This window comes from Actinoplanes sp. NPDC051537 (genome assembly GCF_055586105.1).
In genome coordinates this window covers 55208-109469 of sequence record NZ_JBVJIU010000010.1, presented here as the reverse complement: position 1 = coordinate 109469, position 54262 = coordinate 55208, and the positions used below count along the sequence as shown (strand labels likewise).

Genomic DNA, 54262 nt, shown 5'->3' with positions numbered 1-54262 from the left:
CTTTAAAACCCCAACCGCATTAGCAGTGCGGCGCCATAGACCAGACTAGGCGAAGTCTCCACGGCAGCCCTCAGCTGCCGACGCTTGAGGATACCGGACCCGGTCAGGGCCGCACAAAGAGGTTGCCCACTCGCGCGCGTCCGGGCCATCGCACCGGACTCCAGCAGGTGAAATGCGTGACTTACGACTAGGCTGCCACCCCATGGAGGAGAAGCCGCCCACCGAGCGTCGTGGTCGATCCGCGCGTCCCGCGTTCAGCGCTCCCGAGCAGGCCTCGCCGGAGGAGAAGCCGGCCGCGCCGGCGCCGCGCCGAGCTGCGAAATCGGCCCCCGCGGTCATGTTCCAGCCGCCGAGTGCCGAGAATCACCCGGGCGAGGGTCCGGCATCTGCCTCCACACCGGGCCGTTCGCCCCAAAATCCCCCATCCCGTACGCGTCCCCGCCCGCCCGCCGACGCCGACCAGCCGGCCAAGAAGGCGACGCCCCGCAAGGCCCGCCCCGCGCGCCCCGAGCCCGAGCCCGAGCGCCCCGCAGCCCAGGACGCCCCGGCCAAGGACGCACCAGCCCCGGAGCCGCCCGCCCAGGCGACGGCCACCCCGGAACCGCCCGCCCAAGAGACGGCTAGCTCGGAGACGCCCGCCCAGGAGACGGCCACCCCCGCGCCGCCCGCCCAAGAAACGGCCACCCCGGAACCGCCCGCCCAAGAAACGGCCACCCCGGAGCCGCCCGCCCAGGAGACGCCCACCCAGGCGACCCCGGCCCGCGAGATCCCCGCCCAGCCCGAGCCGCCCGCCGAGGCCACCGCCCCTCACCCGGCGAAGCGCGCCCCGGTGAAGAAGGCAGCTCCAATCAAGAAGGCATCCCCGGCAAAGAAGACGACGCCGGCCAAGCGAGCCCCGCGCAAAGCCATCCCGCCCGCCAAGGCCACCCTCCCGGCCGAGATAAGGCCCGCAGAGACAGAGCCGGCAGCGACGAAGCCCGCGGAACCGACGCCCGCCGCCGCACCAACCCCCGCCGAACCGACGCCCGCCGAGCCGACGCCAAACGAGACGCCTGCTCCTCAAGCGGCAACGGCCCCGGCCGACCGGAAACCAGCGAACCCCACACCCACCCAGGCCGACCAACCCAAAGACACCTGGGCCAAGCTCATAGCCGCCCCCGGCCACGCCCCCGAGCTACTAGCCCTGGCCGCCGTGCAGACCTTTGGCCCCCGGGCCCGGGACTGGGCCGACCGGACCCGCGCCGACTACCCCGCCGCCGACGATCGGGCCGTCGCTCGCCTCGCTCGGCGGCAGTTCACTCGCTTCGGCAGCCTGACCAGCATTCTCGGGGCGGTCGCCGGCTCCTACGCCCCGGTCACCCTGCTCGGGACGGCCGCCGTCACGCACGCCGAGCTCGTTCTGCACGTGGCCGCGGCGTACGGGAAAGATCCGGTTGATCCGGCCCGCGCCGTTGATCTGCTGCTGATCACGCAGGTTCACCCGACCCGGACGGAGGCCGAGGCCGCGCTGGCCGCCGCCCGGCTGCCGGCCTACGAGGACGGCGGGCTCAGTGGGGCGGTCTGGCGGCTGGGTCGCATGATCGCGACGCAGACCGGGGGCTGGGCGGTGCTGCGTCTGGTGAACCGCTGGTTCCCGGGCACCAGCCTGCTCGCCGCCGTGCTGACCGGCACCGCCTCGGCCGAGACGATCGCCGCCCGAGCCGAGACGTATTACAAGGCCGAGACGTATTACGAGGCCTAGAGGTATTACGAGGCCTAGACGTATTGCAAAGAGGCCTACACCTATTACAAAGGGGCCTAGACCCAGGTCAGCCAGGAATGCGGCAACAAGGTGTAACCGACGAACGCCGTGATGTCCAGCAAGCTGTGCGCCACGATCAGCGGCATCACGCGCTTGAACCGCAGGAAGAACAGCGCGAACACCACGCCCATCACGGCGTTTCCGGCGAAGGCGCCGAAGCCCTGGTACAGGTGGTACGACCCGCGCAGCACCGCCGACGCCACGACGATCCACCCCAGCGGGACGGACATCGACTTGAGGCGCGTGATCAGGTAACCGACCACGATCACCTCCTCGAGCACCGCGTTCTCGAGGGCGGACAGGATCAGGACCGGGATCGACCACCAGTGCGCCGCCAGGGCCGAAGGCACGATCTGGGCGTTGAGGCCGAGCAGCTTGGCGACGTACACCAGACCGAGGCCGGGAATCCCGATGCCGGCGGCCAGCAACGCGCCCCAGCCGAGATCGAAGCCCGGCCGGTCGAGGGAGATGCCGAGCGTGCGGCGCACCGAGATGCGGTCGCGCATGAGCAGATAGAGGGCCAGGGCCACCGGCACGAGATCGAAGAAGATGCCGAGCAGCTGATAGGTGAGATCGAGGTACGGCCGCGGCGACACCGACGCGTTCAGAACGGCCGCCTGCGACGAGAGCGGCTTGCCCGCCGTGAGCTTCGCGATCAGCGAGACCACCGCGTAGATGGCCGACTGGCCGAGCGACAGCAGCAGGACGATGGCGATTTCGACGCTGAGGACGCGCCGGCCCGGCTGGACTCGATCTAGGGTCACGCGACAACTCTAGGGGCGATCACCCGAAGGAGACCGCTCGCCTAAGCACAAACGGACCTATCCGGGCAAGCGACGCGCCGCGTATTGAGATGAGTCGCACTTTTGGTGCGTCGGGTAACCGATTGAGCTGACCACCCTGAATGGCATGGGAGACCTCGCACGCATCCTCAAGGAGAGCTGGAGTCTCGTCGAGGAGCAGCAGGACAAGGTCGCCGGCTATTTCTACGCCCGCATGTTCCTGTCCTATCCGGACCTGCGCGACCTGTTCCCGGTCCAGATGGACCTGCAGCGCTCCCGCCTGCTCAACGCGATCGTCACCGCGGTGCAGACCCTGGACGACCCGGAGAAGTTCGACGACTACCTGAAGGGGCTCGGCCGGGATCACCGGAAGTTCCACGTGGAACCCGAGCACTACGAGGTGGTCGGCGGCGCGTTGATCGAGGCGATGCGCTGGCACGCGGGCGAGCAGTGGAGCATCGAGTACGACCAGGCCTGGGCCGACGCGTACGCGGTGATCGCCGCCCGCATGCTCGCGGGCGCCGATGCCGATCCCAACCCGCCCTATTGGTACGGCGAAGTGGTCGCGCACGAGCGCCGCGCTCAGGACATCGCGGTCTTCACGGTCCAGCCGTTGCAGCCCCTCGACTTCCGCGCCGGGCAGTACCTGAGCCTGGAGTGCCCGAAATACCAGCCGCGCATGTGGCGCACGTACTCGGTGGCGAACGCGCCCCGAAAAGACAACACCCTGGAGTTTCACGTACGCGCATTGGGCGCCGGCTGGGTGTCGAGCGCGCTCGTGCGAAGGCTCGCCGTCGGCGACATGATCAAGCTGGCTGCACCGATGGGCAGCATGAACCTGGATCGCCGCTCGACCCGGGACGCGGTCTTCATCGCCGGGGGCACCGGACTCGCCCCGATAAAGTCGCTGCTCGAGGAGCTGACCCGGTACAACCGGACCCGCTGGGTGCACGTCTTCTTCGGCGCCCGCAACCGGGAGGACCTCTACGACCTGGCCGACCTCAACCGGCTCGCCGCCCGCTATCCGTGGCTGTCGGTGGTGACCGCGTGCAGCGACGACCCGACGTTCCCCGGCGAGGCGGGCAACATCTCGGACGTGGTCGCGCGCTACGGCCCGTGGAGCGATCACGACTTCTTCGTCTCCGGATCGGGCCAGATGGTGAAGGCCACGCTCAAGACGCTGGCCGAGCTTCAGGTCCCGTCAATCCGGATAAAATACGACAGCTTCAGCAACATGGGCTAGTAATCCCACGGCTGCCCTGTTTGCTGGTATTCCGCCACTGGCACCAGGTTCGACTCGGCGCTCATCCGGTCGACGTAGAGCCGACCCTCGAGGTGGTCGATCTCGTGCGCCACGAGCCGGGCCATCGCCCGCTCGAACGACGTGATCACCCGCGCGCCGTCGTAGCGGGCGTGCTCGACCTCGATCCGGAGCGGCCGCTTCACCAGGCCGCGGTAGTCGAAGAAGGACAGACACCCCTCGTACTGCTCGTCCCGGTCGCCGGACTCCCCGACGATCCTCGGGTTGAGCAGGACCACTGGCTCGGCGCCACGGTCGGTCGGGCGTACGACCGCGGCCGCCACCGACCGCCCGATCTGCGGCGCCGCGAGGCCGACCCCCTTGCTGAAGTCGTGCAGGTCTTCGAGCCGGCGCAGCGAGGCGAGCAGCGCGTTGACCGCGTCCCGGGCCTCCGCCTCCTCGCGCGGCAGCTGGAAGTGCCGGGCGCGCTGCCGCAGCAGGTCCGAGCCGCGCTGCACGATCCCGATCCCGCGCATCTGCTTGGAGGCGCGGCGGTGGCCGTTGTGCTGGGCCGGGGCGAACTCCGCGTACGAGGGCGCGCCCGGCCCGCGGAACCGCCACTCCAGCCGGTAGCGGGCGTTGAGCAGGGGCGCGTCGGTGGACCACTCGAAGATGGCCCGGCCGTCCTCCTCGTGCCGCTCGAGCGGGGTGCGGACCGGCACCTCGGCCGCCAGCGACGTCTCGACGCCCCAGACCTGCGGGTCGAAGACGGCGGGGAAGTTCAGGCTTACGGTCAGCCGCCGGGTGGGCAGGCGCACGGCCCGCTGGAACCACTGTCCCCACTTCTCGGCGCCGACCGTGTACGCGTACTCGATGACCGTCCGCCGCCCGGGGTAGAGCGGGAACTGCCCGTGCTCGTTCGCGAAGAGCAGCCACACCTCCTTGGCCGCGTCCCGGTCGAGCTTGACCCGCCACTGCATCGCCTCGCCCGCGCCACCCTCGCCGGCCACGGCCTCGAGATCCATCTCCTCGAAGGTGAGCGGGTGCTCGCGGTGATGCCGGTTCGAGCCGGCCGGATCGTGCGGGTAGCGGTCCACGGCGATCTTCACGAGGTATCGCGTGACGGGCTCGGCGCCCGCGTTGTAGAGGTTGCGCCGGATCCGGCAGCGGTAGGCGCCGTCGGCGTACGTGAGCTCGGCGACCTCCTGCTCCACGATCAGCCCGGTTCCGGGGGGAAGCCACTGCACCGGCACCGGCGGGTCGCGGTGCAACGTCGTGCCCCGGGCGTGGCGCAGCTCGTCGTACTCCTGGAAGCGCTGCCAGATCACTCCACCCGCACCGAGGACCGCCTCTGCCCGGCGGGCGAAGTCCTCGGTCGGCTTATGTCGGCGGCCCTCGACGTGGCTTACATAGGAAGGGTCGAATCCCATGCGCGCGGCAAGCTGCTTCTTGCTCATCCCGCGCTCGACCCGCCAATGCGCCAGCGCCGTAACAAATTGGTCAGCGGCCCGCTCGACGGGCGAGGTGGTCATCATCGATGTCCCCTTCGCGACGAGAATTTAAGTGTCACCGCCGCCTCGTGTCCGCAAGGTGCTAGTAGCGCGTAGCCGACAGATACCTTGACGAATCCGGCAACGCATCAACGCACGGTTAGGCAACCCTTGCCGAGGGCATTCGTCCGAAAGATCGGGTTGGCCCCGTTGGTTAGGCTAGCCTTAGAGGTGTACGGTGGGTCGTCTTGAAGCTTCCGGACACCAGGCTGTGTGACGAGGTATGGCGAGGTGAGAGCGATGACCCAGTCCGGCATGTCGCCCGCCGCGCCGCGGAGTGGTAGCCGTCAGTGACCACGACCGCCCTCCGCCACCGCACCCTTCACGAGCCACTGGCCCCGGTCACCGCGACCCTTGACGCGATGTTCGGCACGAGCACCGCGATCCCCGGTCTCGCGCCCGGCCTCCTCGTCCGTGACCCGGCCGGCTGGCGTCCCGCCGTCGACCTGGTGGCCGATCTCGATCTCCTGCTGAACGCCGCGGGCAAGCGGTGGAACGCGCAGCCGCACGCCGCGGCCGCGATGGCCTGGAAGGCGTACACCTACTGGGTCGCGCTGCCGGCCGTCCTCGGTTACGCCTCGGCCCGCCGGGTGCCGCTGCTGACCGGCGAGAACGTGCTCGTGCACTTCGACGACCCGCGCCCGCTGATCACGCTCGGGCTGCGCGCCGACACCCCCGTGGCGGTCCTGGCCACCGATCCCCTCGCGCTGAGCGGTCTTTCGCACGTACGCGTGGTGCCCGACGAGGACGCCCTGCTGGCCGAGCTGCGCCGGTCGCTCCTCGACGAGCACCTCACGCCGCTGCTCAACGCCATCCACACCCGGGTCCGCCTGGGCACGCGCACGCTGCTGGGCTCGCTCTCGTCGGGCGTGGCCTACGGCGTGCTGCGGTCGGCCGACGTGCTGCCCGGCCCCTCGGCCGAGACGATCGCCCGGCTGCACGAGGCGCTGGGGGTCGAGGACCTGATCGACCTGGTCCCCGACGCGGCGGGCAAGCTCGACGTGCAGCGCAAGACGTGCTGCCTGGCCTTTACGCTGCCCAACCCCAAGGTCTGCCGGGGCTGCTGCATCAAGTAGTTTTGTGGAGAGGTCTCCACTAACGATGGGCAGCGGCATGGTCCGGTCGGACGCTCGCGAGAACAGGGCTCGCATCCTGGCGGCCGCCCGCCAGGCATTCGCCGAGGACAGCGACACCTCGATGAACCAGATCGCGCAGCGGGCCGGCGTCGGGCCCGGCACGCTGTATCGCAACTACCCCTCGCGCGAGGCGCTGATCCTCGACATCTACCAGGACGAGGTCGATCGGCTCACCGGCTCGGTGCCGGAGCTGCTCGCCACGCTGACGCCGGTGGAGGCGCTGCGGCGCTGGACGGTCGAGCTCGTGGACGCGATGCGCAAGAAGCACGCCCTCGGCGCCGCGCTCAGCCCGAACGCGCACAAGTCGATCACCGAGCAGACCTACGACCCGGTCATTGCCGCGATCACTCAGCTGCTCGCGGCCGGCAAGAGCGCGGGCAGCGTCCGCGCCGATGCCGAGCCCGGCGACTTCCTGCAGCTCACGGGCGCCCTCTGGCGGGCCGATCCGGAGCGGACCGAGCCGATGCTGGCGCTGATCCTGGACGGTCTCGGCACTCTTCCGGAGAAGTCTCCGCTTATCCCTTGAATAAGTGGAGAGGTCTCCGCTACCTTGAAGCAGACACTTCGAGGAGGGCAAGATGGCCGAGATTCTGGTGACCGGCGGGTCGGGCTACATCGGAAGCTGGTGCACGCTGGCGCTGCTCGACGCCGGCCACTCCGTGCGCACCACGGTGCGCGACCTGGCGCGCGAGCCGCAGGTGCGCGCGCTGGCCGGCGGCGGGAGGCTGAGCGTCGTACGCGCCGATCTCCAGCGCGACGAGGGCTGGCGCGAGGCGGCGGCCGGATGCGACGCGGTGCTGCACGTCGCGTCGCCCACGCTGACCCGGCTGCCGCGCACCGCCGACGAGATGGTCCGGCCGGCCGTCGACGGCACTCTGCGGGTGCTGCGCGCGGCGCACGGCGCGGGCGTGCGGCGGGTCGTCATGACCTCGGCGATCGGCGCGGTCGCCTACGGTCACCCGCCGCGCGACACCCCGTTCACCGAGCGGGACTGGACGAACGTGGACGGCGGCATCGCGCCGTACCAGAGATCGAAGACGCTGGCCGAGCGCGCCGCCTGGGATTTCGTGGCCGGCGAGGGGCGCGGGCTCGAGCTGGCCACGGTCAACCCGACGGCCGTGCTCGGACCGGTCCTCGGCCCGGACTACTCGCCGTCGCTCGGTGGCATCGCCCGCATGCTCGACGGATCGATGCCGACGCTCCTGCCGTTCGCGTCGGGCTATGTCGACGTACGCGATGTGGCGTCCCTGCACCTGCTGGCGATGACCGAGCCGGCCGCCGCGGGCGAGCGGTTCATCGCGACCGCCGGCCACAGCCTGTGGCAGCGCGACGTCGCCGCCGTCCTGCGCGAGCGGCTCGGCGAGCGGGCGGCCAAGGTGCCGGCCCGGGAGATGCCGGTGTGGGTCGCGCGCGGGCTGGCCCGGGTCGATCCTCGGATGCGGGCGCTGCGCCAGCTGCTGGGCCGCAACCTCGACGCGACGTCGGCGAAGGCCGAGCGCCTGCTCGGCTGGAAGGCCCGCCCGATCGAGGACACGATCGCCGAGACGGCCGAGAGCCTGCTGGCGCTAGCGAAGTGACGGCAGTTCCACCGTCACGCGCAGGCCGCCGGCCGGTCGGGCGGCGACCGACAGCGTCCCGTCGTGGGCCTGCACGATGCTCTTGACGATGGCCAGGCCGAGGCCGACGCCCGCGTGGTCGGTGTGGAGGCGCGTGCTGCCCCGGTGAAACGGCTCGACCAGCATCTCGACCAGCTCCGGGGTGAGGACCTCGCCCGTGTTCTCGACCGTCAGCGTCACCGCCGTGGGCCCGACCGCGGTCGTGACCCGGACGGTGCCCTCGGCGGGCAGGTTGTGGACGATCGCGTTGTGCACCAGGTTCATGGTCATCTGCAGCAGCAGTGCCGGGGATCCGCTGGTGAGAGCCACCTCGCCGGCGGCCTCGACGGTGACGCCGTTCTTGCCGGCCAGCGGGAGCAGGGTCTCGGTGGCCTCCTCGGCGGCCAGCGACAGGTCGACCCGCTCGGGGGTGAAGGACCGTTGATCGGCGCGGCTCAGCAGGAGCAGCGCCTCGGTCAGGTCGATCGCCCGGGTGTTGATGACCTGGAGGCGGTCGACCAGCTCGCCGGTCACCCGGGCCGGATCCTTGCGGGCGACATCGAGCAGCGTCTGCGTGATCGCCAGCGGGGTGCGCAGCTCGTGGGAGGCGTTGGCCGCGAAGCGCTGCTGCTCGGCGACCTGGGCCTCGAGCCGGTTGAGCATGCCGTCGAAGGCGTCGGCGAGCTCGCGGAACTCGTCGTTGCGGCCCTGCAGCTCGATGCGGTGGGACAGCGATCCGGTCGCGGCCCTGCGGGTCGCCTCGGTGATCCGGGTCAGGGGCGCGAGCATCCGGCCGGCCAGGATCCAGCCGCCCACGAGCCCGAAGACCAGCAGGAACCCCAGCACCGCGGCCGCCCGCGGCGCGAACACGCGCAGCAGGACCGACCGGACCGGGAAGACACCGTGGGTGATGGAGTCGGCGTTGACGATCAGGGCGCGGTCGGGGACGTAGCGCAGCAGGAACACCCAGACGGCGGCGAGCAGCAGGCCGCCCGCGACCATGAGGAATCCGGCGTAGCTGAGGGTGAGTTTGAGGCGGGCGCTCACCGGACGTCTCCGGCGTCGATGCGGTAGCCGACGCCGGCCACGGTGGCGATGATCCAGGGCGGGCCGAGCCGCTTGCGCAGCGCCGAGACGGTGATGCGGACGGCGTTGGTGAACGGGTCGGCGTTCTCGTCCCACGCCCGTTCCAGCAGCTCCTCGGCGCTGACGACGCCACCCTCGGCGGCGACCAGCACCTCGAGCACCGCGAACTGCTTGCGGGTGAGCGCCACGTACCGGCCGTCGCGGTAGACCTCGCGGCGGAACGGGTCCAGACGCAGGCCGGCTATCTCGCGTACGGGAGGTCGATGGTGTGCGCGCCGCCGGTCGAGCGCCCGAAGCCGGAGCACGAGCTCCTGAAGCTCGAACGGCTTGGTCAGATAGTCGTCGGCGCCGAGCTCGAACCCGGAGGCCTTGTCGTCGAGCCGGTCGGCGGCGGTGAGCATGAGGATGGGCATGCCGGTGCCGGACGCGACGATGCGTTCGGCGATCTCATCGCCGGAGGGACCCGGAATATCGCGATCAAGAACGGCGATGTCGTACGCGTTGACGCTCAGCAGCCCCAGAGCGGTATCGCCATCACCGGCGATGTCGGCCGCGATCGCCTCGAGGCGCAGGCCATCGCGAATGCCTTCGGCCATCCAGGGCTCGTCCTCGACGATCAACACGCGCACGTGCGATTTTAACGAGCCGGCGCATATCGCGGGCGTATGGAAAACCGCATACGGCTCGGCAACACCACGCCCTTTTGACTGGCGGTATGAGTCGCAAACTACGACCGCTGGCCGTCGTCGTCCTGGCCACCCTGATCGCCGCGGGCTGTTCGAAGTCGCCCGCGACGACCGATTCCGCCGACGGCACGCACGAGCGGGCGGTGAAGTTCGCCCAGTGCATGCGGGACAACGGCGTCCAGGACTTCCCGGATCCGGACGGGTCGGGCGAGCTGACCGCCGACGGGGTGGCGAACAACTCGTCGGTCGACACCAGCAGCGCGGCGTGGAACAAGGCCATGGACGCCTGCAAGGACCTGGTGCCGGCCGGCTTCACCGGCCACAAGCGGACCGCCGAGCAGCAGCAGTACGCCCTCAAGTTCGCCCAGTGCATGCGCGACAACGGCATCAAGGACTTCCCCGATCCCACGCCGGACGGCGCCCTCATCGACACGAACCGCATCCCGTCCGCCGCCGGGCGCGGTGCCAAGGACATCCCGGGGTTCACGGCCGCGACCGACAAGTGCGGCGATCTCCTGTCCGGCGCGCTGGACAAGCAGAAGTGAGGCGGACGACCTGGTTGGCGGCCGGCGCTGCGGTCCTCGTGGTCGCCGCTCTGGTGATCCCGCGGCAGGAGACTCGGGCAGCGCCGAAGGAAGCGGCCGCGAACACCGCGCCGGTGACGAAGGGCGCGCTCTCCGCCCGGATCCTGATGTACGGGACGCTGGCCTACCGCTCCCCCTCCTCGGTGATCAACAAGGCCGGCGGGACCTACACGTCGCTGCCCGCGGAAGGCGACAAGATCGGCTGCGGCGATGTGTTCTACCGGGTCGACGACAAACCGGTGCTGCTGCTGTGCGGCGACGTCCCCGCCTACCGCGACCTACACGAGGGCGTGACCGGGAACGACGTACGCCAGCTGAATGGGAATTTGCATCAGCTCGGCTTCGACGCCGACCCTCGGTCCGCCGCGTTCTCGGGCAAGACGCGGAAGGCGCTGGAGGCTCTCCAGCGCGAGAGAGGCGCCGACGCGACCGGAAAGCTCGGCGCCGGCAACGCGGTCTTCCTGCCCGGGCCGGCGCGGATCGCCAAGGTGATCGGCACGCCCGGCGGCCCCGCGCGCTCGGGAGCCGAGGTCGCGCAGGCCACTTCCGACACGCTCGAGGTGCAGCTGGCGCTCGACCCCTCGCAGCAGGCCGAGGTGACGAAGGGCGTCCGCGCGCAGATCACGCTGCCCGACAACAAGACCGTGCCGGGAAGGGTGGACCGGATCGGGCGGGTCGCCCAGGTTCCCGACGGCCAGTCCGGGGCCGCGACCATCCCCGCCTACCTCAGCCTCGACGACCCGCCGAAGACGGGCGGACTCGACCGGGCCCCGGTCCAGGTCGGCATCACGACCACGGGGGTGGAGAACGCGCTGAGCGTCCCGGTCACCGCGATCGTCGGGAAGTCCGGCGGCGGGTTCGCGGTCGAGGTGGTGCGGGCCGGCGGGACGCGAGGGCTGGTCGCCGTGAAGCTGGGCCTGTTCGACACCGCCGGCGGCCGGGTCCAGGTCGAGGGCGATGTGCACGAGGGCGACGAAGTGGTGGTGCCGTCGCTATGAGCGTCCTGGAACTGGACGGGGTGACCAAGGTCTACGGCGAGCAGCCCCCGGTCGCCGCCCTCCGCGGGGTGTCGTTCTCGATCGAGCGGGGCGAGCTGGTGGCGATCGTCGGGCCGTCCGGGTCGGGCAAGTCGACGCTCCTGCACGTCATGGGCACGCTGGAGCGGCCGAGCAGCGGCGTGGTCCGGATCGGCGGGGTCGACGCGGCGCGGCTGAGCGACCGCGAGGTGTCGCTGCTGCGAGCGCGGGAGATCGGATTCGTCTTCCAGCAGTTCTTCCTGGCCGAGCACGCCACCGTACGGGAGAACGTCGCCGACGGGCTCCTCTACGCCGGCGTCCCGGCCGCCGAGCGGTACCGGCGCGCGGACGAGGCCCTCGAACGCGTCGGGCTCGCCGATCGCGCGAAGTTCAAGCCCACCAAGATCTCGGGAGGGCAGCGGCAGCGGGTGGCGATCGCCCGGGCCCTGGTCGGGCGCCCGGCCATCGTGCTCGCCGACGAGCCGACCGGGAACCTCGACAGCGCCACCGGCGCATCGATCATGGAGCTCATCCGCGAGCTCAACGCGGAGGGCGCCACCATCGTCATGATCACGCACGACACCGCCCTCGCCGACCGGCTGCCGCGCCGGATCCGGTTGCTCGACGGGCAGGTGGCCCGATGAGCGTCCGTCTGCGGCCGAAGGACGCGCTGCGGGTGGCCAGTGTCGGGCTGCGGGCCCGGCCGCTGCGCGCCGCGCTGTCCGCGCTCGGCATCGCGATCGGGACGGCGGCGATCGTGGGGGTCCTCGGGCTGTCCGCGTCCTCGCAGGCCGGGCTGCTGGCGGAGATCGACCAGCTCGGCACGAACATGCTGACCGCCGAGGCCGGCCAGAGCCTCACCGGCGGCCCGGCGAAGCTGCCGCTCGAGGCGCAGGCGCGGATCACGCATCTCGGCGACGTCGAGCAGGTGGCGGACACCGCCGTGCTGAAGGACGAGAAGGTCTACCGGAGCTCGGTGGTGCCGAAGGGCAACACCGGCGGCCTCCAGGTGCGGGCCACCAGCCTGAACCTGCCGTCCGTGCTGCGCACCGGCATCGCCCGCGGAAGCTGGCTCAACGAGGGCACCGCCGGCGAGCCGGTCGCGGTGCTCGGCGCGGTCGCCGCCCAGCGGCTCGGCATCGAGCGGATCCACCCCGATCAGCGAATCTGGCTGGGCGACCAGTGGTTCAACGTCGCCGGCGTCCTGGGGCCGGCGCCGCTGGAGCCGGACATCGACAACAGCGCCCTCGTCGGCTATCCGGCCGCCCGGACGTACCTCGGCTACCTCAGCGTGACCGACGGCGGGACGACGGTTGGCCCGGCAAGCTCGATCTACGTCCGTGCCACGATCGACCGGGTCGCCGCGGTGCAGTCGCTGCTCGCGCCGACCGCCAACCCCTCGGCGCCGAACGAGGTGAACGTCAGCCAGCCGTCCGACGCGCTCACGGCGCGGGCCGCCGCGGCCGGCGCGTTCGACAGCCTCTTCCTGGGACTGGGCGTGGTAGCCCTGATTGTCGGCGCCGTCGGCGTCGCCAACATCATGATTATCTCGGTCCTGGAGCGCCGCTCCGAGATCGGCTTGCGCCGCGCCCTCGGCGCAACACAGGCCCAGATCCGAACCCAGTTCCTGGCCGAGTCCATCTTGCTGGCCGTCATCGGCGGCGCAATCGGCGTGCTCGCCGGCGCTCTGGCAACGGCGGTCTACGCCGGCGCCAAGAACTGGACCGTCGTGGTCCCGGTCGAGGCATGGTCGGGCGGCATCGCCTCGGCCCTCCTGATCGGAGCGTTCGCCGGCCTGCTGCCGGCCATCCGTGCGTCCCGCATGCCACCGACCGTCGCCCTGCGGACCGTATGAGCGGAGCGGCTAGTAGCGGCCGCCCTCCGGGGCCGGGATCGCGTTCAGCTCGGCCAAGTCGGCCTCCGCGAGCTTCACGTCGGCCGCGCCCGCGTTGTCGAGCAAGTACTTCGGGGTCTTCGTGCCGGGGATCGGAATGACCCGGTCGCCCTGGGCGAGCACCCACGCCAGCGCGACCTGGGCCGGCGTCGCGCCCGCTCGGGTGGCGACGGCGCGCACCCGGCCGACGATCGCCAGGTTGGCCTCGAGGGTCTCGCGCTGGAAGCGGGGCAGGCGGCGGCGGAAGTCGTCCTCGGGCAGGTCGTCGAAGGACGCGAAGCGGCCGGCCAGGAAACCGCGGCCCAGGGGCGAGAACGGCAGGAAGGCGATCCCCCGCGCCGCGCAGTACGGCAGCACCTCGGCCAGCGCGTCGCGGGTCCAGAGCGACAGCTCCGACTGCACCGAGGCCACCGGGTGCACCGACTGCGCCCGCGAGATCTCGTCGACGCCCACCTCGGAGAGGCCGATCCGGCGCGCCTTGCCGGACGCCACCACCTCGGCCATCGCTCCCCAGGTCTCCTCGATCGGCACCTCGGGGTCGACCCGGTGCAGCTGGTAGAGGTCGACGTGGTCGGTGCCGAGGCGGCGCAGGCTGGCGTCGATCGACTCGCGGATGTACTCGGGCCGGCCGTTGCGGACCATGCCCGGTGAGCTGTCGCCGGGCGTCGAGCCCAGGGCCGAGACCAGGCCGACCTTCGTCGCCAGCACCGCCCGCTCGCGATGACCGCCGGCGAGCGCGCGCCCGACCAGTTCCTCGTTGGTGTGCGGCCCGTAGACGTCGGCCGTGTCGATCAGCGTCATGCCCCGATCCAGGGCCTCGTGGATGACCCGGATGGAGGTCTCGTCGTCGCGCGCGGCCGACATGTCGTACGCGTGCGTCATGCCCATGCACCCGAGGCCGATGACGCCCACCGAGGGTCCGCCATCGCCCAGCGTCGTGTTCCGCATCTCAGGCCTCCGCGATCACGAGATAGAAGGTGAAGCCGGCGACCAGCGGCCCGCGTTCGAGCCGCGCGAGCCACGCCGCGGCATCCGCCCGATCGAGAACGCCGGCCTCGATCGCGCGCTGCGAGTTGCGGCGCAGCCCGAGCATCCCGTCGGCCGTCGCGAAGTCCTGGAACAGCACCGGGATCGGCACGACCGCGCGGACCCGGAAACCGGCCGCCGCGCACAGACGCGGCAACTCGCGGCCGACGGTCGGGTTACGCACGCGACCGGCAGAAAAGCGGACAAAATTGCGGCTGTACGCGAGATCTTCGTCGGCGATCGCCATGGTGTCCCAGTCCGGTTCCGCCATGCCGAACAGCCCGCCCGGACGCAGCACGCGGCGCACCTCGGCGATGGCCGCCGCCGGCGACTCGACGTGCTGGAGCATCCGATCGGCGCGGGCCCGGTCGATCGAGCCGGACTCGAGCGGAAGGTCGTGGATGTCGCCCTCACGCACCGACACCCGCGGCTGATCGGCGAAGCGGCGGCGGGCCTCGGCCAGCATCGCCGGATCGCGGTCGACGCCGAGCACCGTGCCGGTCTCGCCCACCGCGTCGGCCAGCCGGCCGAGGTCGGTGCCCGGCCCGCAGCCGAGGTCGGCCACGGTCAGGCCGGGGCGCACGTCGAGCACCGCCACCGACCGGTGCTTGTAGTCCAGACCCACGGCCGTCGCGGCCGCGGCATCCATGTAGCGGATCTGATCCGGAACGGTCAACTGATGTCGGGTCCGGTGAGAACGGCGTCGGGGTCGTCGACCAGCTGACGCACGTCCCACATCCAGACGCCGCCCTTCCAGGTGGGCTCGAAGCCCAGCAGGTCGGTCATCACCCGCAGCATCTCGATGTCGCGGATCTGCGGGGTCAGCACGATCACGCCGGCCTTCCAGTACCGCAGGTCGGCGAGCGTCATCTCGCGCCGGGTGTCGGTGATCTCGGGGATCGGGTTGCCCTGCTTGATCGACGCCATCAGGCCGCTGGTCGGCCGCCACGGCGGCGAGAAGAGGGCCGTACGGTCGGCCGGGTTCAGCGGGTTCTGGTTGGGCAGCAGCGCGTACGCCCCGGCGATCCGCATGTCTTGACCGGTCGCCGCGCTCCACCGGATCGGGTCCGGGTAGCTCGAGTCGGGCAGCGGCAGGGTCACCACGGTGTGGTCGTCGTCGACGTAGTGCTTCCAGGCGCCGGACGTGACGAACTCGGGGGTCGGCGCCATCGGGGCCGTCTTGAGCGGCGTCGGCGCGAGCGGCACGAGCGCCATCGCGACCGCGGTGATCATCGCCACCCGGACCGGGCCACGGGCCGACGGCTGCGCCCGCACCAGGTCGATGGCGCGCTGCACGCCGAGGGCGAGCAGGATGCCGACGGCCGGGGCGACGGCCATCGCCCAGCGGGTCGGCACGGCCGAGTTGAGCACCGGAACGCTGTGCAGTACCGCCCAGATGCCCGGAACGCCGGTGTTGACGCCGTTGAGGAAAATTCGCGGCCCGAGCGACATCGCCGCGAACAGCAGGGCCACCACGCCGAGCGCGACGACGGCGACCGTGCGTCGCATCCAGACGATCAGGCCGAAGAACAGAATGACCAGTCCCCAGCCGAAGAATGCGTTCTCTTCCTGCGGATTCTGGGCCAGCCGCTCGGCCAGCACCGAGTTTCCGGCGACCGATCGACTGGAATAGGCGGTGAACGAGCCGAGGTCCGCGCCGAAGTTTCGGACGAACTGCGGGAGGCCGTGATAGCTCTGCGGCCCGAAGAACTGCACGGACAGGGGATAGGCAAGCGCGGCGACCGTGACGACGGCGGCCACCACCAGGCCACGCAGGAATGCGCGCGCCTCACCCCGATGCCCCTTGCGACGGGAGATCGCCATGATGGCGCAGAAGACGCCGAGGCCGACCGCCGTCATGAACAGGATCTCGAGGTTGATGAACGCCTGCCAGACCAGCAGGCCGCCGAGGATCAACCCGTTGCGCAGGGCCCGTCCCGGCACGCGGAGCCGCAGCGTACGCCAGATGATCAGCGGAACCAGGAACTGCGAGACGATGTTCGGGTGGCCGCCGGCGTGCGACACCATGCTCGGCGCGAATGTGCAGAAAAGCGCACCGACCCAAGCCGCCAGCCGAGAACGCACGAACTGTCGGGAGAGCACGAAATACCACGAGATGCCGGTGAGCGACAACGCGAGAGTAAGAAATAGGTTGAACGCCACATGCGGACCGAAGAGCAGAGTCACCGGCGACAACGGCAGTGAAACAGCCAACACCGAGGTGTTGGCCATCATGTTCACCCCATCGGGGTAATTCATGCGATCGGAGAAGAACGGATAGGCGCCGTCCGAGATGACCCTCGCGCCATGCGCCAGCATCCACTCGAAGAATGCCTGATCCTGTGGATCGTCCGCCGACTGGTGACCGAGATTGAGCCACAACGGAGCGGTGAGGTAGAGCGCTACAGCGACGAAAGTCACTACCGCAAGAACGTCCCGCCAGTTGAGCCGGCGCCACACACGCAGGCGGCGGGCGGGCTCCTGCTGCTGCTCAGGGGCCGCCTCGACATCGGGGACGACGGAGACCGGTGCGGTCGCCTCAACCTCCGTGTCCAGCGCCGCCAGCTCCGCGTCCAGGTCCCCCGGGTCGGTCACTTGACGGGGTGGCAGAACGTTCCCGCCGGCCGACTGGCCTGTCGAGTCAATACCCGTAATCGTCATAGCATCGGCGAGCCTAACCGAGGTTGGTAACAGTGCTGTGTCGAGCGGGCCATGCGTGATCGAGCCGATATGAACGTTGTATTCCGGGCATCCACAGGTCGGAGCACAGGCACGCCAACCGGACCCTGTACCCCGTACACCTATGTCTCAATCAGGCAAATAATGCGGGGCCGGGCACCGCTCAACTTTCGGTTCGGCGCGCCGGATGGTTAACTCGTTCGGTCCCGCTGTCAGCTTCGATCGGCAAGACGAGGGAACCTTACTTATGGCAGACATCACTGGAGACCAGCGGATCCAGTCCGAAGTGCTCGAGGGCCTCGCCATGGCCGTGAACCACCGCCGGTGGTTCGTCGAGCTCGCGCTCCCGTACCTGGGAGACAACCCGATCGAGATCGGCAGCGGTCTCGGCGACTACGCGCTCGAATGGGCTGAGCACCTTCCGCGGTTCACGGCGACCGAAGCCGACCCCGACCGGCTCGTGCAGCTCAAGGAGCGCATGGCCGGCCACTCGAACATCGAAGTGCGGCAGATGCTGCTGCCCGCCGCGGACGCGACGGGCGAGTACAGCGCCGCCGTGTCGTACAACGTGCTCGAGCACATCGAGGACCACGTCGGGGCGCTGCGCAGCATGGCCGAGCTGGTCCGCCCGGGTGGGCGAGTCATCCTGATCGTGCCGGCGTTCATGTTCGCGATGAGCCAGGTCGACATCGCCACCGGCCACATCCGGCGGTACACGAAGAAGTCGATGCGCTCGGCGATGACCGAGGCCGGCCTGCAGATCGAGAAGCTGCACTACGCCAACGCGCTCGGCCTCATCGGCTACTACGGCGCCACCAGCATCTTCAAGCTGGCGCCGAAGGAAGGCCCGATGGTCAAGGTGTACGACTCGCTCGTGCTCCCGGTGACCAAGGCCGCCGAGCGGGTCGTGAAGCCGCCGTTCGGCCAGTCCGTCTTCGTGGTGGCGCGCACCCCCGGCTGACGGGTGCGAGTCACGTAAATTCAGCTGGGACAGACGAAAGGCCGCCGGATCACCGGCGGCCTTTTTTCGTGCGCCGATCCGGTCAGCCGCGAACCTGGAAGGTCGGGCGGATGGTGGCCCGGGCCAGCGTGTGGAAGGCGAGATTGAAGCCGACGTACGCCGGGGACGCGTCGGCGCCGACCTCGAGCTTGTCGACGTCGAGGGCGTGCACCGCGAACACGTACCGGTGCGGACGGTCGCCGGGCGGCGGGGCCGCGCCGCCGTAGTTGCGCTCGCCGTAGTCGTTGCGCACGCAGAACGCGTCGCCGGGCAGCGGGTCGACGCCGCGCTCCAGCGAGGTCACGCCGACCGGCAGGTTCACCACCAGCCAGTGCCAGAAGCCGCTGCCCGTGGGCGCGTCGGGATCGAAGCAGGTCACCACGAAGCCGCGCGTCTCCGCCGGGAAGCCCGACCAGGACAGCTGGGGTGACAGGTTCTTTCCGCCCACGCTGGGGTGCGCGAACATTTCGTCGAGCGGCTGGCCGTCCGTGACGTCGGCACTGGTCACCGTGAAGTGCGGGACCGAGGGCAGGTGATCGTACGGATCCGGGGCAACCGGGCGGTCGAGACTCATGGCGATGTCCTCCGGCGAGATGGTGAAAACCTTCTCCGCTTTCCCAAACCAAGCCGAGCGTAACCGGTTGACCTGAACGTCGCTTTGCGCCCCGCCCGGCCCGCTCCTTCACTCGTTCGGGTAGCCGCACACGCGGTGCGCGGGGGGTCCCCGGGGCCGGGCGATGCTTCTGTCTGACATCCGACCGGGTGTGTGCGGCAGAGATCCCCGCGCCCGGTGGCGATCAGCAAGTCGGCACTCGCCCACGGGGCGGGTGCCGACTGCTGTATCCGGGTTTTTCCGATTTCGTACGCCCGGAATGAGACGATTTTCTCATGAAAGCCCCCGTGCCCGCGGACGAGCCGGGCCGGCTCGCCGCCCTGCACGACGCCGGGGTGCTCGACACCGAGCCCGAAGAGGACTTCGACGACATCGCCCTGCTCGCGTCGCAGATCTGTGACACCCCGATGGGTCTGGTCAGCTTCGTCGACTCCAACCGCCAGTGGCTCAAGGCAAAGATCGGCGTCAACTTCGTGCAGACCCCGCGCGAGCTGTCCTTCTGCACCCACACGATCAGCGGGCACGACCTGCTCGAGGTCCCGGACGCGGCCGAGGACGAGCGCTTCGCCGGCAACCCGGTCGTGGTGGCCGACGGCGGGCTGCGCTTCTACGCCGGCGCGCCGGTCGTGCTCGACGGCACCTACTCGGTCGGGACGGTCTGCGTCGCCGACCGCGAGCCACGCGAGCTCACCGACTCGCAGCGGCGAGCCCTGCGCAGTCTCGCCCGGCACGCGGCGGTGCAGCTGGAGCTGCGCCGATACGCGCGCAACGCGGGCGACATCGCCGACCGGATGCGGCAGCTCGACCGCATGAAGGACTCGTTCCTCGCCACGGTGAGCCACGAGCTGCGTACGCCGCTGTCCACCATCCGCGGCTATCTGGAGATCCTGCTCGAGGGCGGTTTCGACGTGGAGACGTCGCACCGGTTCCTGTCGGTGATGCAGCGCAACTCCGACCGCCTGCTCCGGCTCATCGACGAGCTGCTGCTGGTCGCGCGGCTCAGCGACGAGACGATGGAGCTCGACATCACCGAGCTCGATCTGGCCGACCTCACCCACCAGGTGGTGACCGCGTGCCGGCCGCTGGCCGAGCACAAGCAGGTCGAGCTGTCCGACCGCACCCGGGTGCCGGTGCCGGCCCGGGGCGACGCCAAGCGCCTCACCCAGGCCCTGAACCACCTCGTGGTCAACGCGATCAAGTTCACCGGCGCCGGCGGCCGGATCGCCGTCGAGTCGTCCGACGACGGCGAGCCCGAGCTGACCATCACCGACACCGGGGTGGGCATCGCCCAGGACGAGCTGCCGCACGTGTTCGATCGCTTCTACCGGTGCGCATCGGCCGACGTGATGGCCGTACCGGGACCGGGTCTTGGCCTTGCGATCGTGAAGTCGATCATCGAGGCCCACCACGGGAGCGTTCACCTGGAGAGCTCGCCCGGCCTCGGCACGACCGTCCGCATGACCCTGCCGTCCTGCTAGCTCAGCCGTCCTGCCAGCTCAGCTGTCCTGCCAGCTCAGCCGTCCTGCCAGCTCAGCCGTCCCGCCAGCTCAGCCGTCCCGCCAGCTCAGCCGTCCTGCCAGCTCAGCCGATGCCGAACAGGGGCCGACACGGCTCGAGGCACTCGATCCGCACCGGGACCGTCCGGGCCTTCTCCCACGCCTCGCGATCCAGCCGCAGCCGGCGCCCGACGAGGGCCTTGCCCCGGATCACGTGCCGCTCGACGCCGTTGTCCGCGTAGCCGAGCTTGCGCGAGACGCCGTACGACGCGTGGTTGTCCTCGAACGCCTCCGACGTGGCGAACTGCGCCCCGAGCCCGGCGAACGCCAGCTCGAGCACCGCCGCCCGCATCTCGGTGCCGTAGCCGCGCCCCTGCTCGGCCCGGCCCAGCCACGAGCCGGTGCCGACCTCGCGCAACGTGGCGAAGCCGGCGGCGTCGATGCTCTGCGTGCCCACCACCCGGCCGTCGGCGACCGCCACCAGGCCGAGCGACCATTTCTCCGGCTGCCACGCCGCCCAGCTGTGCCACTGCCATTGCAGAACACTGCGGGCGACGCTCTCCGGCGGCTGGTCGGTCCATTCCGCGACAAACGGCTGCACTCCCGGATCGTGCACGCCGGCGGCCGCGAGGGCGGCCAGCTCGGCGAGACGATCCAGATCCGGTACGCGCAATTCCAGTCGCGGCGTCCGCAACACCAGCCCGAAGAGGGGCCACTGATCGGCAATCATGAACGCGATTGTCTCCGGTGCCGCGGGCGGCCGCGAGCGGTTTATATATTTACAGGCGCTCCACCGACAGCCCCGAATAGAGCTTTCGATAGACGACGCCGGTGCGGTGGTTACCCGCGTCGACCATCATCCCGTTGCCCATGTAGATGCCCACGTGCCCGGGGCCGACCACCAGGTCGCCGGGGCGCGCCTGGGCGCGGGAGATGCGACGGGCGCGGGCGGCCTGAGCGCCGGACGAGTGCGGGAGCCGGATGCCGGCCCGGGCGTACGCCTGCTTGGTGAGGCCGGAGCAGTCGAAGCCGCTCTGGCCCTCGCCGCCGCTGATGTAGCGCCGGCCCACCTGCGACTTGGCGAAGGCGATGACCGCGGTCATGTTGCCGAGGCGCATCACCCGCTGAGTGCGCGGGGCGGCGTGCCGGACGACGGCCCGGACGTGCGTGACCACCCGGCGAGCGGTCTTCGCACGTACGGTCCTGGTCGACACCGTGCGGGTGACGGCGTCCGGGCGCTCGCCGGCCCGGGCCGGCAAGGTGTTCCGGTCGGTCGCCCGGATCGGGCGGATGACGGCGCGGGCGGGCCGGCGCGAGGGCGACGCGACGGCCGGGCGGACGCCCGCGGCCCGGCGGATCGCCGCGCGCGAGGCGCGCTGGGCGAGCACCGCCCGGGCGGCAAAAGCGTTATCGGGGTCGAGACGGGCCGATTCCGGGCGGACGACCGGCCCGCTCCGGACGGGGGCGACCGGTGCTTGCAGGGCGGCGTTGGCCTGCTCAATGGGTTCTAGGGCCGGCGTGACGACGGCCAGCGCAATAGCGCCGGCAGTCAGCGCCCGGCTCGCGGACGGACGGTGCAGCGTTGCCTCCGAAATCGGCCCGGGGCACTCGCGCGAATCCCATCGGCACGGCCATAACGTTCGGCCGCGCCCATACCGCCCGTCGATGGACAGCAATGGGAACCCGGACTACTCGTTAATTCCGTCGACCATGCCAACACAGAACCGGAATCCTTTGGGGCCGAATTCCAACAATCGCCCTCACCCAATCGAGGAAAGAAACGATTTTTGAGCTGTAAATATACGATTCTCGATTCAGAAAATTGCATCCGCTTCGGGCGTGTCCGGCCCGGCGTGTCCGCTACGTGAGACCGATCCGGGCGCCCCGGCTGCCCGCCGACTCGTGCACGAGAAGGGCGGTGAGCCTGGTTCCGGCCGGCACGTCGAACGGCAGCACCCCGCGCACGGTCGCCCCCGCCGGCACCTCGTCGAGCAGCGTCCGCGACCCGTCCTGCAGGCTCTGCTCACTCAGAATCGACGCCGCGTGGTCATCGAGCGCGTACGCTCGCCCGTGGCCGTCCAGGGCCCGCTGCGCCCCGCTGTCGAGCAGTCGCGCCTCCCGCCCGGCGTTTTCCACGCTGACGCTGACCAGGCAGAACTGCCCCTTGGCCCGCTCCTGAAGCTCCGCCGCCGCGCCGACCGTGGCCACACCGCACCGAAGGCCGGAAACGGTCACGATGAACGCGCCGTCCGCCCCCGTCCGGTTGAGAATCGCGTCCTCGACGCCCGGTTCCGCGCCGTTCGTCCCCGATTCGACCCGCCCGGAGGCGCTCGCGGCGGGCTCGGCAACGGCCCGACCGCTCCCGCCACCCATCGCATAGGCGCCCGACCCGGCGGCAATGACCGCAAGCCCACCGGCCAGCGCCCAGATCCACCGCCCGCGCTTACGCCCGCCGGCTCGCCCGCCCGTCGCGGGGCCCGTCTCCGGCGAGTCGCCGCTTCCCGACGCCGGCGCACCCCCAGCCGCCGCCGCGCTCCCAGACGCCAGCGCGCCCTCGGAGGCCGCCGCGCCCTGAACGGCCTGCCCGCCCTCAGGAGCCCGCTCCCTCACCGGAGCCGGCGCGCTCTCGAAAGCCCGCCCGCCCTCGGAGGCCCGCCCACGCTCAGGAGCCGGCGCGCTCGCGAAAGCCCGCCCACCCTCGGAGGCCCACCCACTCTCGGAAGCCGGCGCGCTCTCGAAAGCCCGCCCACTCTCGGAAGCCGGCGCGCTCTCGAAAGCCCGCCCACCCTCGGCGGCCGGCGCACTCTCCGACCCCCGCGCCCGGGCGTTCTCATCGGCGGCGGCGGGGCGTAGCGGCTTCGTGGTCATGGCGGGGCTCCCGAACCGGGCTAGGCGTCAACGACGCGACACCGAATCTCCCGGCAAGCGCCCGGGTCGCGGCCACCATGCTCGGCATCCCCCGCTCGTTCGAGGCGTCGCCACGCCGCATATCGGACCTATCGCCGCATAAACCTCCTCTCAATACACTCGAAAGTGCTACGTTCCGGGTGTTGCCCGCCTCACGGCAGCAGCAGGATCTTGCCCAGGTGGTCGCTCGACTCCATCAGCTCCTGCGCCTCGCCCGCCGCCGCCAGCGGCAGGGTGGTGTGGATGATCGGTTTGACGGCGCCGGCCTCGACCAGCGGCCAGACCTCGCGACGCACGCCGGCGACCACGCGCGCCTTGTCGTCGCGCGAGCGGGCCCGCAGCCCGGTCGCCGAGATGCGGCCGCGCTTGGCCATGAGCAGCCCGAGGTCGAGCTCGCCCTTGCGGCCGCCCTGCATGCCGATCACGGCGATGCGGCCGTCGGGCGCGAGCACGTCGACGTTGCGGGCGAGATACTTCGCGCCCACGATGTCGAGCACCACGTCGGCGCCGCGGCCGCCGGTGACGTCCTTTGTGGCCGCCACGAAGTCGTCGGTCGTGTAGTCGATGACGTGGTCGGCGCCGAGCGCGCGCACCTTGTCGTGCTTGGCGGCGCGAGCCGTGGCCACCACGGTCGCGCCGAGCGCCTTGCCGAGCTGGACCGCGAACGTGCCGATGCCGCTGCCACCGCCGTGCACCAGCAGCGTCTCGCCCTTGCGCAGGCGGGCCAGATCCACCACGTTCGACCACACTGTGCACGCGACCTCGGGCAACGCCGCCGATTCCTGAAGCGAGAGACCGGTCGGCACCGGGAGCAGCTGCCCGGCCGGGACGGCGACCTTTTCCGCGTACCCCCCTCCGGCCAGAAGCGCCGCGACGCGCTCGCCCACATGCCGGTCGGTGACACCGGGACCGACCGCGCTGATCACGCCGGCGCACTCGAGGCCGGGGTAGTCGGAGGCGCCGGGCGGTGGCGGATAGAAGCCCTGCCGCTGGGACACGTCGGCCCGGTTGACCCCGGCGGCGGTCACGTCGACGACCACCTCGCCGTCGCCCGCCACCGGGTCGGGCACCTCGCGCAGGACCAGCCGCTTGTCTTCGATCACGATCGCGTGCATGGGATCAGCTTGCCCGAGGGGTGCGACAAAAAACGAGGGAGCCCCGCGAGCTGCGCCCACCGCAGCTCGCGAGGCTCCCTGCCCGGGGAAGATCAGCCCTTGTAGGCGCCGATGATCTTCGTGTATTGGTAGGCCGACTGCGACACGCCACTGCACGTGTCGTCGTTCGGGTACCCGCTCGGGCACTGCCGGTCGCGGTTGAGCGACCAGAAGGTGAGCCGGGCGATGGTGTGCTGCTGCGCGTACGCCGTGATGGTCTGCATGTCCGCGAGGGTGACCGTGGCGTGCTCGTCGGTGATCCCGTTCATGGACGAGATGCCCACGTGCTTGTACGCGTCGGCGTCCGACCAGCCATAGGCCGTCTTCAGCTTGTTCTTCAGCCCGTCCGCCGCCTGGATGGTCAGCTGACCCTGGTTACCGGTCGTGTTGCCCCAGTCGAAGGTCATGATGCCCCAGCCGTCGACGACCAGCCCGGCCGACGCGGCCCGGTTGATCAGCGACGCGTCCGGACCGCCCGTGCCACTGCCCAGCGTGATGTAGGTGGTGATGCCCGGGTTGTTGGCCTTGATGGTCTTCAGCGCGTCGACGGTCTTCTGCTGGTCGGCGGCGGTGTTGTACGGGGTGCCCTCGATGTCGATGTCGATGGCCTTGAGCCCGTACGCGTTGATGACCTTCTGATAGGCCGCCGCCAGCGCCGAGGCGCTCGTGCAGTAGTGCTCGAGCCACGGCCCCGAGGCGCCGCCGAACGAGATCACCACGTCACCGCCGTTGGCCCGGATCGTGTTGATCGCGCTCTGGTCCTGGCCGCCGGTCAGCGCCCGGCTGCCGTCCCACTTCGGGTCACAGTTGCCGCTGTTCAGCATGAACGCCATCGTGAACCACTTGACGCCGGTCGACTGCGTGACCGTGGTCAGGTTCGGCGGGTTGCCCCACCCGGTGTAGTAGTACGGCGCGACCGCCTTGATGCCCGGGCCGCCCGACGAGGGAGGCGTGGTGGGCGTGGTGGTCGGCGGCGTCGAGCCACCGCCGAAGGTCCACTTCTGGTTGGACGTGCCGGTGCAGGTCCACAGCTGGAGCTTCGCCCCGTCCGCCGTGTTCTTGTCCTTGACGTCCAGGCATTTGCCGTTCGAGTTGATCAGCGAGCCGCCGGAGAGGCTCCACTTCTGGGTGGCCACCGTGGAGATGCAGTCCCACATGTGCACGACCGCGCCGTCGGCCGCCGAGTTGTTCGCGACGTCCAGGCACTTGCCCTGGATCTGCACCGAGCCGTTGTCGGCCAGCGTCCAGGTCTGGTTGGCCGACCCGGCGTAGCAGGTCCACAGCTGCGGCTGGTTGCCGTTGGCGGTGGAGCCGTTGGTGAGGTCGAGACACTTGCTGTTCAGCGAGCTCACCAGGGCCCCGGCACTGGCCGCCGACGCGTTGGTGATGCCGAGGATGCCCATGGTCGCGACGACCGCGACCCCGGCCGCGATTGCTAGAAGGCGCTTCATGCCGGAACCGTCCATCTCTGGTTGGCGGCGCCGGTGCAGCTCCAGATCTGCAACTTGGCCCCGTTGGCGGTGTTGTTGTCCTTGACGTCCAGGCACTTGCCGGACGCGGAGTTGATCAGGGCGCCGCCGGAGGCGGTCCATTTCTGCGTGGCGACCGTCGAGATGCAGTCCCACAGGTGCACGGCCCCACCGTCCGAGGTGGAGTTGTTGGCGACGTCGAGGCACTTGCCGAGCCCGCGGATCGTGCCGTCGGTGCCGACCGTCCACTGCTGGTTGGCGTTGCCGGCGGTGCAGTCCCAGAGCTGGGGCTGGTTGCCGTTCGCGGTCGAGCCGCCGGTGACGTCGAGGCACTTGCCGCCGAGGCCGGTGATCGTGCCCGTCTTGCCCGTGCCGGTCCCGCCGCCGGATCCCGACTGCGAGCCGCTCCAGGTGAAGGTGGCCGAGGTCTTCGTGGGCAGGGAGTACGTGAACGACTGCCCACCCCAGTTGACCTTGACCGACTGGGTCGAGCCGCTCGTGTTGTGCGCGATCAGCGCCTTGGACCCGTCGCTGTTCTTGAAGGCGACGTTCGGCACCGTGCCGTTGGCCGAGGAGTCGATCCGCACCGCGCCCGGCTTCACGAACTTGGTGAGGTGGCCCATCGTGTAGTACTCGATGGTGTAGTCGACCTGGCCCCGCCGGCCGTCATTGCGGTGCACGGTCACCAGACCCGTACAGGTGCCGCATCCGCCGTTGTGCGGGCCCATGGCCTCGTCCACGGCCAGCGACCACTTCGTCCAGCTACGACCCCAGTTGCGGAAGTAGTCGATGAGGTCGCCCATGTCCTCGGACTGCTGGTTCGAGACCCACGTGCCGCCGGAGTGCTCGGTGTTGTACATGTTCACCGACGGGAACTGGTTGTGCACCGACGTCTCGGTCGACGGGTTGCCGCCGTAGTCATGCCACGCGATGCCGCCGAAGTTCGGGTGGTTCCGGATCGCGGTGTCATTGATCAAAGGCGAGACCCAGGTGTCGTACGTGTCGAAGTTCCAGTCGCCGATGAGCAGCTTGGTGCCGAGCCCGGCCGACTGAAGCGCCGGCATCAGGTCGTTCTTCGCGAACGACTGCAGCCCCGACACCGGCCACTGCATCGACGGGTAGCCCGCGCAGCAGCCCGGCTCGTTCTGCTCGGTGACGTACCGGATCGGCACGCCCTGCGCCTGATAGCCCTGGATGTACTTGACGAAGTACTGCGCGTAGGCCTTGTAGTACTGCGCCTGCAGGTAACCCTGGCTGTAGGCGTTGTTGTCCTTCATCCACGGCGGCGCCGACCACGGCGACCCCATGACGAACATCGAAGGATTCAGCCCGTACGCCTGCTTCGTGAGCGCCATGATGTCGGCATCCCGCGAGAGCGAGAAATCGTTCACGTCGCAGCAGGTGTTGTCGTACGAGTAGCTGTTCTGCGCCAGGTCGGAGGACCCGATCACGTTGCGCAGGGCGCTGACGCCGATCCCGCCACTGTTGCTGAACAGCTTGGTCATGACGTCGTTCTGGGTCGCGGCGGACAGCGCGCCGCTCCCCTTGATGTCGAAGGCGGAGGTGTCGGTCATCGACGCGCCGGCGCCCTCGAACTGCTGGTAGGTCGTGTTCTCGTTGACGGTGATCGTCTGGTTCGCGCTGCCGCTGCTGCTCGCGAACGCGACCGGCGTCTGCTGCTGCAGGCCGCGCGTCACCGTGCGCCCGCCGCCGTCGCTCGTCGTGGTCAGGTAGACGTTGACCGACTCGCCGGCCGCATACGCCTGGGGAGCGACCACCACGATCGACGTGACCAGCGCCGCCGTGGAGGCCGCGAGGAGCAGCGTTCTTCGGGTTTTGGGGATGGGTCGGGGGATGGACATGGGTAGGGGACTCCCTTGCCGTTGGTGGGGGCCGTGGCTGGGGATTGGTAAGGCAAGTGAACAATAAACACCCCGGTCGATACCTTGTCAACCGCCAACGATCGCCGAATTGACCTCGTTTGGGCAGCTCAGATGCCTGTTAAGAGTCTTAATACAAGTTTCGGTTAAGAGTGCCTGCGGAGCCCCGTGACGGGGTCTGGCAGACTGGGACGGCACCGCCGGGAGGGCTCGCCTAGTGGCCGATGGCGCCGGTCTTGAAAACCGGTATGGGGAAACTCATCGTGGGTTCGAATCCCACGCCCTCCGCACATTGATGAACAGCGAAAACCGCCGCCGACCTCGATGAACGCAGGTCGGCGGCGGTCATCGCACCTCACCGCTCGGTCTCACTCGGTCTCACTCAGGACCGCTTGATCTCACTCGTCGCGACAAATACGCGACAACGAACGCCGGCCGCCGTCCTTACTCCTCGCCCTGGTCGGGCGGCTCGCCGAGCGCTTCGGCGATGCGGTGGCGGGCCGCCTCGTCCTGCCCCTCGATGCACTTGGCGTAGACCTTGAGCAGCACGTTGACGCTGTGCCCGGCCCACTCGGCTACCTGGGTCGCCGGCACGCCCGCGTTGAGCCACAGGGACACCGCGGCGTGCCGCAGGTCGTACGGTCGGCGGGCGAGCGGTGAGCGCAGCTGCGCGGGCGTGAACGCGATCCCGCGGGCTCGTCGCCAGGTCCGCGAGTAGGTCTCTTTCGACACCGGCCCATTGCCGTAGCCGCGGGTGACGAACAGTCGCCCGTCCGGCGCGTGCCCGTAGGCCGCGATGTGCCAGCGCAGGGCACGCACGAGCATCGGCGCTGCCGGCACCGGTCGAGTCGCCGACTCGGGGCGATGCTTCAAGGCTCGGTCTTCGCGCACAGCACTGCTGTCGTCGCCCCAATCCTGCCCGACATGCTGAGTGGATCCGGTGAGCCGGAGCATGCCCCACCCCTTCTCAGGGAGGTCGCAGTCATCGACGCGCAAATGCAGGGCCTCGGCCGGTCGCAGCGCCGCGAAGTACAGGCACGCGAAGAAGGCGACGAGGTGCGGCGCGATGGTCGCGACAACGGACAGCATCCCGATCGCTTGCTGCGGGTTGATGACCGAGCGGTTGTCCACTTCGTCTTCCGACTTCGGCGTAACCCACTGGACGTGGTCCATCGGGTGTGTCGGCAGTAGGCGCAATTCGACGCCGTAGCGAAGCGCACCGTAGAAAACACCACGCTTGCGGGCGATCGTCGTCGCGGCTGCCGATCGGCCGTCCGTGGTTCGGAGAGCGAGCAAATCGAGCGCTTTTCGGATCAGCGCGGCGTCTTCCAGTTCCGTCAACGGCACGCTGTTGTTTTCCAGCCAGCGCACCGTTTCGGCTATGTCGTCCGGCGGCGGCCCGATCTCCCGCCGCGTCTTGTTGAATGACCACGAGTACAACGCGCGCCGAATTTCGGCGTCCGAGGGCGCGCCGCGGTCGCTAGCGAGCAAGGCAGGGGTGACGTGGGCCAGTGACTCGGCGATGCTCTTGCGGTGCTTTGCTGAGGCGCGCGGCCACTTCATGTCTACGAACGCGATGGCGTGTACGTACCACGAGCGGGTGCTGCGTGCCCGTGCCATCGGTTCGGGCAGACCGGTCGCGACATCGAACGCCACACCTTCCCGCTGGTAGGTCACCAGCTTCGATCGATAGCTTTCCGCGAGTGCTTTGGTTTGGAAGCTTTCGCCGAAGACGTTCTCGGCTACGACCCATCGAACTCGATAGGTGCTGCGCGGCTTGCCGGTCTTCCGATCTTTTCCCTTATGTTCTTGGATTCCCCAGATCTTGACGTCATAGGTGGTGTTCATGCCGCTTGCGGTTCCTCTCGCGCGGACAGCCAGGATTCGAAGTCGGTGCGGCGAATGCGGATCTGCCGGTTGGGCATCTTGTATGTGCGCGGCGCTTGCCCCAGCGCCTTCCAGCGGAAAAAGGTCGAGCGGGGAACGGCCAATTCGGTCAGGAACTCGTCGAGGGTGAGGAAGGTGCGCGTTGCCATGGGTCCGGCCTCCCTGGCGTGGTGATGCGGGGCTCTCAGTGGCTCTGTGCCGGCCTCACGGCCGAGCGGGGGTCTTCCGTGGACGGTGCGGGCAGCGCTTCGCCGGAGAGGCGGAGAACGGCCGGCTGAGAGCAACGCTGAGCCAAGATCTCGGACACCCTGGGGTGTTCCTATGCATCCGTCCTGAATCATGGCGGATTTTTTGTGTTTCAGCCGGTCTGTCATGGTCGGTTACCCGCGGAACTGTCACTCGGGCTGTCACTGTCGTTTCCGCTGGTCAGCGTGGGTTGAGTGACAGCGGTGACAGGAGTGACAGCGGTGACACCGGGTACCCGGTACCGGCCGCCGGGTTCGGCGGTGAGTTGGCCGTCGGCGAGCATCCGCGAGCACGTCTGCCGGACGGTGTCCGCCTTGAGACCGACGCCCTCGGCGATGACCTTCGGGGTGGAGCCGGGCGCGCCGCGCAGCCAGCGCAGGATCGCGGCGCGGGTGTCGCTGAGTTGGTAGTCGCCGGCCGGGCCGTCGAGCATCTGCCACGCGCCCGCGGCGGGGTCGAAGGTCAGTGGGTACTCGGCCTCGTCGACGTCGCGGCCGGTGACGTGCAGAACGCCGTCACCCTGGTTGCGTGCTCGTTTGAGCACGAGGGTCGCGTCGGCCGCGCCGGCGAGCCCGTTGGTGCCGGACACCTCGGCCAGGAAGTCATCGGAGCCGGCCTTACGCACGTGGTGCACCGCGACGACGGCGACGCCGTAATCGTCGGCGACCTTCTTCGCCCGCCCGACCGCGGCGTAGTCGGCGTCGTAGGCGGACGCGCCCGGGGCGGAGTTGCCGCGCAGCTTGGCGAACACGTCGATGATGACCAGCCGCGCGCCGGGGTGCCGATCGAGCCAGGCGGCGATTGCCTGATCTCCGCCTTGCGGCAGTGGCGGGCATTGGGTGGCCAGGGTTAGGCCCGCGGGCGCGGCCCGGTCGCCGAGAACCTTCCGCAGGCGGGTTTGCAGCCGCCGGGCGGTGTCTTCCAGGGCGAGGTAGAGCACCGCGCCGGGCTCGACGTCGATCACGCCGAATGCCCGGTCGCCGCGGGCGACATCCACGCCGAGGCCGAGGGACATCCAGGACTTGCCGACCTTGGGCGGGCCGCAGAGCAGGCTGAACCCTTCGGAGATCACGCCGGGCACCGCCCACCGGGGCGGGGCGAATTCCATCGCCATGATGTCCGCGGCGGTCCATGAGGTGCGCAGCCGGGCGGGCTGGCCGGCCGCGGACAGCACCGCCGCGGCGTCGTCCGGCCCGGCCACCCGCAGCGCGGGCCGCTCGGCCGGGGTCGGGGCGGTCATCACGCCACCTGCCGCGGCCGACGCGCGCCGGCGGCGAGCCCGGATCGGATGGTGGTCTCGGTCTCCCGCTCGCCGAGGCCGAGTCGGGCCGCGGCGTCGGCGAGCACCGCGGTCACGGTCTCTTCGGCGACCGCGTGGCCGGCGACGAGTTGGCCGAGGGTCTGCGCGGCCATGTACAGCGCCCGGTTCCGGCCGCCCTCCCGGGCCTCGCCGAGTTTCTCGAGCGTGCCGGCGATCGCGGCCCGCACGTACGCGCCGCGCCGGTCGGCGGGCAGCTCGACGACAACCGGCGGTCCCGCGGGCCGCAGCGGCGCGGGCTGGAGCCGTTCGGCGAGCCAGCCGGGCAGCAGACCGGCCCGGGTGTCCTGCCGGACCGTGTAGGGGTGCCCGGCGACGATCGAGCCCGCGGCAACGACGTAGCCGCCGTGCCCGCGGGTGTCGATCAGCCAGCCCAACGAGCCGGCGGTGTTACGCAGCTCGACGCCGTCCGGGTGCCGGAAATACAGGTGGAGTCCGCCGCGGCCGGTGGCCACGGCGTAGGTGTCATCGGGCACCGGGTGGCCGAGGTCGGCGCACAGGTCGGTGAACACGCCCCAGCCGTGCAGATAGCCCTCGCGTCCCGCGGGCGCGCTCTGGCCGGTCTTGCGGGCGTCGAAGTCGAGCACCACGAGCCCGGACGGCCCGCACGCGATGCCGACGTTGAACGGGCCGGCCGCCCAACACCGACGGATCCGGTCGGGATCGACGGTGGCGCGCTGCTCCCACCGATCGAGCGCGGGCGGTTTGTCGTCCGGGCGGAGCGGGAACACATGCCAGCCGCGGGCCGCGGCCGACAGCGCGACGGTCAGCATTTCGTTGCCGTGCAAGGAAATCGCCTCCGTTGATAGCGGTGTTGCGCGCTCGGCGCAGGTCTTGTGACAGGGCCGGCCGTTCCCGTCGCGGCAGATCGCCGGCCGGGCGCAGATCCGGCAGGGCAGCGGCGGCCCGGCGGCGTGGTTGCGCCAGTCGAGCCAGCCCGCGGCGCTGGTCATCGGTCGTGGCAGGTCAGGCACTCGCCGAGCGAGCGCGGGATGTAGTAGCCGCGTACCCGGCGGCAGGTCGGGCAGGTGCGCCGGGCGTGGAGCGCGGCCTGGATCGCGCGACGCTGCGCGGGCGTCGGGGTGCGTTTGGGCCGTGCGAGGTCGAGCCGGTACAGGTACGCGGCGCGGACGCCGCCGACGCCGGCCCACAGGATTTGCGCGGCGATCGGTTGCCGGCCGGGGCACAGCCCGGCGGCGCGTAGTTGCCGGCGGGTGGCGTAGCCCGTGGGAGCGCCGCGCCACCAGTAGGTCGGCAGCCCGCCGTACCGAGTGCCCTCGGGATCCCAGAACGCGACTCGGATCCGGGACATCAGGACCGCCCGCCGAAGAATTTGCGGCGCGGGGTGTGGAGCTCCACGCCATCGGCGGGAAATTCTTCGGTTTTTGGCCGGCCGATGCCGCTGGCCGGCGGCGCATAACGTCGCGCGCCGGCGGAACGCGACGCGTCGTTTCCATCTGGATGCGACGCGTCGTTTCGGGCCGCGGACGACGGCTCGGTGGTGTAGGCGGCCCATGCGCGGCTGACCGCTCCGGAGCCGGGGAACAGATCGTCGAGCGTGTCGTTGGTGGCCGCGCCGAGTAGATCGAAAACCCAGCGGCAGAACGCCGCGGGCTTGGCGCCGACTACCCGGCCCGGCAGGGTGGTCATGACGGCGACGCCGTGCACGAGGGAATCGACGCGTCGCGTCCGGAGCGGATGCTCGCAACGCGACGGGTCTGCGGGCCGGCCGCCGTGGAAGATCACCGGTTCCCACGCGTTGAGTGGCCACCGGCTTGGGTTGGGCCGCTCCCCGCGGTGCCACGCGGCCACCCGCACGTCGGGCGGACACAGGGCAAGCACGGCGGGCAGCGCGGCGGCCGAGGTGGACAGCGCCCACCCGTCGTACGACGTGAGGCGATGGATCAGCGCGGCGTGATCGACCTCGCCGGCGTAGTCCGGGTGATCGCGGTAGAGCCACGCCTTGCCCGGATACGGCGGATCGGCGTAGGCCAGGCGCAACGGCCGTCCGGCGGTGTCGGCGACGGGCCGGCCGGCGGCCCGGGTGAACCGGTGGCGGGCCTGCCGGCAGCGCACGGAACAGCAGATCGAGTCGCGCCGTGCCGCGGCCGGGATCGGGTCTCGGCACCACGCGCATAGCCGTCGCGTCTGGTCGACGCGCGACGCGTCGTCTCCGGAGGGGCCGCTGCAGACGCGACGTGTGTCGCCGGACCGCGTCCGGGCCGCGGCGGTCATGCCGACCGCCGATCGAGAGCCGGCCGGTCGGTGCGGCCGCGCAGCACGCCGCGGCGGATCGCGACCGCGGTCAGCAGCTCCCGCATCAGCCGCAACGTCTCGTCGAGTTGCCAGCGGGCACCGGTTTCGGTGTGGTGCAACCGGATCCGGGCGGTCACCTCGATGTACTCGACGTCGCCGGCACGGACGCGGGTGACGACGGCCCGGCCGCCGATGGCATCGGCGATCAGGCCCGGCCCGCGGTGCTCGGCGAGACCGCACCGGTGGTCGCGGGCGCACCACGCGGTGTGCGGCGTGGGCTCGCGGCGAAGCCGTGCCATGGTCCGGCTCATCGGTTGCCGGCCTTGTGCTCGTCGCGCAGGTGCTCGTAAATCCGGCGGCCGACACGCACCCGGCGGCCGGTGCCCTCACACCGCGGGCAGTCGCGGAAGACCTTGCGGGACATGCGGGAGTAGATCCGTCCGTTGTCGCACCGGTGCCGGCGGCAGCGGCCGAACGGGAAGACCGCGCAGTTGATGATGTAGAACGCTGTGTAACCGAGGGTGGCGAGGCTAGCTAGCGCAACCGCGGTGGTCATCGGGACGCCTCCTGAGCCGGTTTGAGGGTGTGCGGGGCCGACGCCGCTAGGTGCTAGGGCGCTGATCAGGGATTTGATGGGTCGCTAGCGGGGCCGCTAGGTCTAGCGGGGGTGGCCGCTAGACCTAGCGGCGAATCTTCGGCTAGGTGTTCTTGCCGCCACCGTTCTCACGGTCACGCTTGGTGATGGCGGTGAGGATGTCGGCGCGGGTGATGCCCTTGCGGTTCGCGCCGCGGTTCGTCGCGGGGTCGGTGCCCCACACCTGCCCGGTGCGCACGCCGTAGGGCTTGAGCGCCGCGGTGAGCTGATCCCGGGTCAGGCCGGCGTAGACGTCGGGCCGCAGCGCGGTCAGCCGCTCGGCGAGCACCTCGGTCCACAGCTTCGGCTCGGCCTCGGCCATCACCGCGACCACGTCTTCAAGGACGGTGTCGCGGCGGACCGCGGCGGTGTCGATGGTGACGCCGGCAGCGTGGCCGGTGATGGTGCCGGCCTTCTCCCGCAGCACCCGCGCCCGCCGCACAATCACCTCAGCGCCGGGGGCATCGACGAAGAACGTCCGGGAGATCACCGGGTCATCACCCTCGCCGGCGAGGTAGCCGATCCCGCGGTCGCGGCGGGAGAACATGGTCGCCTTGATCCCGTTCTTGTGCATCGAGCTACCGAGCACCATGTCGTTCTCGGTGTGGCCCATCACCTTGAGGCAGAACCGCAGCACCGCGTTCGCCGAGATGCCGGTGGGCAGGCTCTTGGCGTCCGGCCGCTGGGTGGCCAGCACGAGGTTGATCCCGGTCGCCGGGCCGCGCTTGACCACGTCGGTGCAGATCTCCTCGAACTCGGCCCCGTACTTCGGGTGCTCGAACCACACCTGACACTCATCCACGCCAGCCACGATCGGGAACAGGCCCAGCTTGCGGTTGTTGGCCAACTCGTCGGTGACCTTGTTCTCGGGGCACAAGTCCCGCGGCAGCTCCCGGATCACCTTCGTACGGCGGCGCATCTCGTCGCGCAGTTCCCGCATCGAGGTCAGCCCGTAGGCGATGTCTTCCTCGTCGTCGCCGGCCCGGTAGCGGTGCGCCACCGGCTCCAACGGCGACAGGTCACCGGTGCCCTTCAGGTCGAACGCCAGCAGCCGCGCCCGCGGGTCAAGACAGGCGATCAGCAGCACCAGCCGCAACGCGAACGTCTTACCCATCCGCGGGATGCTGCCGATGATCATCGAGGCGAACATGAGGGTCAGCGTCACCAGCCGGCCGCGGGGGTCGGTGCCGAACGGTGACGCCTTGAACAGGTTCACCGTTCCGGACTTGGCCAGCGGGAACGCGGCCTGCTTCGCCCGGGACATGTCCTTGTCCGCGACGAACAGCACGAGCCGGCCCGGGTGCACCTCGGCGTTGGCCTCGGGCCACACGCAGCCGAGCGGGCGGGTCAGCGCGGCGGCCAACTCTTCGCGCTTGTCGACCACGCTGGACGCGGTGACCCCGCGGGGTAGCTCCACCTCGGCGCGCCAGCCGATGCCGTTCTCCCGGGCGATCGGCGCGGGGAACCACTTCTTGCCGTTGTCGCCGCGGCGCACCGCCTGGTTGATGCCCGCAATGTTGAGCGCGACCAGGGCGGTGAACACCTCGATCGAGGTCAGCGGCGCGGCGTCGTTGCGCACGACCGCGGTGTCCAACAGCGGCTTATCGGCCGGGGCACCGACCACGCCGAACAGGATCAGCAGCGCGGCCAGGGCGGCGTACTGCGCGGCGTGCGGGGCCAGCATGAGCGCCCCTACGGCCAGCACGAGCGCGACGGTCAGGAACACCGTGACCATGCCCCGCCACCGCACCCGCCGGTCCCGCTTGCTGGCCAGCCGCAGGTACTCCTTGGCCTCGTCCGGCCGGTCGACCGCGGCGCGCACGATCGACTGCCGCACCGGCTCACCTTCCAGGTCCCACAGCCACCGGTTGTAGCCGCCGCAGATCCGGGCGAACCCGCGGGGCGTGCGCCACGCGAGCTTGATCGCGTACTTCGGCGACCGCAGCCCGTGATACGCCAGGGCGTGCAGACCGAACCCGGCCGCCCACGCCAGGTTCCCGCCGAACTCGGCGGACGACTTGAGCCACGACGGCACGATCGGCACCCGGGTAGCGTCGCGGAACCCGGTCAGGGTGAACCGCGGCCGCCGCTGCGCGGCGATCGAGTCCACCAGCACCGGCCCGGCCCCGCCGTCACCGTCGAGGTCCTCGGCGGCCAGGTCGGCGGGCGTGTAGTTGGCGCGCCGCTCGCGGGCGGCGTCCAGGTCCACCACGTCGGCCTCGGCCGCCGCGGGGTCGGCGACGTCGGCCTCGGCGGCGGTCCAGTCGAAGTCTTCCGGCTCGTGGTTAGGGTTGGTGCTCACGAACGGTCCTCCGATCGAGCGAGAGTGGCACCGGCCGCGGCGGCGAGGCCGACGGCGGCCAGGGTGCGAAGTCGAGACGGATCAGCGAGTGCGGCGAACAGGTTCAGCGCGGCGGCGGCCAGCAGGAACCAGCCGGTGAGCCGGCGGATCATCGGGCCACCAGCCCGGATCCGCGGCAGGTGCGGCACCGCACCCAACCGGTGATCTGCAACATGTTGCTGATGGGCCGGCCGTCGCGGCCCGCGAGCACCTCACCCGCGCCGCGGCAGGTCGGGCAGTTGACGTTGCCGCCGCGGGCGGCGAACCGATGCGCGGCCATCACGAGCGCACTTCCACGCTGCCGCTGCCGTCACAGCCATGACACTGATGCGGAATCTGGCGGTTGCCGCCGCATTCGCGGCAGATGTAGACGTTGGTCTTCGCCCCGCGGCACTCGGTGCACTTGGTTCCGGCCCATCTGGTCTCGCCGGAACCTCCGCACATCTCGCAGGCCAGCCGCACGCGGCCGGAGCCTTTGCAGCGGCCGCACTGCCGGTACTGGATGCGGGTACCGCGGCACCCGCGACAGGTGGTTCTCATCAGCGCTTCCCTCCGAGCAGGCCCCGCACGAGCGCCGAAGCGGCGTCCCCGGCGCGGCGAGCGATCACGTTCTCGGTGTAGGTGCCGGCGTCGTACTCCGACCGGCCGCGCAGGTGCCGAGGGGTCTCGACGACCGCGGGCCGGCCGTTCTTGGTGGTCCAGGTGAACTCGCGCTTGGCCATGGCGTTCAGCCCTCCACGACCGGCTCGGCGAGCGCGTCGGCGAGCATCGCTCGATGGGCGGGGAAGATCTCGCCGGCGTACGCTTCGGCGAGGTGGGCGGCGAGATCGGCGTAGCTGTCGGCGCGCACCCACGCGGCGCGGGCGGCGTCGTCGCCGCCCCGCACGGCCGGCAGGTCGGCATGGGTCGGCCAGAGGCCGAGGTCGGCGCGGGCGAGCACGGTGACCATCCACGCCTCATCGCTGCCGCGCGGGTCCGGCACGTAGCGGGGCGGTTCGACCTGCCACCACCCGCCGGTCGGCAGGCTCAGGTGGGTTTCCTCGGCCAGTTCCCGCACGGCGGCCCGGTCCGGGGTCTCGCCCGGCTCGACGTGTCCGCCGGGCAGTGCCCAGCCGTGTCCGTCGTCGCGCTCGACCATCAGGATCCAGCGGTGCCCGGCCAGGTCGTCGGCGGTCACGAGCGCATCGGCGGCTAGGGCCTCGCCCCAGTGGCCCAACTCGTTGCGGCCGTAGCGGATCCCGGTTCGCTCGCACGGGTTGACCGGCCGGCCGTCGACCACCTTGAACGGGATCGCGGCGGCGGCCTGTCGGGCCGGCCAGTCGATGCGGGTGGGGTCGGTCTCGGGGTCGGCCCAGCCCTCGGCGATCCCGCGGCCGAACACGTCGGGGTGGGTGTATTCGCGGCCGGTCATCGGCGGAACGCCTTACGGGTCACGCCGATCGAGCGGCGGTCCTGCCCGGCGGCGTGCGCGGCACGCTGCTGGCGGGAGTCGGCGGCCATGGCGGCGTCGCGGCGCTCGGCGCGGTCGGACTTGCCGATCTCGTTCTTGACCGGGTCTGCCGCGCAGTTCTGGTTGCTTGCCATGATGGGGGTCTCTCCTTGTGGGTCTTGCGGGACCGATGGGGTGGAGACCGACGGCACGGCGCTGCTTTGGTCGGTAGGAGCCGTGCCGTCGGGCAGAACTAGAAAGGGATGGGCCGGCACGTCGTTGCCGGTCGCCAGGGCGTCGAGCGCGTCGGACAGGTGCTCGGCGATGTACTGCCGGTCGTGTTCGTCGTTCAGCGCGGCCTCGGCCCACTCGTGTAGCTCGGCCAGCTCGGTGCGCAGGTTGTGCAGTTCGGCACAGGCTTCGAAGATCTCGGGCTCGGTCATCGGGATCGCTCCTCACGCGGCCAGCAGTGCGGGCGTTTCCGCAGGAACCGGGGCAGATGCTGACGCATCGGCGATGCGGGCGGCGGGGAGGTGACGCCGGGCCGTGGAGACGGAGACGCCGGCCTTCTTGGCGATCTCGGCGACGCTCGCGTCGGGCAGCTTCGCGGCAGCCTTGGCCACCTTGTCGGCCGACGCCGGCCGCGGGGTGACGCGCTTCGCGGGAGACTTCTTGACCGGCACCGGTACAGCGGGAGCGGCCGCGAGCGCGGGCTCGGCGATCGAGGCGACGATGACCGGGTCGGCCTCGGCGGTACCGGCCTCGGCGATTGGCGCGGCGAGAGTGGCTGGCGCGGTGACCGGTGCGGCGTTGGAGTCCGGTGCGCTCAGCGCGCGGATCCGGCCACCGATCTCAACCAGGCTGATCGAGGCGACCACGATCAGACCGTCCACGCTGAACGGCAACAGAAACGGGCTCGCGCCGGTCTCGCCGTAACGGGCCGCGACGCCGGCCATGTGCCAGTACGACACCCACGCGGCGATGCCCGCGATAACCGCGGTAGCGCCGAGCCGGCCGACGGTCATCCAGCCGCGGCGAGTGGGGATACGGGAGATCAGCTCGACGGTCAACAGCAGCGCCAGCGGCGACCACGCCGAAATTGCCTTACTGACCGGGTTATCCGCGGCATGCAGCACGTTGCCGGCCAGGGACGCAGAGATGCCGAGGGCGAACACACCTCGGGTGCCCCACCCGATCCGGCGCAGACGCGTGATGTCCTGGGTCATCACGCCACCGCCCGGCGAACGACGGGACGCGCGGCCAGCTCGGCGGCCACGCGAACGACGCGGGCCTCAGCCCGGCGCAGACGCCGCCAATCCAGCGGCGACGGGCCGCCGCACTCGGTGGCGCAGAGGTAGGTGATCTCGGCGTCCAACACGGCCAACTCCGCCTCGATCAGCGGCCACTCGGCCTCGATCGCGGACAGGTCTGCCGGCGACGGGCCGTCGGTGACGGGGCGACGCTTCCTCACGGGATGTCCTCCAAAGAAGTGGGTCGACGCAGCTCGTCGAGAATCTGCCTCGCTTGCCTAGGCATCCTGCCGACGCCTTGAAGGTAGACCAGCTTGCCTAGACAAGTCAATGTTCAGCCGACAGCTTTTCTCGCTTGTCTAGGCAGGATGTAAGGTCGGACGCGTGACCTCGAACTCGGACTTCCTCGGTGAGCTAGATCCCGACGACCCACGTCAGGCGTCGCAGCAGATCGCAAACGTGCTGCGAGCGGCCATCCTGACCAGAAAGCTCGCGCCGGGTGACAAGCTGCCTGCGCAGCAGGACATGGCGAGTCGGTACGGCGTTGCCAGGGAAACGATCCGGCGGGCGCTTGAAATTCTGCGCAACGAGCGGCTGATCGTCACCCGACAGGGAAGTGGCGCTTACGTCCGCGCGCAGACTCAGCGCCCAGTTGAGCTACGCCCGCTGATCGAGGCGGCATTCGAGCACCCGCATGTGACCATCGACTTTGCCGGATTCGCTGGCGAGACCCTGCGGGACGCCATCGCCGAAGCCCTAGACCTAGTCCGGGCCGGCCGCATGGCACCCGAGACGATCGCCGTCCGTCTGCTGATCTCGGACATGTCGGTGCCCATGGCGCTGCCCGCGCTGGCAGCAACCGGCGGCGACGACGCTGCTGTACGAAAGCGGCAAGAACGGATCACGCGCCGATCGACTGATGGGATCATCGACCAGGTGGAGGAGCTGGGAGACCTCGGTCTCGTGAAGTCAGCGACGGTGGAGGCGCGGATGCACAGCATCGCCCCAACCTTCAAGCTCTACCTGCTGAACGGCCGAGAGGCGTTCTTCGGGTATTACTCCGTGGTCAAACGTGAGGTCACCATCGGCGGCAATCCGGTCGAGATCTTCGACCCGATGGGCAAGGACGTGACCTTGTTCCATTACGCCGCGGACGATGACGAAGGATCGCACGGCACACAGTTCGTCGAGTCCTCCAAGGTCTGGTTCGACGCCGTGTGGAATAGCGTCGCTCGGGAGTATCGCCCGTGAGCAGGGCGGACCTTGCCAGGCTCATCAAGGCTGGGCCGCTTCTGATGGACTTCGACGGCCCCATCTGTTCTGTCTTTGCGGGTTACCCAGCACCTCGGGTGGCGGCGAAACTCGTCACGGTCCTGGCGGGGCTCGACGTAACGGTGCCCGTCGCGGTCCGGGGCGAGCCGGACCCGATGGAGGTTCTGCGGTGGGCGGGCGAACAGTGCTCGGCGAAGGTGATCACCGCTGTTGAGGATGCGCTCTGCGAGTCGGAGTTAAGCGCCGTTGAGGTCGCGGCGGCCACCCCGTTCGGACACGAGTTGATCGTCAACGCGCACGCGCGCGGCCTGCCGGTCGCGGTCGTCAGCAACAACTCGGCACCGGCCGTCGAGGCGTATCTGGCCGCCCACGGCCTCCTGCCGTTGGTCGCGCCGATCGTCGGCAGGGCGTACGCCGATCCGGCGAGGATGAAGCCTCACCCCGGACCAATCCTGGAAGCCGTGCAGTCCCTCGGCGCTTCGCATGCAAACTGCACATTGGTCGGCGACTCGATCACGGACATCGAGGCTGCCCGAGCGGCGGGCGTTCACGTGGTCGGCTACGCAAACCGACCATGGAAAGTCAATGCTTTTTCCGGCGCTGACGCCGTGGTCACCTCGATGCAAGATCTTGCTGAGAGCGTGTCGTAGTAACCGCGCCGACGTCACCCCTGTCACCGGTGTCACTACTGTCACCCGACAGGCGTTGACCTGCTGAAATGTAGGTGACAGCTCCGCCTTCGCCTGTCACTCGGATCTAATAGATGTCCGCCTAGGCTGCCCTTATGGCTGGGTTGGTGGGGGGCGGACCGGGCGTATGGGGCCGACGTCACCGCCGACGCCGCTGTCACCCGATCCTGCTGAGCTGGACAAACGAGAGTGACAGTGCGATCCCTCGCGTCTCTTGCCGCGAATTCGTGCGTGGCCCTTCTAGCGACCCGGGCCGTGCGTCGAGGACCAGGGGACGGGCTGGCTGCCGAACCAACCGATTGGTGGGAGTTGGCCCGTCGATACGTCGCAGTCGTATCGGATGAAGTGAAGGATTAACAGATTTAGGTAGTAGCGGGAAAGGTACCATGAGTCGAGCATGAGGCCCGGAATATGGTACACCTCGTCTCGTGGCGACTTAGGATGTACCAGCCGGTTGCGTACCTGCACGAGTGCGGCCGGCCCGTCGAGTTTCTTTCCATCATCGCTTGCGAATTTCACCAACGCGGGCAGGTCAGCTATATCGAGGCTTGTCGGTATTGAGGCCAGACTCAGGATTTCGCGGACCCTTTTCGCACCTGGCCACTTATTCCGATTTTCGAACTCCGACTTGGACACCCTTTTTCCGAGAACAAGGATGATCCACGCTAAATTCTCAAGCGCCGCAAAGGCAACTGCGATGCGCTGTTCAAGGAATCCAGCCTGCGCAGATTGCACTGCGGACGCCATTTGAAATCGGAGAGAGCCGTTACGACCCTCTGCGCCGAGGGCACTCAACGCCAGCTCAAGGTAGCGAGTGACGTCATTGATAGAGTGGTAGAAGAGCAGCGTCTGGCCGACTCTCTTTGCGGGATCGCATAGTGGGGAAGACCAGGATTCCCAAACAATCTCGCCTGACTTGGAATATCCCACCGGAAGCGTCGCGGAAACCCAGCGGCCCAGCGCGAACGACAAGGCAACCCTAAGATTCTCAAGAAGGTGCGTGACGGCATCAACCGAGAACCCCTGACCGTCAGCCCTTCTCACCTCCATGATATGCGTAATAGCATATACGTGAGACGAGTGCGTGTCGTCTAGAACCGAGGAGAGATCACGGCGCCCGTCCATCGTGATCATCCAGCCTTCGTGCGCGAGCACCGCTCGACCAGCCCATGTTCGACGATCCTCGGTAAGCGGCATGTCGCGTGTGATATCTGGAAGGTTAAGCCAGTGCACTATCACGCGATCCAGCTCTTGGTCTTTGGTGTACTCGGCGTGATTTATCCAACCACTAACGAAATCCCGTCGCGCGGCTTCGATCTTCCACCTATGGCCGCCCCTCTGGACAGAAATTTCGCACGGCCCAACCTTATGGATTAGATCGGTGGCGGCGTTGACTTGCCACCGTAGTGACGGCCCCGCGCCAAAGTCGAGGTGAATCGAACCTTCCAGGTCGCCACTTGCCAGACCGCTGATCGGACCTTCATAGAGCGGGATTGAAGCTCCGGGATCGGTGAAGCCGTAAACGCCTTTAAGGGGCTTCTGCGGCTCAAGGTGTCGTGGTTGCCCATCCATGGCGGCCTCCTCGGGAGTATGCCGCCCATCACGCCGGGGCAGCCGGCCAGGATACAAGCCGAGCAACGCCAGATGCAATCCCGCCAGGGCCGCAGCAAGCCTCCGCGCGGCTGAATCACCTGTGAGGGCTGACGAGGATCCGGCGACGGTTTACACAGCCAGGTGTTTCAGGAGGTCAGAACCTTGCTGCTCCTCACCCGTTGCCGAGTTCGACCAGCTCGGCCGCGATCGGTTTCTTGCCGACAACGGCTTCGGCAACGCGCGAACCTACTTTCTGGAACTGAACGGCACTCGCTACGACTCCAAGGCCATCGTTGGCTACGCCCATGGCACTCGGACCGGCGACTATCTTCGATCCGGTGACTTCACCGGTGGCGAAGCGACGGTGGTACGACGCCTACAGGCTCTCGGCTTCGTTGTCCGTGCACACCGCAACCCGCCGTGGACCCGAGATGAGGTTGTGCTCGCTTGTGAACTCGTCCGCGAAAACGGCTGGCGATGGCTCGACACGGAGGACGACCGGGTTGGCAAGCTGTCGGAGTTGCTCCAGTTCAACTCGGCCCACTCCGTCGAGACACGCGGCGCTGACTTCCGCAACCGCAACGGCGTCGCCCGCAAGACGGCCGACATCGCTACCCAGCATCCGGAGTACGCGGGCAAACCGACGAAGGGGGGCCAGCACGACCGGGCAGTCGTCGAGGCGTTCCTCGCGCGGCCGGCGGAGATGGCGGCCGAGGCGGCCGCGATCCGCGCTGCAATCCTCGTAGAAGCTAACGATCCCGTCAGCGTCGCAGATCTCGATCTCGATGGCGTCAGCGCTGACGAGGGTGCCGTGCTCGAACGACGCCACCTACGGCGTGAGCGCGACCCACGATTGCGGCGTAAGGTCATCGACGCCTACAAGCGTCGGCACAAGCTAGTCAATTGCGAGGCGTGCGGATTCGATTTCGGGCAGGTTTACGGCACCCGGGGGGCGGACTACATCGAGGTCCACCACCGGACACCGCTCCACGTCAGCGGCCCCGTGACGACGCGGCCGGACGATCTTGTCCTCCTTTGCTCGAACTGTCATCGGATGATCCATCGAACGTCCCCTTGGCTCACCTTCGATGATCTTGTGGCGCTTCTGGCCTCGAACGCAGCTCGGTAAGCCGCGAGCGGCCTAGGCTCGAACGCTGAGGTCGGCTGGCATGCTGAAACATAGGGGCGTGACGCCCGCGCGACAACAGCGAGCGCTCTTCTGGTGTTTCAGCAGGTCAGAGCACCGCTGCTCGCGGTCTTGAAAACCGGTATGGGGAAACTCATCGTGGGTTCGAATCCCACGCCCTCCGCACCCTGATCAACCGCGAAACCCGCCGCCGACCTCGACGATCGAAGGCCGTCGACGGTCGTGTCGTAGCCGCCTCCCGGCGCTCGGCCAGGTTGCGAGAGTCGTGTCGAGGGCGAGGTCGGCGGTTATGCCTTCGACTTCAGAGGCTTGGCGGCGCCGGAGGCGAGGAGGCCGATCAGCAGGGCGGCCAAGGCGCACAGGATCGCGTCGAGCACGCCCAGGTGCTGGGCCAGCACGCCGATGAGGGGCGGGCCGGCCAGGAACGCGCCGTAGCCGATCGAGCCCGCCACCGAGACGCGGATGGCCGCGCGCAGCGGGTCGTCGGCCGCGGCGCTCATGCCGACCGGGAAGCCGAGCGACGCGCCGGCGCCCCAGAGGAGGCCGCCCAGCAGGGCCAGCGGGACCGCGACGCCCGAGTAGACCAGCAGCAGGCCGGCCGCGCCCAGGGCGACCGTCGCGCGCAGCACGCGGACCCGGCCCCAGCGCTCGATGGCCTGGCCGCCGAAGAGGCGGGCGAGGGTCATCGCGGTGACGAACGTGCCGTAGCCGATCGCGCCGATGGTCTCGCTCGTGCCGTAGCCGTCGACCAGGCTGATGGCCAGCCAGTCGTTGGCGGTGCCCTCGGTGAAGCCGAAGCCGAGCATGATGAGGCCGATCAGGATGGTGCGGGGCTCGCGCCAGGCCCGGCCGACGCTCATCGGCGGACGCTCGCCGGGCGGCAGCGGGATGTGCGGCAGGAATCGCCGTACGGTCGGGAGAGTCACCGCGGCCGCGAGCAGCGCGGTGAGATAGAGCTGCGCCCAGATCGGCAGGCCGGCCGCCGCCGCCAGCGCGCTCGCCCCGGCCCCGAGCACCGTGCCCAGGCTGAAGCCGGCGTGGAAGCGCGGCATGATCGTGCGACCGAGATGACGCTCGACCGCGGCGCCCTCGACGTTCATCGAGACGTCCCAGACGCTGTTGCCGGCGCCGACCAGCACGAGGCCGGCCGCCGCGACCGGGACCGAGCCGGTCAGCGTGCCGGTGGCCAGGCCGACCAGGCCGAGCACGAGCGAGCCGCTGCCGAGCAGGATCGCCCGCGCCGGGCCGACCCGCTGCACGAGCGGCCCGGAGAGCGGGATCGACAGGATCGCGGCGGCCGAGATGCAGAACAGCAGCAGCCCGAACCCGGACGGCGTGAGGTGCAGATCGGCGCGGACGGCGGGGGCCCGGGCGAGCCAGCCGGCGAAGGCCAGCCCGTTGGTGGCGAAGGTGGCGGCGACCGCGACCTTGGCCCGCTCGAGCCGCGGGCGGTCGAGGTCGATGGTCGTCACGCCGCCCAACTTACTCGTTAAAGCTTGATCAGCACCAGCGGTCGACGGCCTCGCGGAGAGCCTCCGGGCCCTGGTCGGCAACCCACGCGACGTGGCCATCGGGCCTGATCAGCGTGGCCGGGCCGGGGTGGTAGAGGCGGCGCACGTAGGCCGGGACCGCGGCGTCGCCGAGCAGGACCGGGCGAGCGTCGTGGAGGTGCGCGTAGAGACGGCTGCCGTCGGGGAGATCGAGATCCGGCACCCGATGACCGGCCCCGGGACCGAGCGGGTAGCGGATGTCGAGGGCGGCGATCATCTCGGACAGCGACCGGTTCACGTCACCGAACGCGGTGAGGCCCGCCAGCACCTGCCGCAGCGCCGACGTCTGCGCGTCCGGCCGGGTGAGCGCGGTCTGTGCCCGCGTGTTCTCCAGTACCCGCTCGGCCACCGGACGGCGCTCCGCCCCGTACGTGTCGAGCAGGCTTTGCTTTTGATCGCCCCGCAGGACCGCGGCGAGCTTCCAACCGAGGTTGACCGCGTCCTGCACGCCGGTGTTGAGGCCCTGACCACCGGCCGGGTAGTGGATGTGCGCGGCGTCGCCGGCCAGCAGGACCCGCCCCTCCCGGTAGCGCGAGGCGAGGCGCGCGGCGTCGTTGTAGCGCGAGACCCAACGGGGATCGCGCAGGCCGAAGTCGGTGCCGGCGTGCCGTTTCAGCGAGGCGCGCAGGTCCTCGACGGTGATCGGCGCGTCCCGGTCGGCGACCTCGTCGAAGTCGTTGGTGATCACCCGGTACCACCCGGGCTCGAAGTTGAGCACCGACCAGTTCCCGGACGGCGTGCGCTCCTGGAACACCGGGCCGGGCGGCGGCGTGTCGAGGGTGACGTCGCCGAGGATCGCGGTCATCGTGCCCGGCGTGCCGGGGAAGTCGATGCCGGCGAGCTTGCGGACCGTGCTGCGCCCGCCGTCACAACCGACGACGTAGGCCGCGGCGAGCCCACCCTCGGTGGTCTCGATCTCGACGTGGTCGGCCGTCTGGCGGAGACCGGTCACGGCCACCTCGCGCCGCAGCCGTACGCCCAGATCGCGCGCCCGCGCCTCGAGAAGCCGTTCGATCCGCCGCTGCAGGACGTTCAGCAGGAACGGATATCGCGTGGGCAGGCCGGAGAAGTCCAGCGGGAGGCCCGCGAAGTGCCCGCGCGGCAGCCGGCGGCCCTCGGCCAGGAACGGCTCGAGCATGCCGCGCATGTCGAGGACCTCCATCGTGCGGGCGTGGATGCCGCCCGCCCGCGACTCGCCGCTCGGCCCGGCCAGCCGCTCGATCACCAGCGGGTCGGCCCCGCCCAGCCGTAGCTCGCACGCCAGCATCAGCCCCGTCGGGCCGCCGCCCGCGATGACAACCTGTTCCATTTCGGCCCCCCCATGAGAATTCTCTAACTAAGTTAGGGATACGCCTAACGATGCTAGGGTGTCAAGCGTGAAGCTGACCCGGGACGCGATCGCCCGCGCCGCCCTGACCGCCCTCAACGAGGTCGGCCTCGACGGCCTGACCATGCGGGTGCTCGCCAAGGAGCTGGGCGTCCAGGCGCCGACGCTCTACTGGCACATGAAGAACAAGCAGGAGCTGCTCGACGCGATGGCCGACCTGCTCACGGCCGAGTCCGCCGAGGGCCTCGAGGCGCCGCGCCGGGGCGAGAGCTGGCAGGAGTGGCTGACCGGGCTGGCCGTCCGCAACCGGCGCGTGCTGCTGCGCTATCGCGACGGCGCCCGGGTCGCGGCCGGGGCCTACTCGGCGAACCCGGCCGTTGCCCGCACGGTCGAGCTGATCCTGCGCACGCTGCAGGACGCGGGCTTCGAGCCGGCCACGGCGGCACGCGCGTTTCCGGTGATCCTGCACTACACGATCGGCTTCACGATCGAGGAGCAGGCGCGGACCGGGGTGGCATATGAGCGGAACCCCTACGCCGGCGGTCTGACGGTCGACGCCGAGCGGTACCCGTTGACGGCGAGCGTGGCCGGCGATCTCTACGCCGACGACACCGACGCGAACTTCGAGTACGGCCTGCGGCTCATCCTGACCGGGATGTCCACCGTGGAGGCTCAGTAGAGCCAGGGCAGCTCGCGGCTCTTGGCGTACTCGGCGATCCCCCGGCGCACGTCGTCGGGGGTGAAGCGGTGGTGCGGGCCGCCGGGGTGGGACTCGTGCACGGTCCACGAGCCGTCGGCGAACGCGACCAGCGTCGACTCGACCCGCCGCCCGGCCATCACGGCGCCGTCCCGGGCGGCCGGTATGTCCTCGCGCCAGGAGCTCAAGGCCCAGCCGTCGCGCGTACGGGAAAAGAGTCGTTTCCCGCCGACCTGGAAGTTGGTCTCGATGTCGTGCTGCTCGGCCCAGCCGCCGAATTTGCGGCACAGCCGGGAGATGCCGTCGACGCGCTCGGCCTCGACGCGCTTCTCCTGCTCGAACCGGGCCCGCAGCTCCGCGAGCTCGCGCGCGTCGTTCGTCTCAGCATCAGGCTGGCTCACGCGGGAGATCGTAAGCGGGTCCGTCTCTTGTGGGCCATACCTTAATCCGGCGGGTTGACGATCATCTGCGGGCCGGCGCCCCGGGCCGCCAGCCGGTCGGCCGGGTTGATCAGGTTGCAGCGCTGAAGCGAGAGGCAGCCGCAGCCGATGCAGCCGGTCAGCTGGTCGCGCAGCCGCTGCATGAGCAGGATGCGTTCCTCGAGTTTGCCCCGCCAGTGAGCCGACAGCCGGGCCCAGTCGGCCTTGGTCGGGGTGCGCTCGTCGGGCAGCTCGGACAGCGCCTCGCGGATCTCGTCGAGCGAGACGCCGACCTGCTGGGCAATCTTGATGAACGCCACCCGGCGCAGCTCCGAGCGCAGGTAGCGGCGCTGGTTGCCGGCCGTGCGGGTGGACCGGATCAGACCCTCGCGCTCGTAGTAGCGCAGCGCCGAGGCCGCGACGCCGCTGCGAACCGCGAAGTCACCGATGGTGAGCGACTCCATCACATCACCCTTGAGTTGAAGTGCACTTTAAGTTGCAGCCTATCCCCATGACCGTGACCGCATTGCCCACCGACCGGATCCGCCAGTTGGTCCGGCGCATGTCGGGGGACGAGAAACACGCGCCCAGCTCGTATTCGACGCTCGACGTCCTCTGGGTGCTCTACGACCGTGTCCTCCGCATTGATCCGAGCCGGCCGGACGAGCCCGACCGCGACCGGTTCCTGCTCTCCAAGGGCCACGGCCCGGCGGCGTACTACGCGGTGCTGGCCGCGAAGGGGTTCTTCCCGGAGAGCTGGCTCGACGACATGGGCGGGTGGAACAGCCCGCTCGGCAACCACCCCGACCGCCTGCGCGTGCCCGGCGTCGAGATCGGCACCGGCTCGCTCGGGCACGGACTCGGCATCGGCGTCGGCGTGGCGCTCGGCCTGCGGGCGCAGGGCTTCACCCGGACGCGCACCTTCGTTCTCGTCGGCGACGCCGAGCTGGACGAGGGCTCCAACCACGAGGCGATCGCGTACGCCGCGGCCGTCCACCTGCCGATGACGGCCATCGTGATCGACAACCGCTCGGCGACGCACGGCTGGCCGGGCGGGATCGCGGCGCGCTTCCCGGGCTGGGACACCTCGGTGCTCGACGGCCGGGACCACGAGCGGATCGAGCGCGCCCTGTCCGAGCGCCACCACGACCGGCCCAACCTGGTCGTGGCCACCGTCGAACCGAAGCGAGGCTGAGCCCGATGCCGTTGTCGATGCGGGAAACCTTTGTCGCCACCACCGCCGAGCTGCTGGACGAGGAGCCGCGTACGGCCCTCGTGCTCGCCGACATCTCGGCCGACGCGTTCGAGCCGGCCATGCGGCGCCACCCCGACCGGGTCCTCAACGTGGGCATCCGCGAGCAACTGATGACCGGGGTGGCCGGCGGGCTCGCGCTCACCGGCATGCGGCCCTACGTCCACTCGTACGCGCCGTTCGTCGTCGACCGGGCCTACGAACAGATCAAGCTGGACCTCGGTCACCAGGACGTGGGCGCGGTGCTGGTCAGCATCGGCGCCTCCTACGACGGCGCCGCCTCGGGCTACACCCACCAGTCGCCGGGGGACGTGCAACTGCTCGACACCCTCGAGGGCTGGACCGTGCACGTGCCCGGTCATCACGACGAGGTTCCGCCGCTGCTGCGGGACGCGGCTCGGCACGACGACCGGGTCTATGTCCGTCTTTCCGAGCAGGAGAATCGGCGGCCGTACGCGGACAGCACCCGCCTCCGGGTCATCAAGCGCGGCGGCCCGCTGGTCGTCGCCGTCGGGCCGATGCTCGATCCGGTGCTCGAGGCCACCCGGGACCTGGACGTGACGGTCGCCTACACGAACACGCCGCGCCCGCTCGACGCCGAGGGCCTGCGCCTGCTCACCGAGGGCGACGTGGTCATGGTCGAGCCGTACCTGGCCGGCACGTCCGCGCGACAGGTCGCCGAGGCGCTCGGCGGCGTTCCGCACCGGGCGCTGCACCTGGGCGTGTCCCGCGAGGAGGTCCGTCGCTACGGCACCTGGCACGACCACGCGCGGGCGCACGGCCTCGACGCCGCCGGCCTGCGCGCGCCGATCACGGAGTTCCTGTGGTGATCCCTACGCCGCTGCCGCTTTGGGCGTCCGGAACACGTGCTGGAGCAGCGAGTCGAAGTGCCACACCGTCTCGGGCTCGCCGAGCCGCAGCCGGAAACGCTCGCGGACCCCGTCCACCGCCGTGGCCGTCACCTCGACGGCGGTGCGGCCCAGATCCGGGCGCCAGGCAACGTTACTCAGGTGCCGCAGGTTGGCGTTGAGGTGCAGCCGGAGCCGGTGCAGAACCTTGGTCTCCTGCGTCACCACCAGGCGGCGGTAGGTCAACAGCATCATGTACTCGCCGGCGAGCGGGGCGTCGGGCCGGTAGCAGCGGCTGACCAGCACGGTCGTGTCGTCGGGCTCGACGCAGCGACGGAAGATCGGCATGTGCCGGCTCACGGTCGGAATGGCCACGCCGGCTTCGGCGGCAGCGGGCAAGAACGTACGGGAGAACACGTCCATATGGCGTTCAACGGCGGTGACCGCCGACCGGCAGCGGCCACCGGCCGATGAATGTCGAATATCCTGTGCCCGACCCGGCATAGTTGGTGCATGCAGTGGCGCATCAAACCGGTCCTGCCGGTCACCAAGCTGATGGGCGCGGTCGCGGTCGTGGTGCTGGCGGCGGCCTTCGCGGCCGGCGACCCGATCCGCTGGACCATCGCGGTGGTGGCGGCGGTCGCGCTGACCTTCTGGGCGGCGCGCGATCTCATCGCGCCGGTCCGCCTGGCAGCGGACGCCTCGGGCGTGACGGTGGTGGCGGGATTCGCCCGGCGCCGGCATCTGGCGTGGGCTTCCATCGAGCGCGTACGCGTAGACCGGCGCACGCATCGGGGCCTGCGCTCCGAGATGCTGGAGCTCGACGCGGGCGACGCCATCTACCAGTTCAGCGCCCACGACCTCGGCGCACTGCCGGAGGACGTGGCCGCGTCGCTGGCCGACCTGCGCCCCCCACAGTGGACCGGCATCGACTAGCCCGTGCCGTCATGCTCGCCGGCTTCGCCGCATTGCCACCGGCCGCGGGCGCTGTCGGCATCCTCGTGATCCGCCGTCGCCGAACCCGCTTCGCCGCCTGACCCGCGCTCCCTTTGCTCTGCTCACCTATACGCGCGGCCCCGCCCAGCGCGGCCGAACCCGCTTCGTCGCCTGACCCGCACTCCCCTTGCTCTGCTCACCTATACGCGCGACCCCGCCCAGCGCGGCCGAACCCGCTTCGCCGCCTGACCCACACTCCCCTTGCTCTGCTCACCTATACGCGCGGCCCCGCCCAGGCCCGCTCACGGCAGGGCGTTGCGGAATTCGGGGCGGCGGCGGGGAAGGGTCAGGGCGGCCGCACCTCCGACGACGCCGGCCGCAATTCCGGCTGAGATCGCGAGCGTCGTGAGCGAGGCAGCTTGGGCGAGCGCTGGTCCGGCGAGTGCGCCGGCGACGGTGGCGACGGCTTCGGCGGTGAATACGGTCGAGCTCGCGCGTCCGAGGACGGCGGCGGGCGTCACGCGCTGGAGGATGGTTTGCACGCTGGTGAGGGTGATCGATCCGACAGCGCCGATCAGCGTTGCCGCGAGCAGTGCCTCGATCAGGGTCGTGGACGTGAAGAGGGCGGTGAACCCGGCCCCGGTCGCGGTGAGCGACCCGGCCAGCAGGTAGGCGGGTGGCATCCGGTCGATGAGCAGTCGGATGCCGGCGGCGCCGAGCAGGAAGCCGACCCCGAGGGCTGACATCACCAGGCCGGTCTGCGCGCTGCCGCCGAGCACGGTCATCCCGTAGGACACCAGCAACGCCGACAGTCCGGCGTTGATGGCCAGGAAGAACGCGTTGATCAGCAACAGGTTCCGGGCGATCGGCTCGGTGAGCAGGAACGCCAGTCCTTCTCGCAGGTCGGCGCCGACGCGGCGGTTTCCGCGACCAGCTCCGCCGATCGGTGCGGCGCAGCGCAGGATGCAGGCGGCCGACACGAGATAGCTGAGCGCGTCGACGGCCACGAGCGGGTCGAAACCGACCCCGATCAGCAGCGCTCCGCCGAGTGGACCGCCGACCACGCGCACCACACCGTCGGAGACCGCATTCAGTACGTTGGCGCTGGTAAGCGTCGACGCGGTGCCGACCACGGTCGGCGTGTGGGCCTGGGCGGCGGGACGAAAGACCACCGTGCCGGCACTCTCCGTGAACAGCACGCCGTACAACAGCCACAGATCGGCCGGCTGATTCACAGCAAACAACAGGACGACCGTGACGGCCCGGGCGACGTCGGCGCCGATCATGATGCGCCGTCGATCCCAGCGATCAGCGAGCACGCCGGCGAAGGGTCCGAGCACAACGGGCGGCACGAACTGCACGGCCAGCGTCAGCCCGGTCGCGGTCACCGATCCGGTGAGATCGAAGACGTGCGCGGGCACCGCGACGACCAGCAGCCAGGACCCGAGATTGCTGACCAGACGGGCCGACCAGAGACGGCGGAAGTCGGGGATACGCCATGCCTCGCTCGCCCGACCTCTCACTCTCGACAGGATAATTTTCGTGACTACTATTCTGTCAATAGAGCTAGTCGGAGGCAGAGGGTCGTGGACAAACGTGAGCTCGGTCGGCGGCTGCGCGCGCTGCGCGCGGCCCAGGGACGCACCGTTGCCGCCGTCGCCACGGACGCCGGCCTGTCGGTGCCTTACGTAGCGAATCTGGAGAACGGACGGGGTAACCCGACCATCGACGTACTGGACCGGATCGCCGATGCTCTGCAGACGCGACTCGCCGTCGAACTCGGCGACAAGACCCGGCGCGATGGCGCGCAGGATTCCGCGGCGCTGCCGGCAACGCTGGTCAGACTCAGCCGCAGTGCGCGGTTTCGTCGTGACATCCGGGTCATCGCCGAGGCGGTCGGCGACGAGCCGTCCAACGTCGCCGGGCCGATCCTGGCCGCACTCGCCTCGATGGCTGCGGTCACCGGGCGGGACCTGAGCGAGACGGACTGGCTGCGGCTGCTTGACGCCCTGCTGCTCGTTACCACCCTTCCCCGGCCCTGACGAGTCTCGTCGACCCGCGTTCGTGCCGGTTGACGGTGGTCAGGCGGGCAGGGGTTGGCCGGGACAGAGCCTCGGACCCGGGGGCAGCACGCCACGGGTGAGGAAGGCGGTGGTGGTCTCGTTGGCGCAGGTGCTTGCCGTGGTCAGGTAGGCCGTGTGGCCGCCCTGGTCGACGCTGAGCAGCACCGCGTCGGATCCGAGCGCGCGCCGCATGCCGACCGCACTGATCCAGGGTGTTGCCGGGTCGCGCAGGTTCTGCACGATGAGCACGCTGCGGCTGCCGGTCGCGTGCACGCGTACCGGCGGTTCGGTTCGGATCGCCGGCCAGAAAGCGCAGGCCCAGATGTTGGCGGGGAAGCCGGCCGTGGCGGGGAACGTCCGGCGGTCGAGCGTCACGTTGCGCTGGTAGGTGGCGATGTCCCGGGGCCACGCGTCGTCGTTGCAGTGGACGGCGACCTGCACCGATGGCTGGTTGTCGGCGGGTGGCGGCGCCGGCTCCAGGTTGATCCGGCTCAGCGCGGCCGAGGCTCGGACGGCGGGAGCCGCACCGTTGAGCGCTTGCCAGATCTCGGCCAGGGCCGGGAAGCCCGCGTCCTTGTAGATGCCCTCGAAGGTCACGCCGCGCAGGAGATTGCCGGTGACCACGGTGCCGTCGGGCAGGGTCAGCGGTGTGGCGTCCAGCCGTGCGGTGAGCGCGTCGAAGGTCGCCCGTACCGCGGACGGGGTGGCGCCGAGGTGGTAGCGGTCGTCGCGGGCGGCGGCCCAGCCGGTGAAGTCGGGCAGGCGCAGTGCGGCGCCCAGGCCCGGCAGCCGGAGCTGCTGATAGCGGCTCAGGGCGGGATCGTAGGAGCTGTCGAGCACGAACCGGTCGGCCCGGTGCGGATAGAGGGTCCGGTACACCGCGCCCAGGTACGTGCCGTAGGAGTAGCCGAGGTACGAGATCCGCGACTCGCCCAGCGCCGCCCGGATGCGGTCCATGTTCCGGGCCGTGTTGGCGGTCGTGATGAACGGCAGGACGTGGCCGACCGACCGGCCGCAACGCTGCGCGAGATCACGGGCGTAGGCGACGTTGCGGTCGATCGATCCGTCCACGTCCGGGTAACGCTGAGCGATCTCGACCGGCACGTCGGGGAAATCGCAGCTGATCGGCGCGCTCGCACCGACGCCGCGCGGGTCGAAGCTGACCAGGTCGAAGCGGTCCGTCAGCGCCCGCGGCATGAGCGGTGCGAGGAACGAAGGCGCGTCGACGCCGATGTCTCCCGGGCCACCGGTGTTGATGACCAGAACACCGCGGCGGGCGCCGGGCGTCGCGGTCGCTATCCGGGAGATGACCAGGTCGATGCTGCGGCCGTGCGGCGACCGGTAGTCCAGAGGCACCGCCAGCGTGGCGCACTGCTGGCGGGGATCTCGGTCGACCTGTGCCGGCGGGCAGGTTCCCCACGTCAACGACGAGAACCCACCACCGGACGCCGCACGGCCGGCCGCCCGTCCCGGGGCCGGTGCGAGCGTCGCCGATGCCAGGACGGCGACGATCG

57 protein-coding genes and 2 tRNA genes (2 of these 59 cut by a window edge) are annotated in these 54262 nt (G+C 70.0%); 20 read left to right on the top strand and 39 right to left on the bottom strand.

Translation table 11 applies throughout. The annotated features are described in order from the left end of the window. Positions 1–60, bottom strand: a tRNA-Ser gene (locus tag ACZ6TB_RS24900) (it extends 31 nt beyond the left edge of the window). Positions 61–1192: 1132 nt separating this feature from the next. Here ACZ6TB_RS24900 and ACZ6TB_RS24895 point away from each other — a divergent pair. After that, the gene (locus tag ACZ6TB_RS24895; RefSeq protein WP_465557475.1) at positions 1193–1741 is read left to right on the top strand and encodes a hypothetical protein; all 549 of its coding nucleotides are present in this window, start codon (positions 1193–1195) and stop codon (positions 1739–1741) included. A gap of 56 nt (positions 1742–1797) precedes the next feature. Here the strand turns inward: ACZ6TB_RS24895 and ACZ6TB_RS24890 are convergent, their stop codons facing one another. Next, positions 1798–2565, bottom strand: coding sequence for a CPBP family intramembrane glutamic endopeptidase (locus ACZ6TB_RS24890; RefSeq protein WP_465557473.1), 768 nt, complete (start codon positions 2563–2565; stop codon positions 1798–1800). Positions 2566–2710: 145 nt separating this feature from the next. On the opposite strand from ACZ6TB_RS24890, the gene ACZ6TB_RS24885 reads away from it, so the two are divergent. Then, on the top strand, positions 2711–3826 hold the full coding sequence (locus ACZ6TB_RS24885; protein ID WP_465557471.1) for a globin domain-containing protein: 1116 nt from the start codon (positions 2711–2713) through the stop codon (positions 3824–3826). On the opposite strand, the gene ACZ6TB_RS24880 is transcribed toward ACZ6TB_RS24885, so the two are convergent. Next, entirely contained in the window at positions 3823–5355 is a 1533-nt protein-coding gene (locus tag ACZ6TB_RS24880) for a peptide deformylase (RefSeq protein ID WP_465557952.1), read from the bottom strand. The genes ACZ6TB_RS24885 and ACZ6TB_RS24880 overlap by 4 nt on opposite strands. Before the next feature lie 380 nt (positions 5356–5735). Here ACZ6TB_RS24880 and ACZ6TB_RS24875 point away from each other — a divergent pair, with 380 nt between their 5' ends. Genes ACZ6TB_RS24875 through ACZ6TB_RS24865 form a run of 3 tightly spaced genes read left to right on the top strand, consistent with a single transcriptional unit; the run spans position 5736 to position 8086 of the window. Continuing rightward, positions 5736–6449 carry an IucA/IucC family C-terminal-domain containing protein gene (locus tag ACZ6TB_RS24875; RefSeq protein ID WP_465557469.1) on the top strand — a complete coding sequence of 238 codons (714 nt, stop codon included), beginning with the start codon at positions 5736–5738 and terminating at the stop codon, positions 6447–6449. Positions 6450–6486: 37 nt separating this feature from the next. After that, the gene (locus ACZ6TB_RS24870) at positions 6487–7035 is read left to right on the top strand and encodes a TetR/AcrR family transcriptional regulator (protein WP_465557467.1); all 549 of its coding nucleotides are present in this window, start codon (positions 6487–6489) and stop codon (positions 7033–7035) included. Positions 7036–7087: 52 nt separating this feature from the next. Further along, entirely contained in the window at positions 7088–8086 is a 999-nt protein-coding gene (locus ACZ6TB_RS24865; RefSeq protein ID WP_465557465.1) for an SDR family oxidoreductase, read from the top strand. Here ACZ6TB_RS24865 and ACZ6TB_RS24860 read toward each other — a convergent pair. Both ACZ6TB_RS24860 and ACZ6TB_RS24855 read right to left on the bottom strand, forming a co-directional pair. Next, complete coding sequence (locus ACZ6TB_RS24860; protein ID WP_465557463.1) at positions 8075–9151, bottom strand: sensor histidine kinase; 1077 nt, start codon at positions 9149–9151, stop codon at positions 8075–8077. The genes ACZ6TB_RS24865 and ACZ6TB_RS24860 overlap by 12 nt on opposite strands. Beyond that, the gene (locus ACZ6TB_RS24855; protein ID WP_465557461.1) at positions 9148–9819 is read right to left on the bottom strand and encodes a response regulator transcription factor; all 672 of its coding nucleotides are present in this window, start codon (positions 9817–9819) and stop codon (positions 9148–9150) included. Before ACZ6TB_RS24855 ends, ACZ6TB_RS24860 begins: the two co-directional genes overlap by 4 nt. Positions 9820–9905: 86 nt before the next feature. Between ACZ6TB_RS24855 and ACZ6TB_RS24850 the strand changes: the two genes are divergently transcribed. Genes ACZ6TB_RS24850 through ACZ6TB_RS24835 form a run of 4 tightly spaced genes read left to right on the top strand, consistent with a single transcriptional unit; the run spans position 9906 to position 13331 of the window. Beyond that, positions 9906–10421 (top strand): hypothetical protein, encoded by a 516-nt coding sequence (locus ACZ6TB_RS24850; protein WP_465557459.1) that lies wholly within the window; start codon positions 9906–9908, stop codon positions 10419–10421. Next, positions 10418–11458, top strand: a complete 1041-nt coding sequence (locus tag ACZ6TB_RS24845; protein ID WP_465557457.1) for a peptidoglycan-binding protein — start codon at positions 10418–10420, stop codon at positions 11456–11458. Before ACZ6TB_RS24850 ends, ACZ6TB_RS24845 begins: the two co-directional genes overlap by 4 nt. Beyond that, positions 11455–12120 (top strand): ABC transporter ATP-binding protein, encoded by a 666-nt coding sequence (locus tag ACZ6TB_RS24840; protein WP_465557455.1) that lies wholly within the window; start codon positions 11455–11457, stop codon positions 12118–12120. Before ACZ6TB_RS24845 ends, ACZ6TB_RS24840 begins: the two co-directional genes overlap by 4 nt. Beyond that, positions 12117–13331, top strand: a complete 1215-nt coding sequence (locus tag ACZ6TB_RS24835) for an ABC transporter permease (protein WP_465557453.1) — start codon at positions 12117–12119, stop codon at positions 13329–13331. Before ACZ6TB_RS24840 ends, ACZ6TB_RS24835 begins: the two co-directional genes overlap by 4 nt. Before the next feature lie 9 nt (positions 13332–13340). Here the strand turns inward: ACZ6TB_RS24835 and ACZ6TB_RS24830 are convergent, their stop codons facing one another. From ACZ6TB_RS24830 to ACZ6TB_RS24820, 3 genes are read right to left on the bottom strand one after another with little or no spacing between them, the layout of a single operon-like run. Continuing rightward, positions 13341–14318, bottom strand: a complete 978-nt coding sequence (locus tag ACZ6TB_RS24830) for an aldo/keto reductase (protein WP_465557451.1) — start codon at positions 14316–14318, stop codon at positions 13341–13343. Position 14319: 1 nt separating this feature from the next. After that, positions 14320–15072, bottom strand: a complete 753-nt coding sequence (locus ACZ6TB_RS24825) for a methyltransferase domain-containing protein (protein WP_465557449.1) — start codon at positions 15070–15072, stop codon at positions 14320–14322. After that, on the bottom strand, positions 15069–17057 hold the full coding sequence (locus ACZ6TB_RS24820; protein WP_465557447.1) for a DUF6311 domain-containing protein: 1989 nt from the start codon (positions 17055–17057) through the stop codon (positions 15069–15071). The genes ACZ6TB_RS24825 and ACZ6TB_RS24820 overlap by 4 nt, the downstream gene beginning before the upstream one ends. Before the next feature lie 265 nt (positions 17058–17322). Between ACZ6TB_RS24820 and ACZ6TB_RS24815 the strand changes: the two genes are divergently transcribed. Next, positions 17323–18036 (top strand): class I SAM-dependent methyltransferase, encoded by a 714-nt coding sequence (locus tag ACZ6TB_RS24815; protein WP_465557445.1) that lies wholly within the window; start codon positions 17323–17325, stop codon positions 18034–18036. A gap of 82 nt (positions 18037–18118) precedes the next feature. Here the strand turns inward: ACZ6TB_RS24815 and ACZ6TB_RS24810 are convergent, their stop codons facing one another. Then, positions 18119–18649: a YbhB/YbcL family Raf kinase inhibitor-like protein gene (locus ACZ6TB_RS24810; RefSeq protein ID WP_465557443.1), complete on the bottom strand. Its 531-nt coding sequence runs from the start codon at positions 18647–18649 to the stop codon at positions 18119–18121. 314 nt (positions 18650–18963) lie between these two features. Here ACZ6TB_RS24810 and ACZ6TB_RS24805 point away from each other — a divergent pair, with 314 nt between their 5' ends. Beyond that, the gene (locus tag ACZ6TB_RS24805; protein WP_465557441.1) at positions 18964–20166 is read left to right on the top strand and encodes a GAF domain-containing sensor histidine kinase; all 1203 of its coding nucleotides are present in this window, start codon (positions 18964–18966) and stop codon (positions 20164–20166) included. Between the two features lie 103 nt (positions 20167–20269). On the opposite strand, the gene ACZ6TB_RS24800 is transcribed toward ACZ6TB_RS24805, so the two are convergent. From ACZ6TB_RS24800 to ACZ6TB_RS24775, 6 genes are all read right to left on the bottom strand, one after another. Continuing rightward, complete coding sequence (locus tag ACZ6TB_RS24800) at positions 20270–20914, bottom strand: GNAT family N-acetyltransferase (protein ID WP_465557439.1); 645 nt, start codon at positions 20912–20914, stop codon at positions 20270–20272. Between the two features lie 49 nt (positions 20915–20963). Continuing rightward, entirely contained in the window at positions 20964–21572 is a 609-nt protein-coding gene (locus ACZ6TB_RS24795; protein ID WP_465557437.1) for a C40 family peptidase, read from the bottom strand. A gap of 472 nt (positions 21573–22044) precedes the next feature. Beyond that, positions 22045–22557, bottom strand: coding sequence for a DUF4352 domain-containing protein (locus ACZ6TB_RS24790; protein WP_465557435.1), 513 nt, complete (start codon positions 22555–22557; stop codon positions 22045–22047). A gap of 686 nt (positions 22558–23243) precedes the next feature. After that, positions 23244–24206 (bottom strand): NAD(P)H-quinone oxidoreductase, encoded by a 963-nt coding sequence (locus ACZ6TB_RS24785; protein ID WP_465557433.1) that lies wholly within the window; start codon positions 24204–24206, stop codon positions 23244–23246. 92 nt (positions 24207–24298) lie between these two features. Then, the gene (locus ACZ6TB_RS24780) at positions 24299–25696 is read right to left on the bottom strand and encodes a ricin-type beta-trefoil lectin domain protein (RefSeq protein WP_465557431.1); all 1398 of its coding nucleotides are present in this window, start codon (positions 25694–25696) and stop codon (positions 24299–24301) included. Beyond that, positions 25693–27576, bottom strand: coding sequence for a ricin-type beta-trefoil lectin domain protein (locus tag ACZ6TB_RS24775; RefSeq protein WP_465557429.1), 1884 nt, complete (start codon positions 27574–27576; stop codon positions 25693–25695). The genes ACZ6TB_RS24780 and ACZ6TB_RS24775 overlap by 4 nt, the downstream gene beginning before the upstream one ends. Before the next feature lie 221 nt (positions 27577–27797). Here ACZ6TB_RS24775 and ACZ6TB_RS24770 point away from each other — a divergent pair. After that, positions 27798–27882, top strand: a tRNA-Ser gene (locus tag ACZ6TB_RS24770). 156 nt (positions 27883–28038) lie between these two features. Here the strand turns inward: ACZ6TB_RS24770 and ACZ6TB_RS24765 are convergent. The 16 genes from ACZ6TB_RS24765 to ACZ6TB_RS24690 all read right to left on the bottom strand — a co-directional run bounded on the left by ACZ6TB_RS24765 (position 28039) and on the right by ACZ6TB_RS24690 (position 39176). Continuing rightward, a complete protein-coding gene (locus ACZ6TB_RS24765) occupies positions 28039–29442 on the bottom strand; it encodes a tyrosine-type recombinase/integrase (RefSeq protein WP_465557427.1) in 1404 nt (467 codons plus the stop codon). After that, complete coding sequence (locus tag ACZ6TB_RS24760) at positions 29439–29630, bottom strand: helix-turn-helix transcriptional regulator (protein ID WP_465557425.1); 192 nt, start codon at positions 29628–29630, stop codon at positions 29439–29441. The genes ACZ6TB_RS24765 and ACZ6TB_RS24760 overlap by 4 nt, the downstream gene beginning before the upstream one ends. A 221-nt stretch (positions 29631–29851) precedes the next feature. Beyond that, positions 29852–30967 carry an AAA family ATPase gene (locus tag ACZ6TB_RS24755; protein ID WP_465557423.1) on the bottom strand — a complete coding sequence of 372 codons (1116 nt, stop codon included), beginning with the start codon at positions 30965–30967 and terminating at the stop codon, positions 29852–29854. Continuing rightward, positions 30967–31998, bottom strand: coding sequence for a bifunctional DNA primase/polymerase (locus tag ACZ6TB_RS24750; RefSeq protein WP_465557421.1), 1032 nt, complete (start codon positions 31996–31998; stop codon positions 30967–30969). Before ACZ6TB_RS24750 ends, ACZ6TB_RS24755 begins: the two co-directional genes overlap by 1 nt. Next, positions 31995–32357, bottom strand: coding sequence for an RRQRL motif-containing zinc-binding protein (locus ACZ6TB_RS24745; RefSeq protein WP_465557419.1), 363 nt, complete (start codon positions 32355–32357; stop codon positions 31995–31997). The genes ACZ6TB_RS24750 and ACZ6TB_RS24745 overlap by 4 nt, the downstream gene beginning before the upstream one ends. Beyond that, entirely contained in the window at positions 32357–33280 is a 924-nt protein-coding gene (locus ACZ6TB_RS24740; protein ID WP_465557417.1) for a hypothetical protein, read from the bottom strand. The genes ACZ6TB_RS24745 and ACZ6TB_RS24740 overlap by 1 nt, the downstream gene beginning before the upstream one ends. Next, positions 33277–33600 carry a hypothetical protein gene (locus ACZ6TB_RS24735; protein WP_465557415.1) on the bottom strand — a complete coding sequence of 108 codons (324 nt, stop codon included), beginning with the start codon at positions 33598–33600 and terminating at the stop codon, positions 33277–33279. Before ACZ6TB_RS24735 ends, ACZ6TB_RS24740 begins: the two co-directional genes overlap by 4 nt. A gap of 8 nt (positions 33601–33608) precedes the next feature. After that, positions 33609–33857 (bottom strand): hypothetical protein, encoded by a 249-nt coding sequence (locus ACZ6TB_RS24730; RefSeq protein ID WP_465557413.1) that lies wholly within the window; start codon positions 33855–33857, stop codon positions 33609–33611. Positions 33858–33999: 142 nt separating this feature from the next. Continuing rightward, complete coding sequence (locus ACZ6TB_RS24725) at positions 34000–36237, bottom strand: P-loop NTPase family protein (RefSeq protein WP_465557411.1); 2238 nt, start codon at positions 36235–36237, stop codon at positions 34000–34002. Continuing rightward, complete coding sequence (locus tag ACZ6TB_RS24720) at positions 36234–36389, bottom strand: hypothetical protein (protein WP_465557410.1); 156 nt, start codon at positions 36387–36389, stop codon at positions 36234–36236. Before ACZ6TB_RS24720 ends, ACZ6TB_RS24725 begins: the two co-directional genes overlap by 4 nt. Continuing rightward, positions 36386–36559 (bottom strand): hypothetical protein, encoded by a 174-nt coding sequence (locus ACZ6TB_RS24715; RefSeq protein ID WP_465557408.1) that lies wholly within the window; start codon positions 36557–36559, stop codon positions 36386–36388. The genes ACZ6TB_RS24720 and ACZ6TB_RS24715 overlap by 4 nt, the downstream gene beginning before the upstream one ends. 256 nt (positions 36560–36815) lie before the next feature. Continuing rightward, the gene (locus ACZ6TB_RS24710; RefSeq protein WP_465557406.1) at positions 36816–36998 is read right to left on the bottom strand and encodes a hypothetical protein; all 183 of its coding nucleotides are present in this window, start codon (positions 36996–36998) and stop codon (positions 36816–36818) included. Positions 36999–37003: 5 nt separating this feature from the next. Beyond that, positions 37004–37687 (bottom strand): NUDIX domain-containing protein, encoded by a 684-nt coding sequence (locus ACZ6TB_RS24705; RefSeq protein ID WP_465557404.1) that lies wholly within the window; start codon positions 37685–37687, stop codon positions 37004–37006. Next, positions 37684–38148 (bottom strand): hypothetical protein, encoded by a 465-nt coding sequence (locus ACZ6TB_RS24700; RefSeq protein WP_465557402.1) that lies wholly within the window; start codon positions 38146–38148, stop codon positions 37684–37686. The genes ACZ6TB_RS24705 and ACZ6TB_RS24700 overlap by 4 nt, the downstream gene beginning before the upstream one ends. Before the next feature lie 12 nt (positions 38149–38160). After that, a complete protein-coding gene (locus ACZ6TB_RS24695) occupies positions 38161–38931 on the bottom strand; it encodes a DUF2637 domain-containing protein (protein WP_465557400.1) in 771 nt (256 codons plus the stop codon). Further along, positions 38931–39176: a DUF6284 family protein gene (locus ACZ6TB_RS24690; RefSeq protein ID WP_465557398.1), complete on the bottom strand. Its 246-nt coding sequence runs from the start codon at positions 39174–39176 to the stop codon at positions 38931–38933. The genes ACZ6TB_RS24695 and ACZ6TB_RS24690 overlap by 1 nt, the downstream gene beginning before the upstream one ends. Before the next feature lie 163 nt (positions 39177–39339). Between ACZ6TB_RS24690 and ACZ6TB_RS24685 the strand changes: the two genes are divergently transcribed. After that, positions 39340–40206, top strand: coding sequence for a winged helix-turn-helix domain-containing protein (locus tag ACZ6TB_RS24685; protein ID WP_465557396.1), 867 nt, complete (start codon positions 39340–39342; stop codon positions 40204–40206). Between the two features lie 44 nt (positions 40207–40250). Next, positions 40251–40877 (top strand): HAD family hydrolase, encoded by a 627-nt coding sequence (locus tag ACZ6TB_RS24680; protein WP_465557950.1) that lies wholly within the window; start codon positions 40251–40253, stop codon positions 40875–40877. 279 nt (positions 40878–41156) lie between these two features. Here ACZ6TB_RS24680 and ACZ6TB_RS24675 read toward each other — a convergent pair whose 3' ends face one another. Then, complete coding sequence (locus tag ACZ6TB_RS24675; RefSeq protein ID WP_465557394.1) at positions 41157–42488, bottom strand: hypothetical protein; 1332 nt, start codon at positions 42486–42488, stop codon at positions 41157–41159. Positions 42489–42609: 121 nt separating this feature from the next. Here ACZ6TB_RS24675 and ACZ6TB_RS24670 point away from each other — a divergent pair, with 121 nt between their 5' ends. Next, positions 42610–43638 (top strand): HNH endonuclease, encoded by a 1029-nt coding sequence (locus ACZ6TB_RS24670; protein WP_465557392.1) that lies wholly within the window; start codon positions 42610–42612, stop codon positions 43636–43638. A 305-nt stretch (positions 43639–43943) separates the two neighbouring features. On the opposite strand, the gene ACZ6TB_RS24665 is transcribed toward ACZ6TB_RS24670, so the two are convergent. Further along, positions 43944–45128 (bottom strand): MFS transporter, encoded by a 1185-nt coding sequence (locus ACZ6TB_RS24665; protein WP_465557390.1) that lies wholly within the window; start codon positions 45126–45128, stop codon positions 43944–43946. Positions 45129–45156: 28 nt separating this feature from the next. Further along, entirely contained in the window at positions 45157–46515 is a 1359-nt protein-coding gene (locus ACZ6TB_RS24660; RefSeq protein ID WP_465557388.1) for an FAD-dependent monooxygenase, read from the bottom strand. 67 nt (positions 46516–46582) lie between these two features. On the opposite strand from ACZ6TB_RS24660, the gene ACZ6TB_RS24655 reads away from it, so the two are divergent. Then, on the top strand, positions 46583–47212 hold the full coding sequence (locus tag ACZ6TB_RS24655) for a TetR/AcrR family transcriptional regulator C-terminal domain-containing protein (protein WP_465557386.1): 630 nt from the start codon (positions 46583–46585) through the stop codon (positions 47210–47212). On the opposite strand, the gene ACZ6TB_RS24650 is transcribed toward ACZ6TB_RS24655, so the two are convergent. Both ACZ6TB_RS24650 and soxR read right to left on the bottom strand, forming a co-directional pair. Then, a complete protein-coding gene (locus ACZ6TB_RS24650) occupies positions 47206–47631 on the bottom strand; it encodes a hypothetical protein (RefSeq protein ID WP_465557384.1) in 426 nt (141 codons plus the stop codon). The genes ACZ6TB_RS24655 and ACZ6TB_RS24650 overlap by 7 nt on opposite strands. A 41-nt stretch (positions 47632–47672) precedes the next feature. Continuing rightward, on the bottom strand, positions 47673–48116 hold the full coding sequence (soxR, locus tag ACZ6TB_RS24645) for a redox-sensitive transcriptional activator SoxR (RefSeq protein ID WP_465557382.1): 444 nt from the start codon (positions 48114–48116) through the stop codon (positions 47673–47675). A gap of 44 nt (positions 48117–48160) precedes the next feature. Between soxR and ACZ6TB_RS24640 the strand changes: the two genes are divergently transcribed. Together ACZ6TB_RS24640 and ACZ6TB_RS24635 are read left to right on the top strand one after the other, a co-directional pair. Continuing rightward, complete coding sequence (locus ACZ6TB_RS24640; protein ID WP_465557380.1) at positions 48161–48844, top strand: transketolase; 684 nt, start codon at positions 48161–48163, stop codon at positions 48842–48844. A 17-nt stretch (positions 48845–48861) separates the two neighbouring features. Continuing rightward, a complete protein-coding gene (locus ACZ6TB_RS24635) occupies positions 48862–49731 on the top strand; it encodes a transketolase family protein (protein WP_465557948.1) in 870 nt (289 codons plus the stop codon). Positions 49732–49734: 3 nt separating this feature from the next. Here the strand turns inward: ACZ6TB_RS24635 and ACZ6TB_RS24630 are convergent, their stop codons facing one another. Continuing rightward, positions 49735–50172 (bottom strand): hypothetical protein, encoded by a 438-nt coding sequence (locus ACZ6TB_RS24630; protein ID WP_465557378.1) that lies wholly within the window; start codon positions 50170–50172, stop codon positions 49735–49737. A 90-nt stretch (positions 50173–50262) separates the two neighbouring features. Between ACZ6TB_RS24630 and ACZ6TB_RS24625 the strand changes: the two genes are divergently transcribed. Next, the gene (locus tag ACZ6TB_RS24625; RefSeq protein WP_465557376.1) at positions 50263–50685 is read left to right on the top strand and encodes a PH domain-containing protein; all 423 of its coding nucleotides are present in this window, start codon (positions 50263–50265) and stop codon (positions 50683–50685) included. A gap of 302 nt (positions 50686–50987) precedes the next feature. On the opposite strand, the gene ACZ6TB_RS24620 is transcribed toward ACZ6TB_RS24625, so the two are convergent. Continuing rightward, positions 50988–52208: an MFS transporter gene (locus ACZ6TB_RS24620; RefSeq protein WP_465557374.1), complete on the bottom strand. Its 1221-nt coding sequence runs from the start codon at positions 52206–52208 to the stop codon at positions 50988–50990. A 63-nt stretch (positions 52209–52271) separates the two neighbouring features. Between ACZ6TB_RS24620 and ACZ6TB_RS24615 the strand changes: the two genes are divergently transcribed. After that, a complete protein-coding gene (locus tag ACZ6TB_RS24615) occupies positions 52272–52727 on the top strand; it encodes a helix-turn-helix domain-containing protein (protein WP_465557372.1) in 456 nt (151 codons plus the stop codon). A 39-nt stretch (positions 52728–52766) separates the two neighbouring features. Here ACZ6TB_RS24615 and ACZ6TB_RS24610 read toward each other — a convergent pair whose 3' ends face one another. Further along, positions 52767–54262 carry the 3' portion of an alpha/beta hydrolase gene (locus ACZ6TB_RS24610; RefSeq protein WP_465557370.1) on the bottom strand. It continues 100 nt past the right edge of the window, so the window shows 1496 of its 1596 coding nt (coding positions 101–1596); its start codon lies off the right edge, out of view; it ends in the stop codon at positions 52767–52769.

Excerpts from the sequence above, each read along its gene's own strand:
- ACZ6TB_RS24885 (WP_465557471.1), top strand. The coding sequence starts at position 2,711 with ATGGGAGACCTCGCACGCATCCTCAAGGAGAGCTGGAGTCTCGTCGAG.
- ACZ6TB_RS24880 (WP_465557952.1), bottom strand. The coding sequence starts at position 5,355 with ATGACCACCTCGCCCGTCGAGCGGGCCGCTGACCAATTTGTTACGGCG.
- ACZ6TB_RS24875 (WP_465557469.1), top strand. The coding sequence starts at position 5,736 with ATGTTCGGCACGAGCACCGCGATCCCCGGTCTCGCGCCCGGCCTCCTC.
- ACZ6TB_RS24870 (WP_465557467.1), top strand. The coding sequence starts at position 6,487 with ATGGTCCGGTCGGACGCTCGCGAGAACAGGGCTCGCATCCTGGCGGCC.
- ACZ6TB_RS24865 (WP_465557465.1), top strand. The coding sequence starts at position 7,088 with ATGGCCGAGATTCTGGTGACCGGCGGGTCGGGCTACATCGGAAGCTGG.
- ACZ6TB_RS24850 (WP_465557459.1), top strand. The coding sequence starts at position 9,906 with ATGAGTCGCAAACTACGACCGCTGGCCGTCGTCGTCCTGGCCACCCTG.
- ACZ6TB_RS24840 (WP_465557455.1), top strand. The coding sequence starts at position 11,455 with ATGAGCGTCCTGGAACTGGACGGGGTGACCAAGGTCTACGGCGAGCAG.
- ACZ6TB_RS24835 (WP_465557453.1), top strand. The coding sequence starts at position 12,117 with ATGAGCGTCCGTCTGCGGCCGAAGGACGCGCTGCGGGTGGCCAGTGTC.
- ACZ6TB_RS24830 (WP_465557451.1), bottom strand. The coding sequence starts at position 14,318 with ATGCGGAACACGACGCTGGGCGATGGCGGACCCTCGGTGGGCGTCATC.
- ACZ6TB_RS24820 (WP_465557447.1), bottom strand. The coding sequence starts at position 17,057 with ATGACGATTACGGGTATTGACTCGACAGGCCAGTCGGCCGGCGGGAAC.
- ACZ6TB_RS24815 (WP_465557445.1), top strand. The coding sequence starts at position 17,323 with ATGGCAGACATCACTGGAGACCAGCGGATCCAGTCCGAAGTGCTCGAG.
- ACZ6TB_RS24810 (WP_465557443.1), bottom strand. The coding sequence starts at position 18,649 with ATGAGTCTCGACCGCCCGGTTGCCCCGGATCCGTACGATCACCTGCCC.
- ACZ6TB_RS24805 (WP_465557441.1), top strand. The coding sequence starts at position 18,964 with ATGAAAGCCCCCGTGCCCGCGGACGAGCCGGGCCGGCTCGCCGCCCTG.
- ACZ6TB_RS24800 (WP_465557439.1), bottom strand. The coding sequence starts at position 20,914 with ATGATTGCCGATCAGTGGCCCCTCTTCGGGCTGGTGTTGCGGACGCCG.
- ACZ6TB_RS24790 (WP_465557435.1), bottom strand. The coding sequence starts at position 22,557 with ATGGGTGGCGGGAGCGGTCGGGCCGTTGCCGAGCCCGCCGCGAGCGCC.
- ACZ6TB_RS24785 (WP_465557433.1), bottom strand. The coding sequence starts at position 24,206 with ATGCACGCGATCGTGATCGAAGACAAGCGGCTGGTCCTGCGCGAGGTG.
- ACZ6TB_RS24780 (WP_465557431.1), bottom strand. The coding sequence starts at position 25,696 with ATGAAGCGCCTTCTAGCAATCGCGGCCGGGGTCGCGGTCGTCGCGACC.
- ACZ6TB_RS24775 (WP_465557429.1), bottom strand. The coding sequence starts at position 27,576 with ATGTCCATCCCCCGACCCATCCCCAAAACCCGAAGAACGCTGCTCCTC.
- ACZ6TB_RS24765 (WP_465557427.1), bottom strand. The coding sequence starts at position 29,442 with ATGAACACCACCTATGACGTCAAGATCTGGGGAATCCAAGAACATAAG.
- ACZ6TB_RS24760 (WP_465557425.1), bottom strand. The coding sequence starts at position 29,630 with ATGGCAACGCGCACCTTCCTCACCCTCGACGAGTTCCTGACCGAATTG.
- ACZ6TB_RS24755 (WP_465557423.1), bottom strand. The coding sequence starts at position 30,967 with ATGACCGCCCCGACCCCGGCCGAGCGGCCCGCGCTGCGGGTGGCCGGG.
- ACZ6TB_RS24750 (WP_465557421.1), bottom strand. The coding sequence starts at position 31,998 with ATGACCAGCGCCGCGGGCTGGCTCGACTGGCGCAACCACGCCGCCGGG.
- ACZ6TB_RS24745 (WP_465557419.1), bottom strand. The coding sequence starts at position 32,357 with ATGTCCCGGATCCGAGTCGCGTTCTGGGATCCCGAGGGCACTCGGTAC.
- ACZ6TB_RS24740 (WP_465557417.1), bottom strand. The coding sequence starts at position 33,280 with ATGACCGCCGCGGCCCGGACGCGGTCCGGCGACACACGTCGCGTCTGC.
- ACZ6TB_RS24735 (WP_465557415.1), bottom strand. The coding sequence starts at position 33,600 with ATGGCACGGCTTCGCCGCGAGCCCACGCCGCACACCGCGTGGTGCGCC.
- ACZ6TB_RS24730 (WP_465557413.1), bottom strand. The coding sequence starts at position 33,857 with ATGACCACCGCGGTTGCGCTAGCTAGCCTCGCCACCCTCGGTTACACA.
- ACZ6TB_RS24720 (WP_465557410.1), bottom strand. The coding sequence starts at position 36,389 with ATGATCCGCCGGCTCACCGGCTGGTTCCTGCTGGCCGCCGCCGCGCTG.
- ACZ6TB_RS24710 (WP_465557406.1), bottom strand. The coding sequence starts at position 36,998 with ATGGCCAAGCGCGAGTTCACCTGGACCACCAAGAACGGCCGGCCCGCG.
- ACZ6TB_RS24705 (WP_465557404.1), bottom strand. The coding sequence starts at position 37,687 with ATGACCGGCCGCGAATACACCCACCCCGACGTGTTCGGCCGCGGGATC.
- ACZ6TB_RS24700 (WP_465557402.1), bottom strand. The coding sequence starts at position 38,148 with ATGACCGAGCCCGAGATCTTCGAAGCCTGTGCCGAACTGCACAACCTG.
- ACZ6TB_RS24695 (WP_465557400.1), bottom strand. The coding sequence starts at position 38,931 with ATGACCCAGGACATCACGCGTCTGCGCCGGATCGGGTGGGGCACCCGA.
- ACZ6TB_RS24680 (WP_465557950.1), top strand. The coding sequence starts at position 40,251 with ATGGACTTCGACGGCCCCATCTGTTCTGTCTTTGCGGGTTACCCAGCA.
- ACZ6TB_RS24675 (WP_465557394.1), bottom strand. The coding sequence starts at position 42,488 with ATGGATGGGCAACCACGACACCTTGAGCCGCAGAAGCCCCTTAAAGGC.
- ACZ6TB_RS24660 (WP_465557388.1), bottom strand. The coding sequence starts at position 46,515 with ATGGAACAGGTTGTCATCGCGGGCGGCGGCCCGACGGGGCTGATGCTG.
- ACZ6TB_RS24640 (WP_465557380.1), top strand. The coding sequence starts at position 48,161 with ATGACCGTGACCGCATTGCCCACCGACCGGATCCGCCAGTTGGTCCGG.
- ACZ6TB_RS24635 (WP_465557948.1), top strand. The coding sequence starts at position 48,862 with ATGCGGGAAACCTTTGTCGCCACCACCGCCGAGCTGCTGGACGAGGAG.
- ACZ6TB_RS24630 (WP_465557378.1), bottom strand. The coding sequence starts at position 50,172 with ATGGACGTGTTCTCCCGTACGTTCTTGCCCGCTGCCGCCGAAGCCGGC.
- ACZ6TB_RS24625 (WP_465557376.1), top strand. The coding sequence starts at position 50,263 with ATGCAGTGGCGCATCAAACCGGTCCTGCCGGTCACCAAGCTGATGGGC.